The sequence below is a fragment of the Shuttleworthella sp. MSX8B genome (genome assembly GCF_000524295.1).
Lineage (GTDB): Bacteria > Bacillota > Clostridia > Lachnospirales > Lachnospiraceae > Shuttleworthia > Shuttleworthia satelles.
In genome coordinates this window covers 1-57,671 of sequence record NZ_JAQT01000033.1, presented here as the reverse complement: position 1 = coordinate 57,671, position 57,671 = coordinate 1, and the positions used below count along the sequence as shown (strand labels likewise).

The 57,671-nt window shown below is 52.1% G+C and carries 47 protein-coding genes, 2 tRNA genes and 1 pseudogene (1 of these 50 running past the window's edge); 41 read left to right on the top strand and 9 right to left on the bottom strand.

What is annotated here, in order from left to right; all coding sequences use genetic code 11:
* The 8 genes from HMPREF1508_RS08010 to HMPREF1508_RS07975 form a co-directional block, all read left to right on the top strand.
* Window positions 1-1,653: the 3' portion of an OPT family oligopeptide transporter gene (locus HMPREF1508_RS08010; RefSeq protein WP_044961055.1), read on the top strand. Its footprint begins 240 nt before the window's first position; only the last 1,653 of its 1,893 coding nucleotides appear in the window; the start codon falls outside the window, past its left edge; its stop codon occupies window positions 1,651-1,653.
* A gap of 193 nt (window positions 1,654-1,846) precedes the next feature.
* Window positions 1,847-2,203 carry a PqqD family protein gene (locus HMPREF1508_RS08005; protein ID WP_044961053.1) on the top strand — a complete coding sequence of 119 codons (357 nt, stop codon included), beginning with the start codon at window positions 1,847-1,849 and terminating at the stop codon, window positions 2,201-2,203.
* A 4-nt stretch (window positions 2,204-2,207) separates the two neighbouring features.
* Complete coding sequence (locus HMPREF1508_RS08000; RefSeq protein ID WP_044961051.1) at window positions 2,208-3,656, top strand: aminoacyl-histidine dipeptidase; 1,449 nt, start codon at window positions 2,208-2,210, stop codon at window positions 3,654-3,656.
* 413 nt (window positions 3,657-4,069) lie between these two features.
* Entirely contained in the window at window positions 4,070-4,630 is a 561-nt protein-coding gene (locus HMPREF1508_RS07995) for a CarD family transcriptional regulator (protein ID WP_044961049.1), read from the top strand.
* A gap of 1 nt (window position 4,631) precedes the next feature.
* Window positions 4,632-6,875: a Cna B-type domain-containing protein gene (locus HMPREF1508_RS07990; protein ID WP_049906945.1), complete on the top strand. Its 2,244-nt coding sequence runs from the start codon at window positions 4,632-4,634 to the stop codon at window positions 6,873-6,875.
* Between the two features lie 93 nt (window positions 6,876-6,968).
* Window positions 6,969-7,307 (top strand): DUF3837 family protein, encoded by a 339-nt coding sequence (locus HMPREF1508_RS07985; protein ID WP_044961047.1) that lies wholly within the window; start codon window positions 6,969-6,971, stop codon window positions 7,305-7,307.
* A 170-nt stretch (window positions 7,308-7,477) separates the two neighbouring features.
* On the top strand, window positions 7,478-8,176 hold the full coding sequence (locus HMPREF1508_RS07980) for a peptidoglycan recognition protein family protein (RefSeq protein WP_044961045.1): 699 nt from the start codon (window positions 7,478-7,480) through the stop codon (window positions 8,174-8,176).
* The gene (locus HMPREF1508_RS07975; protein ID WP_044961043.1) at window positions 8,169-8,681 is read left to right on the top strand and encodes a phosphatase PAP2 family protein; all 513 of its coding nucleotides are present in this window, start codon (window positions 8,169-8,171) and stop codon (window positions 8,679-8,681) included. Before HMPREF1508_RS07980 ends, HMPREF1508_RS07975 begins: the two co-directional genes overlap by 8 nt.
* Before the next feature lie 270 nt (window positions 8,682-8,951).
* On the opposite strand, the gene guaB is transcribed toward HMPREF1508_RS07975, so the two are convergent.
* Window positions 8,952-10,424 carry an IMP dehydrogenase gene (gene guaB / locus HMPREF1508_RS07970; protein ID WP_006905501.1) on the bottom strand — a complete coding sequence of 491 codons (1,473 nt, stop codon included), beginning with the start codon at window positions 10,422-10,424 and terminating at the stop codon, window positions 8,952-8,954.
* 233 nt (window positions 10,425-10,657) lie between these two features.
* On the opposite strand from guaB, the gene hisA reads away from it, so the two are divergent.
* The 7 genes from hisA (at window position 10,658) to udp (ending at window position 19,644) form a co-directional block, all read left to right on the top strand.
* Window positions 10,658-11,467: a phosphoribosylformimino-5-aminoimidazole carboxamide ribotide isomerase gene (hisA, locus tag HMPREF1508_RS07965; protein WP_044961041.1), complete on the top strand. Its 810-nt coding sequence runs from the start codon at window positions 10,658-10,660 to the stop codon at window positions 11,465-11,467.
* 62 nt (window positions 11,468-11,529) lie between these two features.
* Window positions 11,530-12,747, top strand: a complete 1,218-nt coding sequence (locus HMPREF1508_RS07960) for an LL-diaminopimelate aminotransferase (RefSeq protein ID WP_044961040.1) — start codon at window positions 11,530-11,532, stop codon at window positions 12,745-12,747.
* On the top strand, window positions 12,744-13,676 hold the full coding sequence (locus tag HMPREF1508_RS09730; RefSeq protein WP_049906944.1) for a GNAT family N-acetyltransferase: 933 nt from the start codon (window positions 12,744-12,746) through the stop codon (window positions 13,674-13,676). Before HMPREF1508_RS07960 ends, HMPREF1508_RS09730 begins: the two co-directional genes overlap by 4 nt.
* Window positions 13,677-13,756: 80 nt before the next feature.
* The gene (locus HMPREF1508_RS07950; protein WP_044961038.1) at window positions 13,757-16,129 is read left to right on the top strand and encodes a RelA/SpoT family protein; all 2,373 of its coding nucleotides are present in this window, start codon (window positions 13,757-13,759) and stop codon (window positions 16,127-16,129) included.
* 10 nt (window positions 16,130-16,139) lie between these two features.
* Entirely contained in the window at window positions 16,140-16,772 is a 633-nt protein-coding gene (locus HMPREF1508_RS07945; protein WP_006905496.1) for an MBL fold metallo-hydrolase, read from the top strand.
* 176 nt (window positions 16,773-16,948) lie between these two features.
* A complete protein-coding gene (gene hemZ, locus HMPREF1508_RS07940) occupies window positions 16,949-18,850 on the top strand; it encodes a coproporphyrinogen dehydrogenase HemZ (RefSeq protein WP_049906943.1) in 1,902 nt (633 codons plus the stop codon).
* 14 nt (window positions 18,851-18,864) lie between these two features.
* On the top strand, window positions 18,865-19,644 hold the full coding sequence (udp, locus tag HMPREF1508_RS07935) for a uridine phosphorylase (protein WP_044961207.1): 780 nt from the start codon (window positions 18,865-18,867) through the stop codon (window positions 19,642-19,644).
* Window positions 19,645-19,688: 44 nt separating this feature from the next.
* Here udp and HMPREF1508_RS07930 read toward each other — a convergent pair whose 3' ends face one another.
* A complete protein-coding gene (locus tag HMPREF1508_RS07930) occupies window positions 19,689-20,600 on the bottom strand; it encodes a DMT family transporter (protein ID WP_044961036.1) in 912 nt (303 codons plus the stop codon).
* Between the two features lie 259 nt (window positions 20,601-20,859).
* On the opposite strand from HMPREF1508_RS07930, the gene HMPREF1508_RS07925 reads away from it, so the two are divergent.
* The 7 genes from HMPREF1508_RS07925 (at window position 20,860) to HMPREF1508_RS07895 (ending at window position 31,135) form a co-directional block, all read left to right on the top strand.
* The gene (locus HMPREF1508_RS07925; protein WP_044961034.1) at window positions 20,860-22,998 is read left to right on the top strand and encodes a YhgE/Pip domain-containing protein; all 2,139 of its coding nucleotides are present in this window, start codon (window positions 20,860-20,862) and stop codon (window positions 22,996-22,998) included.
* Between the two features lie 56 nt (window positions 22,999-23,054).
* Entirely contained in the window at window positions 23,055-23,669 is a 615-nt protein-coding gene (locus tag HMPREF1508_RS09725; protein ID WP_049906942.1) for a hypothetical protein, read from the top strand.
* A complete protein-coding gene (locus tag HMPREF1508_RS07915; protein WP_044961032.1) occupies window positions 23,662-25,797 on the top strand; it encodes a YhgE/Pip domain-containing protein in 2,136 nt (711 codons plus the stop codon). The genes HMPREF1508_RS09725 and HMPREF1508_RS07915 overlap by 8 nt, the downstream gene beginning before the upstream one ends.
* Window positions 25,798-26,047: 250 nt before the next feature.
* Window positions 26,048-26,557, top strand: a complete 510-nt coding sequence (locus HMPREF1508_RS07910; protein WP_044961031.1) for a nitroreductase family protein — start codon at window positions 26,048-26,050, stop codon at window positions 26,555-26,557.
* Window positions 26,558-26,708: 151 nt separating this feature from the next.
* Entirely contained in the window at window positions 26,709-27,395 is a 687-nt protein-coding gene (locus HMPREF1508_RS07905; RefSeq protein ID WP_084640308.1) for a precorrin-2 C(20)-methyltransferase, read from the top strand.
* A gap of 291 nt (window positions 27,396-27,686) precedes the next feature.
* Window positions 27,687-29,417, top strand: coding sequence for an ABC transporter ATP-binding protein (locus HMPREF1508_RS07900; protein WP_044961030.1), 1,731 nt, complete (start codon window positions 27,687-27,689; stop codon window positions 29,415-29,417).
* Complete coding sequence (locus HMPREF1508_RS07895; protein ID WP_044961029.1) at window positions 29,414-31,135, top strand: ABC transporter ATP-binding protein; 1,722 nt, start codon at window positions 29,414-29,416, stop codon at window positions 31,133-31,135. Before HMPREF1508_RS07900 ends, HMPREF1508_RS07895 begins: the two co-directional genes overlap by 4 nt.
* Window positions 31,136-31,284: 149 nt before the next feature.
* Here the strand turns inward: HMPREF1508_RS07895 and HMPREF1508_RS07890 are convergent, their stop codons facing one another.
* Together HMPREF1508_RS07890 and HMPREF1508_RS07885 are read right to left on the bottom strand one after the other, a co-directional pair.
* A complete protein-coding gene (locus HMPREF1508_RS07890) occupies window positions 31,285-32,289 on the bottom strand; it encodes an aldo/keto reductase (RefSeq protein ID WP_006905485.1) in 1,005 nt (334 codons plus the stop codon).
* 115 nt (window positions 32,290-32,404) lie between these two features.
* The gene (locus tag HMPREF1508_RS07885) at window positions 32,405-33,781 is read right to left on the bottom strand and encodes an MATE family efflux transporter (RefSeq protein ID WP_044961028.1); all 1,377 of its coding nucleotides are present in this window, start codon (window positions 33,779-33,781) and stop codon (window positions 32,405-32,407) included.
* 357 nt (window positions 33,782-34,138) lie between these two features.
* On the opposite strand from HMPREF1508_RS07885, the gene rd reads away from it, so the two are divergent.
* From rd to HMPREF1508_RS07835, 11 genes are all read left to right on the top strand, one after another.
* Window positions 34,139-34,300, top strand: a complete 162-nt coding sequence (gene rd / locus HMPREF1508_RS07880) for a rubredoxin (RefSeq protein ID WP_006905483.1) — start codon at window positions 34,139-34,141, stop codon at window positions 34,298-34,300.
* A 75-nt stretch (window positions 34,301-34,375) separates the two neighbouring features.
* Window positions 34,376-34,591: a hypothetical protein gene (locus tag HMPREF1508_RS10250; protein WP_156923209.1), complete on the top strand. Its 216-nt coding sequence runs from the start codon at window positions 34,376-34,378 to the stop codon at window positions 34,589-34,591.
* 77 nt (window positions 34,592-34,668) lie between these two features.
* On the top strand, window positions 34,669-37,206 hold the full coding sequence (locus HMPREF1508_RS07875) for a thioester domain-containing protein (protein ID WP_156923208.1): 2,538 nt from the start codon (window positions 34,669-34,671) through the stop codon (window positions 37,204-37,206).
* 293 nt (window positions 37,207-37,499) lie between these two features.
* Complete coding sequence (hisS, locus tag HMPREF1508_RS07870) at window positions 37,500-38,780, top strand: histidine--tRNA ligase (protein WP_044961025.1); 1,281 nt, start codon at window positions 37,500-37,502, stop codon at window positions 38,778-38,780.
* A gap of 101 nt (window positions 38,781-38,881) precedes the next feature.
* On the top strand, window positions 38,882-40,690 hold the full coding sequence (aspS, locus tag HMPREF1508_RS07865; RefSeq protein WP_044961023.1) for an aspartate--tRNA ligase: 1,809 nt from the start codon (window positions 38,882-38,884) through the stop codon (window positions 40,688-40,690).
* A gap of 497 nt (window positions 40,691-41,187) precedes the next feature.
* Window positions 41,188-42,360, top strand: coding sequence for an endonuclease/exonuclease/phosphatase family protein (locus HMPREF1508_RS07860; RefSeq protein ID WP_044961022.1), 1,173 nt, complete (start codon window positions 41,188-41,190; stop codon window positions 42,358-42,360).
* A gap of 121 nt (window positions 42,361-42,481) precedes the next feature.
* Complete coding sequence (locus HMPREF1508_RS07855; RefSeq protein WP_044961020.1) at window positions 42,482-43,519, top strand: branched-chain amino acid aminotransferase; 1,038 nt, start codon at window positions 42,482-42,484, stop codon at window positions 43,517-43,519.
* 287 nt (window positions 43,520-43,806) lie between these two features.
* Window positions 43,807-44,181, top strand: coding sequence for a GntR family transcriptional regulator (locus HMPREF1508_RS07850; protein ID WP_044961018.1), 375 nt, complete (start codon window positions 43,807-43,809; stop codon window positions 44,179-44,181).
* A gap of 71 nt (window positions 44,182-44,252) precedes the next feature.
* Window positions 44,253-45,566, top strand: coding sequence for a DUF5808 domain-containing protein (locus HMPREF1508_RS07845; protein ID WP_198015619.1), 1,314 nt, complete (start codon window positions 44,253-44,255; stop codon window positions 45,564-45,566).
* Between the two features lie 40 nt (window positions 45,567-45,606).
* On the top strand, window positions 45,607-46,392 hold the full coding sequence (locus HMPREF1508_RS07840; protein ID WP_198015618.1) for a YhfC family intramembrane metalloprotease: 786 nt from the start codon (window positions 45,607-45,609) through the stop codon (window positions 46,390-46,392).
* A 440-nt stretch (window positions 46,393-46,832) separates the two neighbouring features.
* Entirely contained in the window at window positions 46,833-48,491 is a 1,659-nt protein-coding gene (locus tag HMPREF1508_RS07835) for a methyltransferase (protein ID WP_044961011.1), read from the top strand.
* Window positions 48,492-48,794: 303 nt separating this feature from the next.
* On the opposite strand, the gene HMPREF1508_RS07830 is transcribed toward HMPREF1508_RS07835, so the two are convergent.
* The 4 genes from HMPREF1508_RS07830 to HMPREF1508_RS07815 all read right to left on the bottom strand — a co-directional run bounded on the left by HMPREF1508_RS07830 (window position 48,795) and on the right by HMPREF1508_RS07815 (window position 50,680).
* Complete coding sequence (locus HMPREF1508_RS07830; protein WP_006905472.1) at window positions 48,795-49,664, bottom strand: nitroreductase family protein; 870 nt, start codon at window positions 49,662-49,664, stop codon at window positions 48,795-48,797.
* Between the two features lie 235 nt (window positions 49,665-49,899).
* Window positions 49,900-49,983 (bottom strand) — tRNA-Leu (locus HMPREF1508_RS07825).
* A gap of 27 nt (window positions 49,984-50,010) precedes the next feature.
* Window positions 50,011-50,094: transfer RNA gene (locus HMPREF1508_RS07820), tRNA-Leu, on the bottom strand.
* Between the two features lie 88 nt (window positions 50,095-50,182).
* Window positions 50,183-50,680 carry a CYTH domain-containing protein gene (locus HMPREF1508_RS07815; protein WP_044961010.1) on the bottom strand — a complete coding sequence of 166 codons (498 nt, stop codon included), beginning with the start codon at window positions 50,678-50,680 and terminating at the stop codon, window positions 50,183-50,185.
* Window positions 50,681-50,950: 270 nt separating this feature from the next.
* Here HMPREF1508_RS07815 and thrH point away from each other — a divergent pair, with 270 nt between their 5' ends.
* Complete coding sequence (gene thrH / locus HMPREF1508_RS07810; RefSeq protein ID WP_044961008.1) at window positions 50,951-51,550, top strand: bifunctional phosphoserine phosphatase/homoserine phosphotransferase ThrH; 600 nt, start codon at window positions 50,951-50,953, stop codon at window positions 51,548-51,550.
* 41 nt (window positions 51,551-51,591) lie between these two features.
* Here the strand turns inward: thrH and HMPREF1508_RS07805 are convergent, their stop codons facing one another.
* Entirely contained in the window at window positions 51,592-52,470 is an 879-nt protein-coding gene (locus HMPREF1508_RS07805; RefSeq protein WP_044961200.1) for a shikimate dehydrogenase family protein, read from the bottom strand.
* A gap of 306 nt (window positions 52,471-52,776) precedes the next feature.
* Here HMPREF1508_RS07805 and aroD point away from each other — a divergent pair, with 306 nt between their 5' ends.
* From aroD to HMPREF1508_RS07770, 7 genes and pseudogenes are all read left to right on the top strand, one after another.
* Window positions 52,777-53,559 (top strand): type I 3-dehydroquinate dehydratase, encoded by a 783-nt coding sequence (aroD, locus tag HMPREF1508_RS07795; RefSeq protein WP_044961006.1) that lies wholly within the window; start codon window positions 52,777-52,779, stop codon window positions 53,557-53,559.
* Window positions 53,552-54,319, top strand: coding sequence for a shikimate kinase (locus HMPREF1508_RS07790; RefSeq protein ID WP_084640305.1), 768 nt, complete (start codon window positions 53,552-53,554; stop codon window positions 54,317-54,319). The genes aroD and HMPREF1508_RS07790 overlap by 8 nt, the downstream gene beginning before the upstream one ends.
* A pseudogene (locus HMPREF1508_RS07785) lies at window positions 54,306-54,488 on the top strand (TfoX/Sxy family protein); the annotation flags it as partial. The gene HMPREF1508_RS07790 and the pseudogene HMPREF1508_RS07785, both read left to right, overlap by 14 nt.
* A gap of 2 nt (window positions 54,489-54,490) precedes the next feature.
* Window positions 54,491-54,772, top strand: coding sequence for a hypothetical protein (locus HMPREF1508_RS07780; protein WP_242834537.1), 282 nt, complete (start codon window positions 54,491-54,493; stop codon window positions 54,770-54,772).
* Window positions 54,769-55,293: an AAA family ATPase gene (locus HMPREF1508_RS07775; protein WP_044961003.1), complete on the top strand. Its 525-nt coding sequence runs from the start codon at window positions 54,769-54,771 to the stop codon at window positions 55,291-55,293. Before HMPREF1508_RS07780 ends, HMPREF1508_RS07775 begins: the two co-directional genes overlap by 4 nt.
* A 645-nt stretch (window positions 55,294-55,938) precedes the next feature.
* Window positions 55,939-56,097, top strand: coding sequence for a hypothetical protein (locus tag HMPREF1508_RS10425; protein WP_198015616.1), 159 nt, complete (start codon window positions 55,939-55,941; stop codon window positions 56,095-56,097).
* A 127-nt stretch (window positions 56,098-56,224) separates the two neighbouring features.
* Window positions 56,225-57,532: an IS30 family transposase gene (locus HMPREF1508_RS07770; RefSeq protein WP_044961002.1), complete on the top strand. Its 1,308-nt coding sequence runs from the start codon at window positions 56,225-56,227 to the stop codon at window positions 57,530-57,532.
* Window positions 57,533-57,671: the final 139 nt, after the last annotated feature.

Sequence of the window (57,671 nt, the reverse complement as noted above, 5' to 3'; positions counted from 1 at the left end):
CAGACTATCGGCTCTGCCGGTGAGTCTGTAGCGGCAGGAGCGATCTTTACCCTGCCTGCCATCTTCCTCTGGGCCAAGGAAGGAGTAACAACAGCACCCTCTCTTCTGACCATTGCAGTGATCGCCGCGATCGGCGGATCCCTGGGAGTCTTCTTTATGATCCCGCTCCGCGAAGCCTTGATTGTCAAGGAGCACGGTACACTTCCTTATCCTGAAGGCTCTGCCTGTGCAGATGTCCTGGAAGCGGGAGAGACGGGAGGCGCCAAGGCCGTAACGGTTTTCTCCGGTCTCGGAATTGCTGCCATCTACAAGCTCATTGCCGACGGCTTTGTGCTCTTCCCCAGTGAAGTGTCCTGGGAGATCAAAGGCTATAAGGGAGCTGGTTTCGGCGCAGATGTTCTTCCGGCTCTTTTGGGTGTCGGCTATATCTGCGGACCCAAGGTCTCCTCTTATATCACAGCTGGCGGTATGCTGGCCTGGTTCGTGATTATGCCTCTGATCGCTCTCTTTGGAGCCAGTGTTGCCAGTCCGATTTTCCCTGCAACCAAGATAGTGTCAGAGATGGGGCCGGACGCCATCTGGTCCAACTATGTTAAGTATATCGGCGCAGGTGCTGTTGCCGCCGGCGGTATTATGAGCCTGATCAAGTCCCTGCCCCTGATTGTCAAAACCTTCCGCGATGCGGTCAAGGGAATCGGAGTCAAGGCAGGTGAGATCAACCGTCAGAACAAGGACATCAGTATGAAGGTTGTCATCGGCTCTATTGTGGTTCTTGCCATCCTCATGGTGGTGATTCCAGCCATTCCCCTGAATCCGATCGGGGCGATTATCGTCATCATATTCGGTTTCTTCTTCGCTACGGTCTCTTCCCGTATGGTTGGTCTGATCGGATCTTCCAACAATCCGGTATCCGGTATGACCATCGCGACCCTGCTTCTGGCGACTTCTGTCCTGAAGGCAACAGGCAATATCGGTACACAGGGTATGATTGCGGCGATTGCGATTGGTTCCATCATCTGTATTTCAACAGCCATCGCAGGCGATACCTCACAGGATCTGAAGACCGGTTATATTGTCGGAGCAACTCCCTACCGCCAGCAGATTGGTGAGCTGATTGGTGTGTTTGCGTCAGCAGTGGCTGTCGGCGGCGTCCTCTACCTGCTCAACAGCGCGTGGGGTTACGGCGGAAAGGAACTTCCCGCTCCCCAGGCAACTCTGATGAAGCTGGTTGTCGAGGGCGTTATGAACGGCAATCTGCCCTGGGCTCTGGTATTCACCGGCGTCTTCATTGCTATTATTGTTGAGATTTTGGGGATCCCCGTTCTGGCCTTTGCTGTAGGTCTCTATCTGCCGATCTACCTGTCAATTCCCATGATGGTCGGCGGACTGGTGCGTCTTTACTTTGACAAGAAGAAGATGGACGAGGCAGAGCGCAAGGACAAGGTGGAGAATGGCCTGCTCTACTCCTCTGGTCTGATCGCTGGTGAGGGAATCATTGGAATTCTCCTGGCGTTTCTTGCGGTGTTCAATGTCAAGCTTGATATTTCAAAGACCTTCTCTCTGGGGAGAATCGGCGGTGTTGTGTTCTTTGCGCTGTTAACGGTAACTCTGGTGCTCTTCGTCAACCGTAAGCCGAAGAGTGCGATCAAGTAAGAATATGTCCAAGTAAATGGAACTTTTCGTCTATGGCATCCGGTGTTACACATGGCCGGGTGCCATAATTCATTCACGACGGTCGGCCATTCAGGAAGCCTGTATCACGCTTCCTGTGTCAATCGGGCATAGCAAATCCCTTTATGGGATGCGGGTATTCACAGGGCGTATATTTGATTGTCAAGGAGGTCAGATGGCAAAGCAGAAAGAGAATTTCCTGGATTATTATCCCCGGCGCAACGCCAATGTGGACTGGCGCCAAAAGGGAAATGCGGTCGAGGTCGATATGGTGCATAAGGGAATCAGCCACTGGATCGCCCAGAGGTTTTTTCGAAGACCCCGTGTCAGTCATATCAGATTGGACGATTTCGGATCATTTATCTGGCTGCAGATGGATGGATCCAGGAGTGTACAGGAGATTGGGCAGGCGGTGAAGGAGAGGTTTGGACAGAAGGCAGAGCCTCTCTACGAACGCCTGTGTCAATATATCAAGACCCTGCACAGAGAGGGCTTTATTGTCTACGAGAATAAGATTAAGAAGAGAGGATAAGATCATGGCAAGAGTATTGCGCGGCTTAGCTGAAAATAAGGTGTTTGACTATTTTGAGGATCTGACGCAAATTCCCCGTCCCTCCTATCAGGAGAAAGCGGTCAGTGACTACCTGGTTGCCTTTGCCAAAGAGCATGGTTTTGAGTATTACCAGGACCAGTATTACAATGTCATTATAATCAAGGAGGCATCTGAGGGTTACGAGGATGTCAGCCCTATCATCCTGCAGGGGCATATGGATATGGTCTGCGAGAAGACGCATGACTGCCCTAAGGACATGGAAAAGGAGGGCCTGGATCTTTATCTTGACGACGATTTCATTCGGGCCAAGGGAACGACTCTGGGAGGCGATGACGGAATTGCCGTGGCATATGCTCTGGCAATTCTGGATGACGACAGCTTAAAACACCCCCGTCTGGAATTCGTCTGCACAACGGCAGAGGAGACCGGTATGGATGGTGCCTTTGGGATTGACGTCTCTATGCTGAAGGGGCATAAACTCCTGAATATCGACTCTGAGGAAGAAGGTGTGATCTTAGCTTCCTGCGCCGGCGGATGCAAGGCGGAGATTCACATGGATACGGAGCGTGCGCAGGCTGCGGGCGAGTGCCTTGCCCTGAAGCTGACCGGTCTGACCGGCGGTCATTCCGGTGTGGAGATTCATAAGGGGAGAGCCAACGGTATCCACCTGCTGGCACGCGTTCTGCTGGCAGCTTCCAAGAAGATGGAGCTGCGCCTGATCACGATGAGCGGCGGTTCCAAGAACAATGCGATCCCCAACCGGGCTGCGGCTCAGGTTCTGATTCCTGCAGGCCAGCAGGCTGCTTTTGCCGCCCTCGTCGAAGAGCAAATCAAGGGTGCACAGAGTGAGTATATAGTCACGGATCCCGATCTTACGGCAAATGTCTGTGAAAGCGATTCCTCTCTTGCCCCATTGACTCTTGCCGCCAGTAAAAGGGTTCTGGCTCTGATCCTGGCAGAACCCAACGGCGTACAGCGCATGTCTACAGATATTGAGGGATTGACAGAGACTTCTTTGAATCTTGGAATTTGCGATCTGGATGAGAAGGGGCTCTATATGAATTATGCGGTGCGTACCAGTGTGGCGTCTGCCTTGGAGCCCCTGACAGACAAGATGGTTTTGATCGCTCAGTCGCTGGGAGCCAGGGCGGACATCAGCGGCAGGTATCCCGCCTGGGAATATGTCAGGGAGTCTGCTCTGCGTCAGGATATGGCATCCATCTACAGGGAGATGTTCGGCGAAGAGCTGAAGATAGAGGCGATTCACGCCGGCGTGGAGTGCGGTATTCTGGCCGGTAAGATCGACCATCTGGACGCCATCTCCATGGGACCCAATATCTATGATATCCATACGCCTCAGGAACACTTGTCCATTTCTTCATCGAAGCGCATGTATGACTTCATTGTCCGTGTGATTGCCTGCAGAGATTGAGTCATAAAATCGCATTTAGCACTGGGCCGAAGAAAAAATTTATTTTTCGGCTCAGTTTTTTTGCGCTCTCGGCATTTCTGGCAAAGAGAGGGGAAAATCAGAAGGCAATCAGAAGAATTTATCAGGAATGACACAAAAGCCGATTCAGATGTTATAATGCAATCAGGTTTATTTTTTAAGTATCAAATGGCTGGTTGCAGATGCGCCAAAGAGGGGAGCGGTCTGTGACTTTGCATTTGACAGCCCCAGACAGCAGGATGTCCCTTGTGGACATCTCATTGTTGTGAATCAAAAGATTCATGACAGTGGAATACTCGCAAAGCCTGTATTCCATTGTTTGGTTGGGGTTATCTGTTCACATTGTAAGGTGTTTTCTTGGCGCGGTGACTGCGCCCGCGAGAAAGCCGGTAAAAATGAAACGATACTGTGTCGATGATTTTCTGGTTCATGAGGCGAGCGGGGTATGCCAGGTCAAGGCCATCATTCGGCAGGATCTGATGGGTACGGGGACAGAACGGGAGTATTATGACCTGAATCCTGTTTTTGAAAATCGAAGTCACGTTATTACCCCGGTAGAGAGTAACAGACAGAGGGTTCGGTCGGTATCCAGTCAGCGGACCATGAAGGAGATTTTTTCCAGGCTGGCGGATCTGGAATTGATCGAAATTAAAGGAGATCGGCAGAGGGCGGAGTATTACAGGCAGATTCTTCTGAACCAGGATCCGATGGAGATGGCACGGCTGATCAAGACGATTTACTATCGCAATCACATGCGGATTGCGCAGGGAAAGAAGACCATGTCCCAGGATGAGCGAACGATGTCCGCAGCAAAGAAGAAACTTTTTGATGAGATGGCTTTCATATTGAAGGATAGCCAGGAGGCACTGGAGATAAAATTTTGTGAGATACTGGATCGGGATGATCCTTCCAGAGAGCTGATGGATAAGCGCAAGACGCGCAAGAGGAGGATATAAGATGAATCTTACGCGAAGAGGGGATGCGGCGGAGAAAAAAAGAGGATTGCCCGGAAGAATGTTTTTCTTTCTTCTGCTTTTCGGGCTGACCATCGGGGTCATGTCGACGAGAGCCATGGCGGACGGAGGGGCGACCGGGGAGATCTATCTCAACGGGCAGAGCGGAAATGACGCAAAAGACGGAAAGACGAAGGCCAATGCTGTCAAGACATTCGCGAGGGCAAAAGAGCTTGCGGCTGCCGATCAGACCATCAAGATAATTTGGGTGTCCGGGACGACAGGCGTTTCGGGAGAAGTCAGTCTCAGCGGTACCAAGGCCGTGCTGAAGAGAGAGCAGGACTTCAAGGGAAACCTCCTCTCGGTGGACAACAAGGCGAGCTTCAAAGATATTACCATAGACGGGAATCGGGAGAATGCCAATGCGACAGAGGCTCTTGTCAGGGTATCCGGACAACTGGATATCAAGGAGGGAACCCTGATCCAGAATAACAAGCTGACGCAGCTGGGATATTTTCAGGCTATGGGCGGAGGTATCGATGTAGAGAGTGGAACCGTCAACATGACTGGAGGCACCATTCGGAATAATTCAGCTAATTTTGGAGGCGGCGTTTTCGTCAATTACGGAAGCTTTCATTTTTCGGGAGGAACGATTGAGGAGAATCATGCCGTGAGCGGAACGGAGCCCGGAGAGGGCGGTTTCGCGTCTGGCGGCGGGATCTGTGTCTTTGACGGGGCCAGCCTGGAACTGACGGACAAGGCTGTTATTCGAAACAATGTCTCTGATGAGCTCGGAGGAGGAATTTCAGTCGGCACCGGTGTCGCCAGCAACGGAAGCGATAAGTTAAATATGACGGGAGGCAGTGTCATCGGCAATTCCGCGGGCTCTGCAGGCGGCGGAATTTATGTGCAGGCCGGACCGATCGGAAAGCAGGGGGTTGCGACCATCTCCGCCGGAGAAATCAAAGACAATAAGATGACAGCCAGCGGAAGAGGCAACAACTCATTTGGAGGAGCCGGGATCTATGTCAATGGCTATCCGAGCATATACACAGGCTTCCAAAACGGGGAGCTTCATCTGACTGACGCCCTGGTGACGGAAAACACAGCCAAGCTCGAAGGCGGCGGTTACGCGGGCTGCCCCAGCTCTGAGACGCACATTTATGTGAATGATGGAGCCGCATTCTACGCCAACAGCGCCAAAGGCGGAAGGGAAATTTATATCCTGGCCAGCAATGATTATGGGGTACATAGCGGAAATCCCCGCTATACGATAGCGAATACCATGCTGGGCGCAGTTCCCTACCGCTGGCAGTATGACGATGGCAAAGAAGTCCCTCTGTCTAGGCTGGATGGACAGCTGGACGCGGCAAAGGGAGAAAGCCTCTCCTTAAATACAAAGGAGCGCGGTAATGCGGATACGATGGCCCGTGCCAGGGTTCGGATTACAGGGAACAGCTCAATGACAAGAGGGGGCGGAATCGGCAGCAACGGTACAGTATTCATCGGGACAGAGGAAAAGACCAGCGTCTCCGCAGAGAAGAAGTGGAATGATCATAACAGCGCGAGCCGGCCGCATCAGGTTCAGCTGGAGCTCTACCGTCTTGATTCCGACGGGAAAGAAACCTATATTGGCTACCAGCTGATTCAGGCGGACGCAAGCGGTCAATGGAAGACAACATTTAACAATCTCCTGAAGTTGGATCCGCAGGGCAAGCCCTATCGGTACTCCGTCAAGGAGAGGAATGTTGAGGGATATGTATCTCAGCTGAGCGGAACGCAGGAGAGCGGATATATCATTACCAATTCCAGCACAAGAACGGTCCTGGTCAAAAAGACCTGGGTTGGTCCGGAGGGAAGCTCTGTGAGAGTTCGTCTCTATGCCAACGGGGTGGAACAGGACTCAGTCCTTTTAAATGCCGCAAACAACTGGCGGCATGAGTTTACGAATCTTCCCTGCTACAAGAGTGATAATGGGTCGGAAATTCTCTATACGATTTCTGAAGACAAGGTCGAGGGATATCAAACGGCGATCAGCGGTGATGCCGAGAAGGGATTTGAGATCACAAATACCAAGGATACACCCAATACTCCGAATGAACCCAAGACACCGCCCGAGCAACCGAAGAAACCGATCCCGTCAGTCAAGACAGGGGATCAGGCAGATTTTCTCCTGTTCGGAGCTATGATCCTTATTGCCGCGGCGGGAATGGCCGGGCTGACCTACGGGAAAAAGCGGAACAGATGAGTACTTGACGCCTTATTTCGTCTGTCTTGCCTCAGAAACAGTGGAAGCTGTTTCTGAGGCTTTTTATAGGCGTCCAAAGAAGGGAGGAGACGGATGGTGCCACTGTTGACAAAACAGGCAGTTGATCTGAAGGTAAGGCGGCAGTTCTCTGTCATCGTGGGAAACTACGAGTTCTATTATGCCCTGGGTCTGTATTCCGTCGGTCACCCGGAAGTGGATCTGAAGGGAAATATGAGTCCCAGAGAACTGAAGGATGCCCTGATGAAGGAACTGGATCCGCAGGAATTTCTTCCGGCGAATGATCCGGACAAGTACCTCTGTTTTTTGCTTCATCGCTATCGGGTAGAGGATGACGCGCATGATCAGGTCATGGAGGGACTTTTTGAGTGGGCAAAAAGCGGAGTCAACCCCTTTCCGCCGGACGCAAAGTAAGCCGTACAGGCAGATGCAAAATAATCCGCGCGCTGTGCATACAGGTGCAAAATAATCCGTGCGCTGTGCATACAGGTGCAAAATAAACTGTGCCTACAGGGCATATGTTCTGCGATGACCTTTCGGGCAAAATTAAGAATGCCGGGGTTTGAAATCGATATAATAGAGCTATGAATCAGACGACGTCACAGAAAAGATATCAAAGGGGAAATCAGGCGAAAAGAAGGCAGAGCAGAAGAAAGCGGGTCTTTCTTCTGGCGGCGGTCCTTGTCGCTCTGCTTTTGCTTTGGCTGGATCCTCTTAGCCTGCGTTCTCATAAGATCAGGCCTCAGCTTCCTGACTCCGCCCGGCCAGAGATGGCTGTGGAATTGCTTACAGTGAATCCGAACAGCAGACCGGGGAAGAAGTTGGGTAAGGTAAAAGGCATTGTTGTACATTATACGGCGAATCCGGGGTCTTCGGCTATGGACAACCGGAACTATTTTGAGGGGCTTAAGGATTCTCATGTCACCCAGGCCAGCGCTCATTTTATTGTCGGGCTGAAAGGGGAGATCGTCCAGTGTATTCCGACCTCAGAAATTGCCTATGCCTCGAATCAGAGAAATGGGGATACCATTGCAATTGAAGTATGCCATCCGGACGCGTCCGGGAAGTTCAACCGCAAGACCTATGATTCCCTTGTGCGGCTGACGGCCTATCTGATGGCGCGCTTTGATCTGGACACGGATCAGGTCATCCGCCACTATGATGTGACAGGGAAACTCTGTCCCAAGTATTTTGTCGAACATCCGGATGCCTGGAAGCAGTTCAAGACAGACTTAAACACCTATATCAAAGAGAATGCGATCAAGGAGAAGAGCGATGACTGAAGAAATCTACAGGGATATTCTGAATAAAATTCGCTCATACGCCGAGGGCCCTCAAATCGTGGATTATGCCATGCGCACCATAACCCATGCCGCAATTGTGGGCTATGTGGCTATGCTTGGGGTCTTCCTCTTAAACAAGCAATATCATGCTCTCTATGAGAATATTCTGGTGACAGGGGTCGCCTTTGCGGTTGTCAGCCTCTTGAGAAAGAAAATCGGAGCCAAAAGGCCCTATGAGACCATGAAGTTTGAGCCGATTGCAGACAGAAAGGGAGGAGGAGACTCCTTTCCGAGCAGACATGTCTTCTCGATTTTTATCATCGCTGTGGCCATGCTGAAGCAGAATATCTGGCTGGGTCTTCTCTTCCTGATCATGGGTCTGTTCCTTGCGGTTCTCAGGGTAATAGCAGGTCTTCACTATCCCAGGGATGTGATTGCCGGAGCCCTGATCGGGATCATTTCAGGCGGCCTGGGGTTTTTCCTGATCTTCCCCGGCCGGATATAATCGAAGGCCGTCCTATATATGACGAATCAATATTCGAGTTATAAGACAAAACGCCCCGACAGCCAGTCCGATGGATTATAAAATCGATTTCTTCTGTGGAATGTTTTTTCACGGATTTAACAGAAAAAGGAGCGAGGCAGCTGCGGCTGTCTCGCTCCTAAAGAGTCAATATAAATCTGATTTTCACGGTTTATCCTCCTCAAGCCCTTGACTGACAGGAGCTTGAGGGGGATTTATCGACACATTTTGTCCGACAGATAACGCAGGAAATTAAAGGTTATCGTCTATGGTGTAGTTGGGAGCCTCCTTGGTGATGTGGATATCGTGAGGGTGAGATTCCTTGAGGGAGGCAGAGGAGATCTTGACGAACTTGCCCCGCTCCTGGAGCTCCGGGATCGTGGGAGTACCGCAGTAGCCCATACCGGAGCGGATGCCGCCGATCATCTGGAAGATTGTATCCTCGACGGAACCCTTGTAGGCGACTCGGCCCTCGACGCCCTCAGGAACCAGCTTCTTGGCGCCCTCCTGAAAATAGCGATCCTTAGAACCGTTCTCCATTGCTGCAATAGATCCCATACCGCGGTAGACCTTGAACTTGCGCCCCTGATAGAGTTCATACTCGCCCGGAGCCTCGTCGCAGCCGGCGAAGAGGGAACCCATCATGCAGACATTACCGCCGGCGGCAAGGGCCTTGACCATATCGCCGGAGAACTTGATGCCGCCGTCAGCAATGACCGGGACGCCGTAGTCCTTGGCGACAGCGTAACAGTCCATGATTGCTGACACCTGGGGAACGCCGATACCGGCGACAACGCGGGTGGTACAGATCGATCCGGGTCCGATGCCGCACTTTACGGCGTCCGCGCCCGCTTCGATCAAGGCTCTGGCGGCGTCGCCGGTTGCGATGTTGCCGGCGATGACCTGGAGGTCAGGATGGGCGGCTTTGATCTTCTTAACCGCCTCAATGATATTCTTGGAGTGGCCGTGGGCGGAGTCAACGACGATGCAGTCGACATGGGCGGCGATCAGAGCTTCGACTCGTTCCATCATGTTGCCCGTAATGCCGACTCCGGCGCCGCAGAGAAGACGCCCCTGCTCGTCCTTGGCTGCGTTGGGGTACTTGATCTGTTTCTCAATGTCCTTGATGGTAATCAGTCCGCGGAGGTTGAAGTGATCATCGACAATGGGCAGCTTCTCCTTGCGGGCCTTGCCTAAGATTTCCTTGGCTTCTGCCAGGGTGACGCCGACTTTGGCGGTAATCAGCTGGTCGCCGGTGGTCATGACCTCGGAGATTTTCTTGGTGAAGTCCTCTTCAAACTTGAGATCACGGTTGGTGATGATTCCAATCAGCTTGCCGGTCTTGCCGTCCTCGGTGATTGGGACGCCGGAAATGCGATATTTTCCCATCAGGGCATCAGCATCAGCCAGGGTGTGATCCGGGGTCAGGGCGAAGGGCTCGGTGATGACGCCGTTCTCTGACCTCTTCACCTTGTCTACCTCTTCGGCCTGTTGGGCGATGGACATGTTTTTGTGGATAATACCGATTCCGCCTTGACGGGCCATGGCAATCGCCATGCGGTGTTCGGTCACCGTATCCATGGCCGCGCTCATCATGGGGATATTAAGACTGATCTTTTTGGTGAGCCTGGTCTGAAGATTAATCAGGTTTGGTGTTACTTCTGAGTATTGAGGCACCAGTAAGACATCATCAAATGTAATGCTTTCACCAATAATTGTACCCATGTACTGTCCTCTCTTTCTGCTGACCTCTGCCTGTGTTTTTAGTCAATTATACTATCAAAATCGCGGGGGTGGGTCAATGAATCACATTCGGGTGTGAAGGTGTTGAATCACATGGGTCAGATTTGTGTGTGAATTGCATTTGGTAAAGTCAGGCGGGAGAGCTTTGAATTTACTTGTCCCCTTAAATTTGCTAATCTAAGACCCGAGAGTTTTGTCGGCAAAGAGGAGGAGAGATGCGGTTTCGCCCCTGTATTGATATTCATAACGGAAAGGTCAAGCAGATTGTCGGATCCTCCCTGCAGGATCAAGGGGACAGGGCCTGTGAGAACTATGTCTCTGACAGGTCGGCGGCGGATTACGCCCGGCTCTATCAGAGGGATCATTTGACGGGCGGACATATCATCCTGTTAAATGCCCGTGACTCCGATTATTTTGAGCAGACGAGGCAGGAGGCGCTGGCCGCTCTGGCAGCCTATCCCGGCGGGCTGCAGATCGGCGGCGGCATCACCGCGGATAATGCCGGGGTCTATCTGGATGCCGGAGCTTCCCACGTGATTGTGACCTCTTATGTCTTTGAGAGGGGACAGGTCAATTATGACCGGCTCAGGGACCTTGTGGAGACAGTCGGCAGGGAACACCTGGTCTTAGATCTGTCCTGTCGCAAGAGAAAAGGCCGCTATTATGTGACCACTGATCGCTGGCAGACTCTGACGGAGGAGCCGGTGGAAGAGAAACTCTTGAATCATTTGGCAGATTACTGTGACGAATTTCTAATTCACGCCGCGGATGTGGAGGGCATGCAGACCGGACCCGCAGAGGATTTGCTAAAGCTTCTGGCGGGCTGGAAAGGGATCCCCGTCACCTACGCCGGTGGGATTCACAGCTATGGGGATATCGAGAACATAGGAAGAATCGGACAGGGAAGGGTTGATTTTACAGTGGGATCCGCACTGGACCTCTTTGGAGGAAAGCTGTCATACGAGAGGGTTAGAGAATATCGCATGCCATCCCCTGATATACCCGGTCGGGTACCAAGAGGATAGGGCAAGGGCAGATGATCTGATGAAAACCCATTGATACCGTAAAGATGAATATGAGGTGAAATATGTACAAGATTAACAGCAATTTTCAGAAGCTGCCCGGAAGCTATCTCTTTTCGGACATTGCCCGGAAGGTGGCGGCCTTCGCAGAGGCCAATCCCCAGGCGGATATCATTCGCCTGGGAATCGGGGATGTGACCCGCCCTCTGACTCCGACAATCATTAAGGCCATGCACGATGCCGTCGATGAGATGGGAACGGAAGAGGGATTCCACGGTTACGCGCCGGATCTGGGCTATGACTTCCTGCGCGATGCCATTGCCGGAGAATACAAGGACAGAGGCGTCGACGTCTCTGCCGATGAAATCTTCGTGTCGGACGGGGCCAAGTCGGACTCCGCAGCCATTCAGGAGCTCTTTTCCCAGGACACCCGCATCGCCGTCACGGATCCTGTCTATCCGGTCTACGTGGATTCCAATGTCATGGCTGGCCGCTGCGGGAACTGGGATGCGAAGAAAGAGCAGTGGAGCGATATTATTTATCTGCCCGTGACGGCGGAAAATGATTTTGTCCCGGAATTCCCAAGTCAGATTCCCGATGTGGTCTATCTCTGTCTGCCCAATAATCCGACCGGGACCACACTGACAAAGGATCAACTGCAGGACTGGGTAGACTGGGCCAACAGAAATGGAGTTCTCATCATTTTTGACGCCGCCTACGAGGCTTATATTGCCCAGCCGGATGTTCCGCATTCGATCTATGAGTGCCGGGGGGCAAGAGCCTGTGCCATTGAGCTGCGCTCTTTCTCGAAAAACGCGGGATTTACCGGAGTGCGTCTGGGATTCACAGTTCTTCCCAGGGATATTGTACAGGGGGGAATCAGTCTTCACGACATGTGGGCCCGCCGCCATGGAACCAAATTCAATGGCGCTCCCTATATCACCCAGCGGGCCGGCCAGGCGGTCTATTCCGATCAGGGGCAGAGGGAGATTCGCGAGCTGGTCGCCTACTATATGAAGAATGCGAAGATCATCCACGATGGTCTGGCAGAGGCGGGCTTTGAGGTATACGGGGGGATCAATGCCCCCTACATCTGGCTCAAGGCGCCCGGCAATATGACCTCCTGGGATTTCTTTGACTACCTTCTGAGGGAGGTGAACATCGTCGGCACACCGGGATCCGGTTTCGGCCCCTCCGGGGAGCACTACTTCCGCCTGACCGCTTTCGGCAGCTATGAGAATACCCTTCGCGCGGTAGAGCGCATCGGGAAGATGAAGGTATGAAGAGAGAACAATTGATCATCGCAATGGACTTTGACCGAAACGAGGATCCGACCATGGACGATTTTCTGATTCGGTGCGGTCACCTGCCCTTGCATCCTGAGGAGGCCTTCTTTGAGGTCTCCTCTTGCATATCAAAGGGGGGAGTTGATCTTGCGATCTGCAGACAAGAGGCCAGTATCCTGGCGATGCGGGAGGTGAAAATTCCGGTCATCGGCGTCGCGTCGGAGGGAGAAGACCTGTCCGCGGACCTGGTCCTATGTAGTTTTGAGGCCCTGGAGGAAGAGGATATTCTCAGAAGCTATCGCAGGGGGATGGGAATTCCGGATGAGATCATAAGAACCAGGCGATTGATCATTCGGGAGATGGTTCCCTCCGATTACCCGGCCCTGCTTCGCCTGTACCGAAGCCTTGAAGCAAAAGAGCATATGGAAGCGCAAAAGACCGGCGGAGGGATGGAAGACTTCATAGAGCCTCTGGGCGGCCGCAGGGCAACGGAAAAGCTGATTCAAACCTATTGGGATTATCTCTATCCCCTCTGTGGGATGGGAGGATTTCTGCTGATTGACAGAGAAGTTAAGAAGAGGGATGGCGGCAGGAGGGATGCGGACAAACAGGAAAGAGCTGAGCAGGAGGGGGAGAGAGTTGTCGGAAGAATTGACCTCAAGCCAACCGATCGTTGCGGGGAGGGCCAGGCAGAGGTCGGTTATCTGATTGACGCGTCCTGCCGTCGCAGAGGATATGCTAAAGAAGCTCTGGAGGGTATTTGTCAATACGCGCGGGAGAAATTGCGGCTGAGGGAACTTGTCGCGCATGTCCACCCGGATAATTTGCCCTCACAGCGCCTGCTTGAGAAACTTAACTTTGTCAGGGAGGAGAGGGGGCCCTTCGGAGGGGAGAATGAGGGAGATCATTGGCATTTGTCCCTTTGATCTTCTATAATAATGGACATCTATAGGGATCTGCGTCGGAGGAGTCCGGCGCGGTTTACTCTTGTGAGAGGAGTCGGTCTATGGCGGACATGACGCATTTGGAATCCAGAGAGCAGCTGGAACAAATCGAGAAGAAGATCCTGCGTACGCAGGCGGCCCGCGTCATCGCCACGGATGACTTCGTGGATCCGGAGGTGATCTACAGAGAGCTTGTGGCCCGGATTAACCGATATCATCCCAATACAGATATCTCCATGATTGAGAAGGCCTATGGGATTGCCCGTCAGGCCCACAAGGATCAGAAGCGCAAGTCCGGTGAACCCTATATTATTCATCCTTTGTCTGTAGCACTGATCTTAGCGGATCTGGAGCTGGACAAGGAGACCATCGTCGGAGGTCTTCTACACGATGTCGTAGAAGATACGGTCATGAGTCTGGATGACGTCCGCAGGGAGTTCAGCGATGAGATCGCCCTTTTGGTGGATGGGGTCACCAAGCTGGGACAGCTGTCCTATGATGCCGATAAGGTGGAGATTCAGGCGGAGAATCTGCGGAAGATGTTCCTGGCCATGTCCAAGGATATCCGTGTCCTTCTGATTAAGCTGGCGGATCGCCTGCACAATATGCGCACTCTAAAGTTCATGACGCCCGCCAAGCAAAAGGAGAAGGCCCGCGAGACCATGGAGATATACGCTCCTCTGGCGCAGCGGCTGGGTATCAGCAAGGTGAAGGTCGAGCTGGACGACCTGGCGCTCAAGTTCCTGGAACCGGATGCCTACTATGATCTTCTGGAGCAGCTGAACCAGCGTGAGAGCGAGAGAAGCGAGTACATTCAGTCCCTGGCGGACCTGGTGACAAGGCAGATTGACGCGGCGGGGATTAAGGCCAAGATCTACGGGAGAGCCAAGCATTTATTCTCCATCTACAAGAAGATGGTCAATCAGCATAAGACGCTGGATCAGATCTATGATCTTTTCGCGGTCCGCATTATTGTCGATGACTTAAAGGACTGCTATGCCTCTTTGGGGATTATTCACGAGCACTACACACCAATCCCCGGCCGCTTTAAGGACTATATTGCCATGCCCAAGCCCAATATGTACCAGTCCCTGCATACGACGGTCATCGGGCCCAAGGGGCAGCCTTTTGAGATTCAGATCCGCACCTGGGAGATGCACAGGATCTCTGAGTACGGTATTGCCGCTCACTGGAAATACAAGGAGTCCGGAGAGGGGGCCACGACCAATCAGGAGGAACAGAAGCTGTCCTGGCTCAGGCAGATCCTGGAGTGGCAGCAGGATATGACGGACAATAAGGAATTTGTCTCTCTGATCAAGAGCGACTTAAACCTCTTCTCCGACACGGTCTACTGCTTCACGCCGACCGGTGATGTCAAGAACCTGCCTGCGGGATCGACCCCGGTCGACTTCGCCTACTCAATTCACTCGGCTGTCGGGAATCGGATGGTGGGAGCCAAGGTCAACGGTAAGCTGGTGCCGATCGATTACGGCATCCAAAACGGCGACCGAATTGAGATCATCACCTCTCAGAATTCCAGGGGGCCCAGCCGCGACTGGGTCAAGCTGGTCAAATCCTCCCAGGCCAGGAATAAAATCAATCAGTGGTTTCGAGCCCAGTCCAAGGATGAGGATATCCAGCGGGGCAAGGAGCTTCTCATGGCTTACGCGAAGAGCCATGACATTGATTTCAATGCCATTAACCGGCCGGAATACCAGCAGAAAGTACTTCGCCGCTTCGGCTTCCACGATTGGAACAATGCTCTGGCCACGGTGGGACACGGAGGGCTCAAGGAGGGACAGGTGATCAACCGTCTTCTTGAGAACTACCGCAAGGATCATCCCAGAATTCTGACCGATGAGGATATCTTAGCCTCGGTCAAGCCGCAGACCCCTGCGGATGGAGACCTGCCGGAGGGGGCTTCCGGCTCGGTTCACGAGCACCCGGAGAATACGCAGACCAGGCATCATAAGAGCGGGATCGTGGTCAAGGGACTGCATGATGTTTCCGTCCGCTTCTCCAAGTGCTGCAGTCCGGTGCCGGGCGATGAGATCGTCGGCTATATTACCCGGGGAAGAGGCATTTCCATCCACCGGACCGACTGCGTCAATATGATCAACCTGCCGGACATGGAGAAAAACCGCCTGATTGAAGCGGAATGGGAGGACGGCTGGTCTAATCCCAGCGGCAAGCTCTATGACACGGTCATTAAGATCTACGCCAACAACCGGGTGGGAATTCTGGTGGATCTGTCCAGGGTCTTTTCCGGGGCGGATATTGATATCGAGCAGCTGCACTCCAATACCTCCAGGCAGGGGGTGGCGACCATCACAATCCAGTTCAAGGTTCACGGCAAGGAGGAGCTTCGCAATCTGACGGAGAAGCTGCGGCAGATTGAGTCTGTTGTGGACATCGAGCGGACGACGGGAGGCTGAGGGAAGAGATATGCTGATTCAACAATTTGTCGTCGGCCCTGTAGAGACCAATTGTTATATCATTCATAAAGAAGGAGAAAAAGAGGCCCTGATTATCGATCCCGGTGCGGCCGGAAGGCAGCTTGCGGAGCATCTGAGAAAGGAAGGACTGCGGCTTGCTGCGGTTCTTTTAACCCACGGGCACGCCGATCATGCCGGGGGAATCGAGGATCTGCTGAGGGAGCTTAAGGACCGGGTGCCGGTGATCGCCTATGAGGGAGAGAAGAGGACTCTGGCCGATCCCAATTACAATCTTTCTTCCTGGATCCTGTCTCATAGTCAGGTCTTTCACGCCGACCTCTTTATGAGAGACGGGGAGGAGAAAGACCTGGCCGGTCTGCATTTTCGTCTCCTGGCTACGCCCGGGCACACAGAGGGCGGCTGCTGTTTCTATTTTCCCTATGAAAATGTTCTCTTTTCCGGGGACAGTCTCTTTGCGGGTTCTCTGGGGAGAACAGATTTTCCGGGAGGGTCTGTGGCTCTTTTGGTCAGGAGCGTAAAAGAAAAGCTGATGACCCTGCCTGAGGGCACTCGCGTTTTGCCCGGACACGAGGGAGAGACGACGATCGGGGAGGAGAGAGTGAATAATCCATATCTGCTGTAAAAATATAAGACAGTACAGAATTGTTTGGAGATCTTTGCGTGTATGGAATCAGAGTGACTGTAAATCGACAGCTGCCAAAGATTGTATAAGGGTCTCAGCCCTATGCGGTTGGACATGTGTATGGAAGGGACGCAGAGACAGAAGAGGGAAAGCATGATAGAGGATAGGCTTATCTTATGATCTATGTCCGGTTGAATACCAGCGGTTTTGAATACGATATTTATAACCTGGTTCGGTCCTTTCTCCCGGGGGCCAAGCTGGGTTTTCTCTATCCGAGAGATCTGGCGCACAGCTTAGAGGGAGGAAAGACAGCGGCGGAGGCCCTGAAAGGCTATCGTCTGCAGAGGGCGGATGCCGAGGAGAAGCTGGCTTATTGGGAGGAAAAAGTCGCAGAGAGACAGGGCTCTCAGCAGAAGAGAACAGCCGCCGATCCTGTCTCAAGAGGAGCAAGGGGAGCATGGACAGAGGAGAAGGGGCATGCCAATCATCATGAGAGAAGCCCTGAGGCCCTGCAGGAGAAGCTGTCAAGGGCTCAAGAGAAGCTGCAGAAGACTCTGGAGAGACAGCCTGCCTCTGTGCTTTTCGTCGATATCCGCGAGGACAGGATCCGCATTCGCTGGGAAGCTGACGGCAAAGAGGCGGAGAAAATGATGAGGGAATTGGCCCTGGCCGATGAAAGGGGACTTCCCGCGGACCCTGCCCTGTCCGTTCTTTGGTCAGCGAATTCCGGCCAGGTCTGTGAGGAGACGCTGTCTTCTGTTGTAAAGGAAAGACCAGAGGCTATGCCCTGTGCCGGGGAGAGAGACATTCTCCTTCGCCGCGAGCAGAAAAACGTCCTGAAGCGATTGATCTATCTGGCCCTGTCTGAGGATCTGGGGAAAAATCTGCCCTGGGGAACGCTCTCGGGGATTCGGCCGACCAAGATTCTCCTGGGCAAACTGGCCTCCGGCGCCTCAGAGGAAGAGGCGGCTCTCTGGATGAAGGAGACCTACATGGTCTCTGACGCGAAGCTTGCGACCTGTATGGAGATCGTCCGCAGGGAGCGCAAGGTTTTAAGAAGGATCCACACAGGAGGGATGGGAGGAGCAGAAGACGGGAGGAAGGGCTACAGTCTCTATCTGAATATTCCCTTTTGTCCCTCTACCTGTCTCTACTGCTCCTTTACCTCTTATCCGGAGGGAAAATATGCCGCTCTGATGCCGGACTATGTGTCGGCTCTTGAGAGGGAGATCGACTATGTGCGAGAAGACTTTCAGGAGGAAAAGAAGAGAGTACTTGACAGTATTTACATCGGGGGAGGAACGCCAACCTCTCTTCCGGCAGAGCTTTTGGATCGCCTGCTGACCTGTATTGAGTCGAGGCTGGATACCAGTCAGCTCAAGGAGTGGACCATTGAGGCCGGACGGCCGGACTCCATCACGGAGGCCAGGCTGGACGCGATAAGAGGGCATGGGGTGACCCGGATTAGCATTAACCCCCAGACCATGAAGGATGGGACATTAAGGCTGATCGGCCGCCATCACACATCGGAGCAGATTCGAATGGCCTACAGCCTGGCCCGGTCTAAGGGCTTTGATGATATTAATATGGACCTCATCATTGGTTTGCCGGGGGAGAGCAGGGCAGACGTCGAGCGGACCTTACAGGAGATTGCGGCCATGGGGCCTGAGAATCTGACGATCCACTCCCTCGCCCTAAAGAGGACGGCCCGTCTGAACCTGCGCTGGGAGGAGTACGCAAAGTATGTTATGGAATCCTCCGATGAACTGATGGCATTGGCAGCCTCCTATGCAAAAAAAATGGGATTATCTCCCTACTATCTCTACCGACAGAAGAACATCGCCGGCAATCAGGAGAATGTGGGTTATGCCAAAGAGGGTTATGAGGGCATTTATAATATCGCTATTATGGAGGAACAGCAGGATATCGTGGCCCTGGGCTGCGCGGCTGATTCCAAGAAAATCCTGGCAAATGGGAAAACCGACCGCTGTGAGAATGTCAAGAATGTGGAGGAGTACATCGCCCGGGTAGATCAGATGATCGAGCGGAAGAGAAGACTTTTCTTTGAGGAGGATTGAGAGAGGAGCAGGATATGCGCTACGCGAAGGATCCAAACAAGCAGTATCACATAGGGGTTGGAGCAGAGGAGATCGGACCCTATGTTATTCTGCCGGGAGATCCCGGTCGATGTGAACAGATTGCGGGCTATCTGGAGGATGGCGTCAGGGTCGGACAGAACCGGGAATTTACCACATATACGGGTAAGCTCAAGGGAGTTAAGGTCTCCGTGACGTCCACAGGAATCGGCGGCCCGTCTGCCGCGATTGCCATGGAGGAGCTGGTCATGGCGGGAGCCCATACCTTCATCCGGGTCGGAACCTGCGGCGGAATGCAGGAGGAGATCCTGGGGGGAGATTTGATTGTGGCGACAGGAGCTGTCCGAATGGAAGGATGCAGCAGAGAATACGCCCCTATCGAGTATCCGGCGGTGGCCGACTTCACCCTGCTCTGCGCGCTGCGGTCCGCCGCTGAGAAAATGGGAGTCAGATACCACACGGGCGTGGTCGAGTGCAAGGATTCCTTCTATGGACAGCACTCCCCCCAGAAGAGCCCGGTCTCCTATGAGCTGCTGGATAAATGGGAGGCCTGGAAGCGGCTTGGATGTCTGGCAAGCGAGATGGAATCGGCCGCTCTCTACACAGTAGCCCAGGCCCTTGGGGTCCGGGTGGCCTCGGTTCTTCTTGTTATGGCCAACCAGGAGCGGGAGAAGGCAGGGCTTTCCAATCCCGTCGTTTATGACACCGACCTGGCTGCGCGCTGTGCCACAGAGGCACTGCAAACGGTAATTGCAGAGGACAGGAAGCGTCTGTAAAGGAAGTCCGGCAAGCACTGCTGCTTGCCGGACTTCCTTCTCACTTATGCCTGTTTGGGACGATAAGAGATGCAGATCATCATAATCAGGATGAGTAAGAAGCCAAGGCCATCCCAGAGGCTGAAGGGCGTTTGAAAGAAAATCCCTGTGACGACAGCCGCCGTGACGGGTTCTGAGAAGGCATAGAGAGCGGCGGGTACGGGGCCGATCCGGTTCAGGCCGGTCATGTAGAGGGAAAAGGCGGCGACATTGCCGACCAAAACGACGAAGGCAATCCCCAAATATCCAATCGGATTTGGCCGGTAAGGGGTATGCCAGGGCTGAAAGATCAGGGCCATGACAATACCGCCCCAGAAGAAGGCCCAGGCCTGCATGATGGCGACCGGGTACTTCTTGAGGATGGATTTTCCGACCAGGTTGTAAACGGCGATTCCGATGGCAGAGCCGATACCGGCGGCAAGAGCAAGGGGAGAGACTCTGAGTTCTCCGGGTCTTCCGTGACTGACAATGGAGAGAACGCCCAGGAAGGCAAAACAGATCGCGATCAGCTCTAAGCGATGAGGTCTGCGCCGGGACAAAAGGCAGACCAGAAGCAGGGTCAGGCCGGGGGAGAGATCCTGCAGGATCGTTCCCATGCTGGCAGATGAGAGCTGAATGCAGAGGAAGTAGAGGAACTGGCAGAGGGCAACGCCCGGGATCCCGTAGACCAGGGTTAAAAGGGCGTCCCTGCGGTTGGTAAAGGGCTGCCAGCTTTTCCTTGGCCCGTACTTGACCAGGCAGTAGGTCAGCATGATCAGTCCCGCCAGAAAGAGGCGGATGGGGACCAGCCAGGGAGTCTGCATTTTCTGATACGTGAAGAGATACTGCCCCATAGAACCGGAGAGACCCCAGCAGATACCGGAGGCGACGGCAGAAAAAGCGCCGAGGAGTTTTTGGTTGATCTTTGGATTTGTCATGTATTTCATTATATCGTAGGAAAAGCTATAAAACAGCAGAGCTCGACTCATAAATCTGCCTCACATGTAATTGCCGCCCTGCCCTATGCGCAATTGCTGTCCTTCCCCGGGTTCAGTCGCTGCCTTATCTCGTATACAATCCCTGTCCCCTGTATGATATGAGCCCAGATTCGGCAGATTTTTACCGCCTGAAGGTTCCAGGGTGTTAAAATGAAAAAATCAGTATTTTAATATGATTTCAAACATCGCAGGATGAGCTATGATTTTTAAAATATTCCGACATGACCTGAGGGAACTGAGAAGAAGCGTATTCACTCTTATCATCGCTCTTGGGGTTTGCGTCCTCGGCGGTCTCTATGCCTGGGCCAACATTTACTCCAACTGGGATCCCTATGGCAATACCAGAGGCATTAAGATTGCAGTGGTCTCATTGGACCGGGGGGATCAAGACAGCGCGGGACAAGAGCAGAATATGGGCGCGGAGATTGTCGACAAGCTCCGCCATAACGACAAGATCGACTGGGTTTTTCTGGGCTCGGAGAAAGAAGCCAGGGCAGGCGTGGAGTCAGGCGACTACTACGGGGCTCTGATTGTGGGGGAGGACTTCAGCGAGAAGATGACCCATATTTTCACGGAGGGGGTGGACAAGCCACAGCTGGTCTTCTATCAGAATCAGAAGAAAAATGCTGTGGCCAATAAGATCACGGATACGGTAGTGACAAGTATCCAGTCCCAGGTCAACGAGAAGTTTGTTGAGATGATGGTCCAGAAGGTCTTTACAGACACCAATCACTTCACGGAGGATCTTGAGAAGCAGGGAGGAATCGATGGACTGATTTCCCGCTTTGAGCAGATTCGGAGCAATATCGCCAGCTATCAGACCCAGCTGGATATGGCGATCGCCGGAAATGAGGCCGCCAACAGAGCCCTTGAGCAGGCGGAAAAGGCATCAGAGAACGTCAACGGGGCAGTGGGCCAGGCGCAGTCAGGCCTGGGTCAGGCCCAGGAGGCGGCGGGGCAGGCTCAGCTGACTCTGGAGGAATACAGCAGGCGCATGCGCGACCTGCAGGCAATGGCAGTGTCCAATGCAAGTGATTTGCAGAAGGGGCTTGAGGACTTAAGCGGCGGCAGTGATATGGACAGTATCCAGAAGGCCCTTCAGACTTACAGGGACAAATTAGATAAGCTGGATGGGCAGCTTCACGCCCTGTCGGCTGCCTTTCCGGCGGACCTGACTCCGAAGCTGCACCGATTCGTCGACCGGCTGGATAAAATCAAGGCGAATCTGCAGGAATTGGAGTCCAAGAATCAGGCCTCATGGGTCGGAAAGACAGATGCCCAGTTAAGCCAAAAGGAGAGGGAGGATAAGGCGGAGTTTTATCGGCAGCTGGACCAGTTCAGGCAGGAGAGTAAAAATCTGTCAGAAGAGCTGACAGGAAGTCTGCCGGCTGAGATCGAGTCTGCCCTTGATAAGACGGCCAGGACGATAGGGGATGCCAGGGTCAGCATGAATCAGATGTCCAGTCTCCTGGGAGGAATGGGAGACGTCTTCGGGGCTCTCTCGGGCACCGTCAACGCTGGAAATGTCAGCTTGATTCAGACTAGGCAGGCTCTAACCCTTCTGGACAATCGAATCTCCGCTGTCCTGGACGCCGTCAAGGGAGCGGGAGAGAATGACGCGGTAAAGGCGCTGATCAATACCCTTTCCGGCGATCCGCAGGCCTATGGACGCTTCTTCGCGGACCCGGTCGAGATCAAATCGACGGCGATCTATCCGGTAGAGAATTACGGATCGGCCGTGGCCCCCTTCTATTCTGTCCTGGCGATCTGGGTTATGGGTCTTTTGCTCGCGGCGGTCATGAAGACGCATCCGAATCCTCTGTACTATCCGGATGCCAGGGCGCATCAGCTCTATCTGGGCCGCTATTTGATCTTCGGGCTCCTGGAGCAGTTCTTTGTTGTTCTGCTGGTCCTGGGAGATCTCTTTGTGCTCAAAATACAGTGTCTTCACCCCTTCCTTTTCTGGGCGGTCTGTGCCGTCACCGGATTGACCTTCTCCCTGCTCATCTACTCCCTGGTGTATGCCTTCGGAGATGTGGGCAAGGCGGCGGCAGTGGTTATCGTCGTCCTTCAGATTGCCGGTTCCTCCGGGACCTATCCCATCGAGCTTCTGCCGACCTTCTTTCAGAATGCCTATATTTTCTTTCCCTTCCCCTACGCGATCGACGCCCTGCGGGAGTGTGTGGCCGGGCTCTACAGGGCGGACCTTCTTATCTATTTAGGAAAACTCTCTGTCTTTATTCTGGTGGCTCTGGCCATTGGAATCTGGATGCATAAGCCCACCGCCAGGCTCCTTCACTTTATGGAGGCGCGGATGGACGATACGGAGTTGATGTAAGGGACATATGATTTGAAGTGGTGCAGGGACATATCGTTTGAAGCGGAGAATGGATCATGAAGGACTACGAGAAATTCTATTATGAATATATCAGCGAGCTCAGGGACAAGCACGAGGCGAATGTCAGCAGGATCCGACTGGGCATCCGGATCAATCTGATCCTGCCGCTGGCCTTTTTGATCCTGAGCTTTACGATTGGAGGTTCCCGATTTATCTTTTTGATGCTCTGGATTGTCAGCCTTTTCGGGATCGCCGCCTATCTGATTTTCGTGGAATACACGGATTTTGAGCTCCAGCAGAAGCTGATTGATCTGGAGGACAGAGAGGACGGGGAGCCTGAGTCCCTGATCGAGGGGAAATACCTGGAGCCCCATTTGGAGTCTCTGCAGGAGAAGGTTGGATATATTGCGGAGGCCAAAAACAGAAAGATGGAGCAGCTCGTTGAAGTTAAAAATAAAGCGATCGGGCGAAAGGGGAAAAAGACCGCCGAGAGGGAGCAGGAGAAAGAGGTTTTGGTTACGGTGGATGAAGTGATCTCTTCCAGGGAAGATCAGAAGAATTCCTTGCGGGAAAAATCCGGAGCGGCGGAAGAAAAAGACGGCGGGGCGAAGGGACAGAAGAACGGGCAGACGAAAGAGAAGGCTCCGACAAAGGAGGAATCCCATGCGTAATGTGTTTAAGGTTTTTCGCAGGGACGCAAAGCGGATCTGGACCAACGTGGTTGCCCTGGTGGTAATCATGGGCCTGGCTGTGATTCCCTCCCTCTATGCCTGGTTTAATATCCTGTCAAACTGGGATCCTTACGGGTCTGCCTCGACCAGAAACTTAAAGGTTGCCGTGGCGACGGAGGATCAGGGGGCAGATCTGGACGGGGCAAGGCTCAACATTGGCGATATTGTGATCGACAAGCTAAAGAGCAACCAGTCCATCGGCTGGGTCTTTGTAGACAAGGCCGAGACGGCCAGGGAGGGAGTGACCAGCGGTCAGTACTACGCGGCTTTAGTCATTGACAGGGACTTCTCGACGAATATGCTCTCTTTCATCGGGGGTCAGCTCAATCACCCTCAGATATACTACTACGAGAATGAGAAGAAAAATGCCATCGCCCCTAAAATTACCGGAAAGGTCAAGACGACGGTGCAGGAGGAGGTCAACAAGGCTTTTGTCAGCTCTCTGGCTCAGGGTCTGCTCTCCGCCGGAAAGTATATCTCCAATACGGACGGGAAGACTCCTCTGACGGATGCGGCATTAGAACATCTCAAGCAGATGGATTCGGATATGACGACAAGTATCGGCGTCATCAACGCGTATATTTCTCTGGCGGATTCAGCAGATCAGGTAAAGAGGGCAAGTGAGGCGCTCTCTAAAGAGCTGCAGCGGATCAGCGGGGACTCTAGGAGCAAATTGAGCGTGGCAAAGGAGCGGGCTGAGAGTCAGCAATCTCAGCCGCCCGGCAGTTCTCAGGCAGGACAAAAGACGGCTGACTATATCGAGTCGCAGCTTGCCGGAGTCTCTGATTACCTTGGGATCCTGCAGAATCAACTCGCGGACGGCCAGGAGCTGGCGGAGCCCAAAATCAATCAGCTGGAGACGCTTTTAGACGGCCTGCACAGCCAGATCAACGGGGCTCTCTCAGCGGTTCATCTGCCTGCCCGACTTCAGGCCAGACTGGACACCTTCAACCAGCGATATCAGACCCTGAGGGATCGGCTGGAGGGCATGAAGGCGGCGGCAAGAAACGGCCAGTCCACCCTGACTTTGTCTAAACAGGCGGCGGATGACTGCGGGCAGCTGCTTTCATCCAGTCGGGAGATCCTTGAGGATTACCAGAGTCAGGTCAAGCCAAAGATCTCAGCCTCCATGGATTCGATCAGAAATTCCATGGCGGAGGCGGGCAGACTCTTAAGCGATGCCGGCGCGAATATTGACGCTGTGAATAAGATCCTCGCGTCTTATTCGGATTTATCCGGGGCGGCCAAAGGAGATCTGATTACAGCGAGAGATCATCTGTCCCAGATGCAGGGAAAGCTTCGCGACCTGATTAACCAGGTCTCTGAGCTGCGTTCTTCTGATCAGTACAGCATGCTGATCAAGCTGATTGAGTCTGATCCGGATCTGGTTGCGGATTTCATTTCTTCCCCGGTGGGACTGAAAAGTGAATCCGCCTATCCCATTGCAAATAATGGTTCGGCTATGGCGGCCTTCTATGTCATTCTGGCCATATGGGTCGGGGCCCTGATTCAGGTGGCGATTCTTCGCCCCCGCCAGAAGCATCCGGGGGAGATCCCAGGTGTTAAGCCAAGGCATGAGTTCTGGGGTCGCTATCTGATTTTCTTTCTCCTGGGGCAGGTACAGACCCTGATCATTGTCCTTGGAACCCTCTTTTACGTGAGGATTCAGGTTCAGTCCCGCCTTCTCTTCTGGCTGGCGGCGGCAGTAGCCAGTCTGGTATTTACCCTTCTTCTCTATGCTCTGACTTATGCTTTCGGGGCAGTCGGAGAGGCCGTCGGCGTTGTGATCATGGTCGTCCAGGTGGCAGGGAGCGGAGGAACCTTTCCCATTGAGGTTCTGCCGCGGATCTATAAGATTCTCTACCCCTTCATGCCCTTCCGCTATGGAATCAATGCCCTGCGGGAGTGCGTCGGAGGCTTCTATTCCAATGCCTATGTCATCGACCTGCTGCACCTGCTTGGTTTTGTGCCTCCGGCTCTTGTAATAGGTCTTGGGATCAGCAGGATCATTGGAGGTCTGACCCATAAGATCGAGGCGTCCAAGGCGGGATCCGACCTGTGGGCATAGGGGTAAAAAGTCAAAAGAGCGAGCTTGCCAGAGGCGGATTGCGGGGGCAAATCGCAGGAAGTGTCGGGCAGCAGGATTTGAGAACTGCCGGAAAGTTGGGCTTGTAAATTGTTAGAAATCGGATTTAAATGACTTTGCGGCAAGGAAAACGTAAGATAGACACAGGAGGTTCGCCTTTTGTACGCTCTGACAGGAGAGGACCTGTGAATGAAACCGCGTGAGTGTTTTTACAAATGATCAGGAGGATACTATGAATTTCTTAGAACTGGCAGAGAAGCGTTATTCCTGTAAGCAATATAGCGACAGGCCCGTCGAGGCGGATAAGCTGCAGGCTGTTCTTGAGGCCGGGCGGCTTGCGCCGACGGCCAAGAATCTGCAGGAGCAGCATGTATATGTGCTCCAGTCTGACGAGGCTCTGGAAAAATTTGATCAGCTGACACCCTGCCGTTATGGGGCGAAAACAGCCCTGATGGTCACCTACGATAAGAAAAATGTCTTCACCTATCCGGGAGAGAAGCGCGATTCGGGGGTCGAGGATGCCAGCATTATCGCGACGCATATGATCCTGGAGGCGACAGAGCAGGGACTGGACTCCTGCTGGATTAACTTCTTTGATCCCGATCGGGCAAAAGAGCTCTATGATCTTCCGGAGGAGGAGGTCCTGATGCTGATGGATCTGGGCTATGCCGCGGACGGGGCGGGGCCCCTGCCTAACCATAGCAGCCGCAAGGACTTAAGCGAGACCGTATCCTATCTGTAAAGCGAGCCGTATCTTGTCTGCGACCTGATCTTTTAGCGAAGGGATCCGAGCTCAGTGCAGGGATCCGAGCCTTGCACAGGGATCAGAACTCTATGCGGGGATCAGAGAGAGCAGAGAATGTGTTTCATTTTTTGAGCATTAAAGGAAGAACATGACTGATATAAGAGGAAAGCTGATCGGGGTGGGCGTGGGTCCCGGCGATCCGGAACTGATGACCCTAAAGGCAGTCCGCATGATTCAGGAGGCGGATCGCGTTATTCTCCCCCAGAGGGAGGCTAAGGAGGCGCGGGCCTACAAGATCGCACTGGGAGCGGTACCTGCCCTGGCCGACAAATGCCTGCTGGGCCTTGACTTTCCCATGACCCGGGATAAGGATCTGCGGGATCGGCAGATTCAGGCCAACTATGAGTCCCTGCGCTCCTATCTGAAAGCGGGAGAGAAGCTGGTTTTTTTGACCATTGGAGACCCCTGTATCTATTCCACCTTCTGTTACCTCAAGATTTATGCCGAGGAGGAGGGGTATCAAACGAGTCTGGTCAATGGGATTCCCTCTTTTGTGGCGGCTGCGGCCCGCTTAAATATTCCCCTCTGCCTGGATGATGAGGAGGTCCATCTGCTCAATGGAAAGAGTCATCTTGCAGAGGGACTGGCTCTGCCCGGCAGCAAGATTGTGATGAAGGCCGGGCCCTGTTCGGAGAAGCTGGCTGAGGCTGTCGACAAGCTGCCCGGCGCCAGGGTCTACGCGGTAAAAGACTGCGGACTTTCCGGCGAGGAGGTCTTCGAAGATATTCACGAGCTGCCCGGGGACTACATGCTGACGGTGATTGTCAAGGAATAAAGATAATCGCCATTCTCCAGTATTTTTTCATATTATTTTCCATATAAATCACATGTGATTCCCATATGAATCTCTTTTTTGAGCCAATACGCCGAACAGACGTATGATTACGGCAATCAGTCGTTTATTCGCATCGAACACTTGCGCAAACTTTGTTTTGCAAGTAAAATATAGATCAAAGTTAGTCAATACTAACATTTTGGTGGTATCGATAAAGACTGAGCTGATTTCCAGTTGATCAGAGGGGAGGATTGTGTCTGCCTTCGGTCTGCCGGAGAGAAAGGGATTCGTATGATTTACAAAAAACTAAAGACGTATGCGCCGGAGAGGATGGGCTTTGTCTATGTCGGCATACTGATGGCACTGCTTGCCGCGGGACTCTCTGTTGCCAGCTATTATTATCTCTATCGCTTTCTGCGAAAAGTAATTGTTGATGTCGATATGACCGGAGCGGTTCCCCTGGCCATGGATGTCGTGATTTTTTTAATTGCGAATGCCCTGGTCTATTTTCTGGCCCTTTGGTCTACGCATATACTGGCCTTTCGACTGGAGACAAATCTGAAGAAGCAGGGACTTCGGCATCTGATGAACGCTTCCTTCAGCTTTTATGACAAGAATGAATCCGGGCGTGTCCGCAAGATTATGGATGACAACACGGCGCTGACACACTCCAGTGTGGCGCATCTGATCCCGGATTTGACCACCGCTGTGTTCGCTCCCCTGCTCGGAATTGCCCTGGCCTTTTATGTGGACTGGCGGATGGGATTGCTATTTACCGCCAGCTTTCTGTCGGGGATACTCTTCATCCGTAAGATGATGGGAGACCAGAACTTCATGAATCAGTATATGGCGGCGTCCGATAAGATGAATTCCGGCGCTGTGGAGTATGTGCGGGGGATTCATGTACTGAAGATCTTTAAGACCAGTCTGCAGTCGCTGAAGGAATTCTATCGATCTGTGACAGAGTACGCGGACCTGGCTCTGAAGTACAGTATGAGCTGCCGGAGCTGGTATGTCTTCTTTCAGGTCTTCTATAACGCGGTCTTTCTTGTCGCGCTGTTCTTTGGCTATGGGAGCGGGGATGATCCGAGGGTCCAGCTCTGCAAGTTTTTATTTTATGCCTTGTTCAATGGCATCCTCTATATGGCCCTGAATAAGGTGATGTATGTGGGCATGTATACCTATCAGGCCAGTGCCTGTATTGAAAAAATTGAAAAGCTTTTTTCCGAGATGGATGAGAAAAAGCTTTCGACCGGTCAGCGCGAGACGATGGAGGGAAGCTCGATAGAGTTTCAGAATGTGACCTTTGGCTATGAGGATCAGAAGGTGATAAAGCATTTTTCCCTCAAGCTGGAGGAGGGCAAGACTTATGCGCTGGTAGGCGCTTCAGGCTCCGGGAAATCAACGCTGGTAAAGCTCATTTCTGGTTTCTATCAGCTGGATGACGGCCATATCTTAATCGACGGGCATGATCTCAGCGAATACACGGAGGGCGCCCTAGCGCAAAACATCGCAAACGTCTTTCAGGACGTGAAGCTGTTCAAGAAGAGCATTTATGAAAATGTGCGGATGGGGCGGCCTGACAGCAGCCGACAGGAGGTGATGGAGGCCCTCCACCTGGCCCAGTGCGATGAGATCTTAAACAAGCTGGAAAAGGGTGAGGATACCCTGATCGGCGCAAAGGGGGTCCATCTGTCCGGCGGAGAGGTGCAGCGCATTGCCATCGCCCGGGCGATTTTAAAGGATGCAAAGATCATCATTCTGGATGAAGCCTCCGCCGCGGCGGATCCGGAAAATGAGTATGAGCTGCAGCTGGCCTTTGCAAATCTCATGAAGAAAAAGACGGTTATCATGATCGCGCACAGACTCAGCTCTATCACAGGTGTGGACGAGATCCTTGTCATTGACGATGGGAAGCTGGTGGAGAGAGGAAGCCATAGTGAGTTGATGGCACATAACTCCGTCTATCAAAAGCTGCAGGAAGACTTTATGCAGGCGAATGAATGGAGGGTGCGCGAATGAAGACGATATTGAAACGAAATTTTGGCTTGACAGACAGTGGTATCCGCATGGTGCGCCGCGCTGCCCTGGCTTCCTTCTTTGTAAACGTGGGCTATATGGCGCTGATGCTGATCGCCATGTACTATGGGGACAATGTGCTCAAGGGCGTTATCAGGCCTGCCTGGTACTATCTGGCTATCATCGCGGTCACGCTGGCAGTGCTGTACATCCTCATTGACCGCGAATATGTGCTGACCTTTAACGGAACCTATCAGGAGGCCACCAACCTGCGGTTAGAGATTGCGGATCAGATCAAAAAGCTGCCTCTGTCCTATTTCTCAAGGCATGATCTGAGCGATCTGGCTCAGACGATCATGCAGGATGTGACGGATCTGGAACACGCTATGAGTCACTCCATTCCGCGCTGCATCGCCTATGTTTTTTTCCTGACCGTAATGGCAGTGCTCCTTTTGGTATCCAATCCGCTCCTGGGCCTGGCCGCTTTGATTCCGCTTGTAGTGGGACTCGTGCTCATGCTCTTGTCACAAAGGGCACAGAAGCGATGGACAGAGAAATACTTCTGGAAAATGCGCGAGACAACAGAGGCATTCCAGGAGGCGATCGAGCTGCAGCGGGAAATCAAGAGCTGTCGCTATGAGGACAAAAATTACCAGGAGGTATCAGCTTCTTTAGACGCCGCCGAGCGGCTGCGGGTGCGGACAGAGCTTATGCAGTCCATGCCCATCCTCCTGTCCACAGCTGTCATGAAGCTGAGCATCGGATTTGTCGCGGCAGTCTCCGCGGCGCTCCTGCGGATCAACGCTGTCCAGATGATTTATGTGATCGGCTTTTTACTGGTTTCCATGCGTCTGACGGACGCGGTAGGAGTCATGGAGGACTTTTTCGCCGAGTTCTTTTATCTGGACGCCAGAATCAAGCGGATAGGAGAACTCAGAAACACGCCGACGCAGCAGGGGAAAAACCTGGAGCTGGAGCATTTTGACATTGAACTAAAAGACGTGCGCTTTGCCTATAACGATGAAACAAAGGTGATCAATGGCGTGAGCTTTGTGGCAAAGCAGGATCAGGTTACGGCGATTGTGGGGCCGTCCGGATGCGGCAAGTCAACGATTTTGCGCTTGATCTCACGGCTCTACGATTATGACGGCGGAAGTATCAGGATCGACGGCCATGACATTCAGGAGATATCCACAGACGCGCTCTTTGATAAGGTCTCCTTCGTCTTTCAGGATGTGATCCTCTTCAACAGCTCTGTACTGGACAATATCCGTATGGGCCGTTTGGACGCGACGGATGAGGAGGTGCGGCAGGCGGCCAGGCTCGCGAACTGCGAGGACTTTATCCTCAGGCTGCCCGAAGGATATGACACCCTCATCGGGGAAAACGGCAGTAAGCTCTCAGGCGGAGAGCGACAGAGGATCTCGATTGCCCGCGCGCTCTTGAAAAACGCGCCGATACTGCTGCTGGATGAGATCAGCGCAAGTCTGGATGTGGAAAACGAGCGGAAGATCCAGGAGGCTTTAAACCGGCTGATTACCGATAAGACCGTCATCATCGTGTCTCATCGGCTCAAATCCATCGAAAAGGCGGATCAGATCGTGGTGATGGACGCCGGAAGGGTGGAGGCGGCGGGTACGCACGACGAGCTTATGAAGAAGTCGCCGCTCTACCAGAGGCTGATTGAAAAATCCAGTCTGACAGAGAAATTTACATACTGAACAGAGAAATTTACATACGAAGGAGAATGCGGAGAAGGGGATCTTTGCGGGCAGCCTGGCAGCGCGCGCAAAGATCCCCAAAAGGTTTTTCGGATGTGGATAAAAAAGGACGAAGAGGCCTGTCAGATTCCTGTGGGTTTATAACATCTCTAGATTCCTGCGGCAATTTCGTCGATTTCGGTCAGCTCCGCGGGGGAGAAGTCCAGGCGCGCGAGAGCATCTACATTCTCTTTGATCTGCGCGGGACTGGAGGCTCCGATGATGACAGAGGAGACCTGGGGAAGACGCAGGTCCCAGGCAAGAGCCATCTGAGCCAGAGACTGCCCGCGGTCCCTGGCGATCTCCTGCAGGCGACGGGCAGCAGACAGCTTATTCTCAGTCAGATCCTCTCTCTTGAGATAGCGGCCATCGTGGGCGATCCGGCTGTCGGAAGGGATGCCGTCTAAATAGCGGTCGGACAGCAGGCCCTGGGCCAGAGGAGAGAAGGCGATGATGCCAATGCCGTCCTCGTCGGCCTGTCCGGGCAAATCCATGCGCTCAATCTTGCGGTCGAAGATGGAGTAGCGGGACTGGTTGACAATCAGGGGCAGATGGATCTTCCTGGCGTATCTGACAGCTGCTCTTGTCTGCTCCGCATTGTAGTTGGAAATACCGGCGTAAATTGCCTTGCCCGCGTCCACAATTGACTTGAGGGCGTCCAGGGTCTCCGCCAGGGGGGTGTTGGGATCGGGACGATGGTGATAGAAAATGTCCACATAATCGAGCCCCAGACGGTTCAGGGACTGGTCGGCACTGGCGATCAGATACTTGCGGCTGCCCCAGTTGCCGTAAGGGCCGGGCCACATATCATATCCGGCCTTGGAGCTGATGACGAGCTCATCCCGATAGGGCTTGAAATCCTCTGCCAGGAACTTGCCGGCATTTTTCTCGGCGCGTCCGTATTGGGGGCCATAGTTGTTGGCCAGATCAAATTGGCTGATTCCTAGATCAAAGGCAGTTCGCATCATGGCCCGCATGTTATCGGGGTTGTCGTTCTCCCCGAAGTTATGCCAGAAGCCAAGGGAGATGGCGGGAAAGAGAAGACCGCTTGCGCCGACCCTGCGGTATAGCATCTTTTCATAGCGGTTATCCGCTGCCTGATAGGTGTGTGACATATGTTTCCTCCTGTCTTTTTCTGCTTTGACCCTTCTATTATAGAGCAGATGAAGGACTCTGGTATGCGGCCGGGTCTTCTGATTTTATTTCGATCTAGCCCATGACTTCTGTCTGTCATTTGGATCTGCCCTCCAGCCGATGCAGAATCCCGGGCTGCTGCAGCAGATAGTAGATGGTTATAGAGGCGGAGATAATGGCCCAGGAGATGGGCATACAGGAAAAGAGCTGTCTGACGCTGCCTCCGGGGACGATGACAAGGAGCCAGATCGCGCGAAAGCCGCAGATACCGAGCAGATTGATCAGGGTGGTGATCAGCACCTTATTTTCCGCCCGCAGAATGGATCCGAGGACTTCAGAGAAGGCATAGATGGCATAGAAGGGGGCGATGCAGCGGCAAATGTCCTCCGCCAGGTGAATCACCTCTGCGTCTCTGGTAAAGAGGAGCATGAGAGAGGGAGTAAAGATCAATAGAAGACCGGTGAGAACCAGGGCAAAGGCCAGTTCGATGAGGAGAACATTTCTGCTCGCCTTTTTGATTCGATCCGGCTTTGCCGCTCCGAAATTCTGTCCGATAAAAGTAGTGATGGAGGCAGAAAAGGACGCGTCGATCATCCACCAGATGGCATCCAGACGGGCATAAGCTGTCCAGGCCGCCATGGCATTTACTCCCTTCTGGTTGAGAGAGGCCTGCAGAATCATGTTGGAAATGGTGAACATGCTGCCGGCAATGGCCGTGGGAAGACCGATGCGGAGGATTCTGGCCAGAGTTTGCGGATTCAGATGAAGTCGCCTGAGAGAAAGCCTGAGTCCTGGTGTTTTTCGGATCAGAAGCCAGCTGACCAGAAGGGCGGAAATGCCCTGTGAGATATCAGTCGCGATGCCGACGCCCAAAACGCCCATGTGCAGGAAGGCGACAAAGAAGAGGTCAAGGATAATATTGATGGCAGTGGCGGCGATCAGAATATAGAGGGGGCGGCGGGAGTCGCCGATGGCCCGCAGGATTCCGGCGCCCATATTGTAGGTCAGGGTAAAGATCAGTCCGACCATGAGGGTTCGGACATAGAGAGAAGAGGCCTCCATCAGATTCTCCGGCGTCTGTAAAAGACGCAGGAAGGGATCGGTTAAAAAGAGCATAATGATACCCAGAAAAAGACCCGCTAATATGGAAAAAGCATAGGCGGTGTGCAGGGCATCGTCTACTTTATCTGTCTCTGCGGCTCCAAAATGCTGGGAGATGACAACAGTAGCTCCGGTTGCCAGATTTATGAAGAAGGTGAACAGAAAGAGGGTGATCATGCCGGAGGAACCGCCGACAGCGGCCAGAGCCTCTGTCCCGGCGAATTGTCCGACCACGGACGCGTCGACGGTGTTATAGAGCTGCTGAAAGAAAGCACCGATGACAAGGGGGAGAAAGAAGGTCAGAATCTGGCGGTTGATGGGACCCTGGGTCAGGTTTTTCTGGATAGATTTTGTTGGCTTTTGATGGGTCATAGTCTTCACTTTATTTCTTCTGTCAAATCTTCTGCGGCTATAGAGAACCAGGCCCCGCACTGAGGTCTTGCGGTGGAGAGTAATCTTAATTGTAATTGGGACAGGGGGATTTCTCAAGCGAACCGGCAGCTGAATGATGGGAAGTGCGGGACTGCTGCATGTCAGCAGCTGAATTATGGGGGGTGAGACTGCAGCTTGTCAGTAAGTGTCTGTTAGCTGCCTCTCAGCAGGGAAGAGAGCAATAAAAATTGCTTGCAATTAAAAAGGAGATCAAATATAATGCTTTCCAGTAACAATTCCTAGTTACAGTAGATTTATGGGAAGTTCACCTTGCGTGTGGACAGAAAGGAATGCGATATGGATAAGTATTTATGTGAGCCCTGTGGTTATATCTATGATCCCGAGGTCGGTGATCCCGATGGCGGCATTGCTCCGGGAACCGCCTTTGAAGATATCCCCGATGACTGGGTTTGCCCTGTTTGCGGCGCGTCAAAGGATGCTTTTGTTGTAGCTGATTAATCGGACATTTGATGGATGCGGATGAAGTGGGATAGAAATCCCATCGAATCTGAAGGTCTCAGGGGCTGTGAAGAAATGAGAGAGTCATTTCTTCACGGCCCTTTATCTGTGGTTTTAAAGATTTGCGGAAGTGGATTCCATTTTTTATTGTACCTTTGCACCTGGACGGAAGCTGGAAGAGTTGATCGTTTTGAGAGCAGAAAACAGCGTTTGCAGGGAATCCTGCAAAATATCAAAAAGAGAGAAAAAGAGCTCTTTTCTTTGTTGAGCCTGTCTCTTGTACAGGGATGATACAAGGGCTATTCTTGCCTTACCTCTCGTGACAGATTGTGATTGATCGGATCTGCCGATCCACAATGGGAGGAAGTATGAAGAATAGCATTTGTAGAAGGAGACGGACGAGAGTGGTCTGTCTGGTTTTGTTGCTGGCGGTATTGGGGACGATTCTGCCTCTTCCGCTGCGAGGAGCGGGAAGGCGGTTTGGGCGGGTATTTGCCGCGGAAGATCTGGCGGTGCTCAAGTCCTATGCCAAAGAGGTCAGCTATGAGCAGGCCGGCCTGGGGAAAGGCAACTGGACGAATGACTTTGTCCTGCAAAGAGGGGGGAGCGATTATCACGGATTTTGTGTCAATCCGAATAAGTCCACGCCGGGAATCGGCACAAGCTTTCGGGTCAGTGAGCAAAGAGATGAGCAGGTGAGGAAAGTACTCTATTACGGTTATGGCAGTCGGACCAATGCCATGGGAGAGCTGGGTCTGTCCTCTGAGGAACAGCTGGTCATCTCCCATGTGACTTTGGCCAGGGCTATGGGCGATCCCCACTGGTCAGTCGACCTCAATGCCAGGGGGAAGGAACAGGCAGAACGTTACTGGAAGCTGGTAAAATCCAGGCCGGCGCCAAAAGAGAATCTGCTGAGGGCCTTTCTTTGCCACAATAAAGAGGCAGAGGGACAGGATCTGCTCTATTTCTGGCAGGCGCCGAAAGAGGAGGAAGTGCCCAGGACCTCTTTTGTCATTCGAAAAAGGTCAGCGGCGGATCCGCTGACAGAGAAGAACCGCTGCTATTCTCTGGCAGGGGTCTGCTACGGGCTCTATGATGATGCTGCCTGCAGGAAGCAATTGCAGGAGATTTGTCTGACAAGGGAGGGGGAATCCCAGCGATATGAGGGGACCTTTCAGAATCTGACGCCCGGAAAGCAGTATTTTGTTCGCGAGAGCAGAGGGCCTGCCAATGGATCTTATCGCACAGATGAGAGGGTATACTCCTTTACGGCCAAGGCCGGAGGGAATGTCCATGAAATCGGCTCTATGGAATTGAAGGACGAGCCTGTCTATGATGTGCCGGATATCCTCTGGCACAAGAAGGACGCTCAACTCAGCGAAAAGGGACAGGGGGACGGCAGTCTTTTCGGAGCAGAGTATTCGATTCGCTTTTACCCGGAGGATCTGCCATCGGCAGAGGCGGCTAAGGATAAGAAGGCCACTTACCTCTGGCTGATGAGAACAGATGAAAAGGGAGAGATTCACTTTCAGGATCCCCGCTGCTATGTGTCCGGCGATCCCCTGCTGGAATACCAGGGGAAGAAGGTCCTGCCTTTAGGCTCCTATCTGATTCAGGAGAAGAAAGCTCCGCGTGATGCCAAAGGAAGAGCGATCTATGCCCTTGATCCCAAGCTATATTTACTCAAGACGGTCTGTGGGAGCGACCATCAGGTGAAAACGGTTCATCCGCTGATCGACGGCCAGCGGGAGCAGATTCTGCGCGGCGGAATTCTTCTGGAGAAGAGGGAGACCTCTTATCCGGACGGAAGAGACTATACGGCGGCGATGAGCCTGGAGGGGATTCGTTTCTCCATCTATAATCGCTCAGCGAAAACGGTAGCGGTGGATCTCAACCGAGATGGAATTTACAGTGAGGATGAGCGTTTTGCTCCGGGGGCAAAGATCCGGGAAATGATCTGCAAAAAATACAGCCAGGAGGAGGCAATGCGCCTCTACGGTCTTAAGAGCGAGGCGAAGGAAGTCTATCTGGCTACAACAGATGATGATGGCGACGGATATGACAGGAGCCTGCCCTATGGCAAATATGGGATTGTCGAGGAGACAATGGAGACAGGCGGCGAGTTCAGACTGGTTAATCAGGACTACTGTCTTGGTGAGAGACAGGAGAAGACAGTTGAAATCAGCAGGGATCTGCAGGGGGGAAAACTCTGCCAGACCGATATTGACGGGAAAAAGCTGACCTTTGCCGAGAATAATCGACCCATTCGCTCCGATCTCCTTCTTCGTAAGATCAAGGAAGACAGTAAGGAGAAAATCCAGGTTCCCTTCCTTTTGATCCGGGAGGAGACGGGAGAGAAACATATTGTTATGACAGGGGCAGACGGAAGCTTTGACAGCAGGGCCGGCCATATCGCGCACAGCCACAAGACCAATGCCAACGATCGCTTCCTTGATCGGATTCAGCTGGACCAGGGATCAAAAGAGACAAAGAGCGGAGAATGGCAGATCAAGCAGGACAAGCCGCTGACTGTTTCTGAGATGACAGAGGATGCCGGAACCTGGTTTGGCCTGGGAAGATATGGCAATATGGCCCGGATTGACGATCAGCTGGGAGCCCTTCCAAAGGGACATTATCGTCTGATGGAATTATCCTGCGACAAGAACCGGGGATATGAGCTGGTGAACCTGCGCTTTGCGATCGGGCAGGATCCAAACAGGCCGGGAGAAATCGCGGATTTAGGAACGGTGTCTGATTGTCCGATCAAGCCTGAGATCCCGTGGACGGAGGGGAGGGTTTACGCGCCCAGACTGGGAGACCTGGGGCAGCTATGGATTTTCCTTATCTGCGGAACATTTGCTCTGGGAAGCATGGCAGTCCTTCTGGCAATTCGCGGCAGGAAATAAATTCTATCGAAATTCCATCGACGTGAAAGGGGCCAGGTAATTTTTCACACAGGCTCCTGATCTGTGTTAGAATAGTTGAGATTTCCAGATCTGATGACATAGAAAGAAGGCGGCCCATGGGAAAGTTCGGCAGAAAAAACGGTGACAGCAAGAAGGCTGCGGAGAAGAAGATGGCGCAGCAGCTTGCGGCCTTAAAGCGCAAGCAGGCCAAGAAAAAGTGATGGCGCTGCCCTTAAACAGACTGGAGCGCAGCAAGAAGGCTGCCTGAGACGCAGAAGAACTGGAGGAAGAACATGGCTCTGAGCAAGAAGCCGGTCAACGGAATGAAAGATATCCTGCCCCGCGAAGAGGAGATTCGCGATTATGTGACAGGGATCATCAAGGAGACCTATCGCAGTTTCGGTTTTACACCCATCGAGACTCCCTGTATGGAGAACATTGCCAATCTGAGCAACAAGCAGGGCGGTGAGAATGAGAAGTTGATTTTTAAAGTTCTCAAGAGAGGGGAGAAGCTGCATCTGGATACTGCTCAGACCGAGGAGGACATCGTGGATTACGGGATGCGCTATGATCTGACGGTGCCCCTGTCCCGCTTTTATGCCAACCATGCCAACGACCTGCCCAAGCCGTTTAAGGCTCTGCAGATTGGCAATGTCTGGCGGGCGGAGCACACACAGAGGGGGCGCTTCCGCCAGTTCACCCAGTGCGACATCGATATTTTAGGGGAGCCGTCGAACCTGGCTGAAATCGAGCTGATCTTAGCCACGACGACCTGCATTGGAAGAATCGGATTCAAGAATTTTGAAATCCGGATCAATGAGCGCCGCATTTTAAAGGCTATGGCCTCCTATGCCGGTTTCCCCGAGTCCGACTATGACGAGATCTTCATCACCCTGGATAAGATGGATAAGATTGGTCTGGACGGTGTGGCGGAGAAACTGAAAGAGGACTATGATGACGCGGTTGTAGACAAGTATCTGGAACTCTTTGAGAGTCTGTCGGACAAAAAAGACCTGGTCGACGGGGTCGACTATCTGCTGGCTGCTCTGGGAAGCTTCCTGGACGAGGAGGTTGCCCGTTCTCTAAAGGAGATAGCGACTGCTGTAAATGAAGCGAAGGAGGCGGATTTCACTCTGGTCTTCGATCCTACCCTTGTGCGGGGGATGAGCTACTATACCGGGACTATTTTTGAGATCGCGATTCCGGAGTTTGGGGGCTCCTGCGGCGGCGGCGGCCGATATGATAAGATGGTCGGCGGCTTCACCGGCCAGGACACGCCGGCCTGCGGTTTTTCGATCGGCTTTGAGCGCATTATCATGCTTCTGTTAGAGTCTGATTTTCAAGTCCCGGGAGGCGGCAGGAAGGTTGCTTACCTGGTGGAGAAGAAGTACCCGGTTCAGAAACTGGTCTCTGTTATCAAGCAGGCCAGAGAGGCCAGAGAGGCAGGAGACCAGGTGCTCCTTGTTCGCATGAACAAGAACAAGAGGTTCCAGAAGGAGCAGCTGGCCGCCGAAGGATATGAGGAATTTGTTGAGTTTTATAACCGCGATGAATCGGATTCCTCTGCGTTTTGATTCATGACGACAGGAATGTTTGCTGAGCCTGCATTCCACAGTTCATGACAAGGGAATACTTGCGGTCAGATTGTCCGCATGACACAGAAAGAAGGATATCAATGGCAGAATCAATGCAGGGTTTGCACCGCAGCTGTCGCTGCGCGGAGCTCTCAGAGGCCAATATCGGACAGACGGTTACCCTGATGGGCTGGGTACAGAAGCGGCGCAATCTGGGCAGTCTGATCTTTGTGGACCTGCGCGACCGGTCCGGGCTGATGCAGATTCTCTTTGATGAGAAGATTGTGGGAAGCGAGGGCTTTGCAAGGGCCGGCGGAGTCAGAAGTGAGTATGTGCTTGCTGTCACCGGAAGGGTACAGAAGAGGGAAGCGGCGATCAATGAGAATTTAAAGACCGGATCCATTGAGCTGGCCGCCGAGTCAATTCGCGTGTTGAGTGAGTCTGAGGTTCCTCCCTTTCCCATTGAGGATGGGATCAAGACCAAGGATGAGCTGCGTCTCAAGTACCGCTATCTGGATCTGCGCCGTCCCGAGATGCAGAAGAATCTGATTCTGCGGTCTCAGGTGACAAATCTGATCCGAAAATACATGGCGGAGGACGGTTTTCTGGAGATTGAGACGCCCATGCTTCAGAAGTCCACGCCGGAGGGGGCAAGAGACTATCTGGTTCCCTCCCGCGTTCATCCCGGCTCTTTCTACGCGTTGCCCCAGAGCCCACAGCTCTTTAAGCAGCTCCTGATGGTATCCGGTTTCGACCGCTATTTCCAGATTGCCCGCTGTTTTCGGGATGAGGATCTGCGCGCCGACCGTCAGCCCGAATTCACCCAGGTGGATCTGGAGATGTCTTTTGTCGATATGGAGGATGTGCTTGAGACAACCTCCAGGCTCCTTAGGAATGTTTTCCGTGACGCGATCGGCATTGAGATCCCCGATCCCATTCCACGTATGACCTGGCAGGAGGCTATGGAGCGCTTTGGCTCCGATAAGCCGGATACCCGCTTTGGCATGGAGCTGACAGATGTATCCGATGCGGTTGCAGACTGCGGCTTCAGCGTCTTTACGTCTGCGCTTGCGTCCAAAGGAACCGTCCGCGGCATCAATGTCAGAGGACAGGGGGACATGGGACGCAAGAAGATCGATAAGCTGGTCGATTTGGCAAAAGCCTGCGGAGCCAAGGGCTTAGCTTATATTCAGTGCAGGTCTGACGGGACGGTCAAGTCCTCCTTCTCCAAGTTCATGAGCGAAGAGAAGATGAGCGAACTGATAAAGGCTATGGACGCGCAGGCAGGTGATCTGCTACTCTTTACAGCGGACCGCTTCAAGACCGCGGTAGAGGTATTGGGACAGATTCGTCTGACCCTGGCAAGAGAATTGGATCTGATTCCCGAGGACCAGTTCAACTTCCTCTGGGTTGTCGATTTTCCTGCTTTCGAGTGGTCTGATGAGCAGAATCGTTTCCTGGCCATGCACCATCCCTTCACCATGCCCTACGAGGAGGATTTGGACAAGCTGGAGACCGGCGATTTGAGCTCGATTCGATCCAAGGCCTATGATATTGTCTTAAATGGCGTCGAGCTGGGAGGCGGATCCATTCGAATTCACCAGGACGATATCCAGGAGCGTATGTTCAAGGCGCTGGGCTTTTCTCTGGAAGAGGCCCGTGACCGCTTCGGTTTCCTCTTGACCGCCTTCGAGTATGGGGTTCCCCCACACGCCGGCCTGGCCTTCGGCCTGGATCGGATGATTATGCTTATGACCAATGCGGATTCGATCCGCGATGTGATTGCCTTCCCCAAGGTCAAGGACGCCTCTGACCTGATGACCCAGGCGCCTGGCCCGGTCGATGATAAGCAGCTGGAGGAGTTGTATCTGAAGACGCTTCCCGATGGCCAGGAAAAGATCAAGGAATGAGAGTAAGACCGATTTACGGAAGGATCTGTTCGCCCCTTATCGTTCGTTGAACAGACAAAGGATGGTCAAACAGACGAGGGATAGTCAAATAGATGAAGAATGGCTAAACAGACGAGGGATAGGTAAACAGGCGAAAAATACAAGATAAAATGTGTTGATAAAAGTCGGCTCAAGCCCCTGCGGATGGGAATTGAGCCGCTTTCATTTTTCTTGCGCTTCCCTTTTGTTCAGGAAAACGCAAAATAAGTGAGGCAGTGCAAGGCGAAAGCTTACTGCACTTAGAATTAGAAATGGCAGAATTTGCTTTTCTAATCAAACAGGGTGGTGAAAATAATATTCACACGACAGAGAAGGCCTATGCTATAGTAGAAAGAGACAAGTTATCGGCGCGTAGAAAGAGATAGCTTGCCAGCACGTGGAAAGAGACAAGTTATCGATGCGTCAGAAAAGAGCTTCTTTTAAGTGATTAGGGACATGAGGGGATCTGAGGAGAAAATATGAGGGGAAGAATTTGCAGGGGAGAAAGAGACCGGGAATCCAGGCAGGGTCACAGGATCATCCGAAGGGTGATTGGGATTTTAGTCGGGATTCCTCTGACATTGCTGATCGCCTTTTGCCTGCTTGTAGCCTATCTGACGGTGACAGAATATAAGCCGGATGCCAGAGAGACCATTGCTGTTAACGGGACCGAGAATCAGGCGGCCGAGAAGACAGACAAAAGCGCGGAGAATCAGAAGGGGACGAAAGAGGAGCTCAAGGCCGGGGACTTGCTGTCGGTGCTCAGCTGGAATGTGGGGTACGGAGCTCTGGGGGATAACGCGGACTTCTTCATGGACGGGGGCAAGGGAGTCAAGACTGCCAGCCAGGACCGGGTGAAGGAGAATCTCAATGAAATTGTCACTGAGGTAAAGAAGATAAATCCTGATTTTGCCCTGTTTCAGGAGGTCGATGTCAATTCGCACCGGTCCTATGGAATAGATGAAAGTCAGATCCTGGGTCAGGCCATGCCCCGGGGACAGATGACATTCGCATATAATTTCAAAGTGGCATTCATCCCCTATCCCCTGCCCCCGATCGGGAAGGTGAATTCAGGGCTTGTGACGCTGAGCAGATATCAGATCCGGGATGCCAGCCGGACCTCTCTGCCAAATCCCTTTTCCTGGCCCAATCGCCTGGGAAACTTAAAGCGCTGTCTGGCGGTTCACCGCATTCCGGTATCCAATGGCAAAGAACTGGTTCTGGTCAACCTGCATCTGGAGGCTTACGATGACGGGGAGGGGAAGCTGGCCCAGACAAAGGTGCTCAGAGAGCTGCTGGAAAAGGAGACCGAAGCCGGGAATTATGTGATTGCAGGAGGAGATTTCAATCAGATTTTCTCAAATGTGGATTCCTCCGCTTTCCCGCTCCATGAGGGAAGATGGGAGCCGGGAGTCATTAATTCCGCAGATTTCGGGGAAGGAATGCAGCTTTTAATGGATTCCGGGACGGCATCCTGTCGCAGTCTGGATCAGCCACTGGCCGGGGCGGATCAAAAGGACTTTCAGTTTTACATTATTGACGGCTTTATCTGTTCTGAGAATGTGACAGTAGAGAGTACGCAGACCCAGGATCTGAATTTTCATGCCTCAGACCACAATCCGGTTGTCCTTAAGGCCCGGTTGAGAGAATAAAAGGAATGGGAGCGAAGCATAAAAGGAATGGGAGCGAAGCATTTTCGCCCCCATTTTTGTGCGCGTTTGATCTATAATAAAAGGCACGTTACAGGAGATCTGTCTGAGAAATGAGGAAGATATGGCAAAGCAGAATCTGGATTGGAGTAATCTCGGTTTCACATATATGAAGACCGATAAGAGATATGTCGCTAATTACACTAGGGAGACCGGTCAGTGGGACGAGGGCGCTCTTGTGGACGATGCCAATATCGTCATGAGTGAGGACGCGGGCGTTCTGCAGTACGCGCAGACAGTCTTTGAAGGACTCAAGGCTTATGAGACCAAAGACGGCCGCGTCGTCTGCTTCCGCCCGAACTTAAATGCCAGACGCCTGCACGATTCCGCGGTTCGCCTGGAAATGCCCCCTCTCTCAGAAGACCAGTTCTTAGATTCCATCCGCCAGGTTGTCGCGGCCAATGAGTCCTGGGTTCCCCCCTACGGATCAGGGGCAACGCTCTATGTCCGCCCCTATATGTTCGGTATCAGTCCGGTCATTGGTGTCAAGCCCGCAGATGACTATCAGTATCGTGTCTTTACGACTCCGGTCGGCCCCTATTTCAAGGGCGGCGCCAAACCGATCTATGTCAGGATCACCGACTATGATCGCGCGGCTCCCCATGGGACCGGGAATATCAAGGCAGGTCTCAACTACGCGATGTCGCTCAAGGCAATTATGGAAGCACACAGGGAGGGATTCGCGGAGAATATCTACCTGGATCCCGCGACGCGCACATACCTGGAGGAGACAGGCGGCGCCAATATCCTTCTGATCGATCAGGACGATCATCTGATCGTTCCAAAGTCAGATTCTATTCTCCCCTCCGTCACCAGAAGAAGCCTGGTGTATGTTGCCGAGCACTATCTCGGGATGAAGGTCGATGAGAGACCGGTGACGATTCAGGAAGTGAGAGAGGGCTCGTTCAAGGAGTGCGGACTTTGCGGAACGGCAGCCGTCATCAGCCCCATCGGCAAGATTCATGACCACGGCAAGGATATCTGCTTTGCCTCTGGCATGGAGGAGATGGGCCCCTGGATGACCAAACTGCGCCAGACCTTGCTCGGAATCCAGGAGGGAATCATTGAGGCGCCGGAGGGCTGGATTTTTGAAGTCTGCTGACAGCAGCATTTGCGGATTCCCTCTCTGGCACCCTGATGCGGGCCGGATTTATCTGAGCGCGTAAGAACAAGAAAATAAAAAGCTTTTCAAAGAGGCCGTGATGAAATGAGAATTCATTTCATCACGGTCTCTTTATTCATGAAACAGCTTGTCGTTTGGAGTCTGTGGATTGTAGATGGTCTAGTCAGTGGCATGTGGATAATTTAGTCAGTGGCGGGTCTTGACAAATAAACTATTTGTATTATCATATATGATACAAATAGAAATTAGAGAAAGGAGGGATAGCAATGATTCTTCGCATTGAAGAGGGGATTGACATTCCCATCTATCAGCAGATCAGAAATCAGATTGTCTATGGGATTTCCAGCGGAGCGCTGGCGGCTGGAGAACAGCTGCCCACGGTGCGGGCTCTGGCGGCGGAGATCGGCGTCAATGTCATGACGGTCAGTAAGGCCTATCAGACCCTAAAGGCGGAGGGCTATATTGTGACCGAACGAAAGAGAGGGGCCCGGGTCCGAGAGAAGATGACTGAGAGTAAAAGGCTGTCCCTGGTCAACCGGAGGGAATTGGAACGGATCATTTCAGAGGCCAGGCTGTCTGGTATGAAGAGGGCGGATTTTATTCAGGTTGTCGATCAGATTTATGCGGAGGTGGAATCATGAAGCTGTTATGTCTCTGGAATTTAATCTTCCTGTTGCCTTTTATTTCGGTATCTCTGTTGACAAGATGGTTCATGATTTGGGCTGAAGCCGGCAGAGGGAACATGATTTTCGGCGCGAGCATCCCTGTGGAACTGCGCTGGCCAAACCAGGAGTTTCACAGGCAAGTTGAACCGATCATTCGGCGGATACGCAGGAGATGCTGGCAGACCCTGGCGGCGGAGGCAGTCCTGGCTCTTTTGATCTGCCTGCTGCCAAGAATGTTTTTGGCAGAGATCTTTTGGATGCTGCTGATTTTTCTGGATATGTTTTTAAGCTTTTTCCTCTATGGATGCGGGAATCGAACGATTCGAAGAATTAAGGCCCTCTATAAGAAGGAGGAGAATAGGCCTCAGATTGTCTACGCGGATCTGACCAACAGCGGCAGGGTTCACGGCCTTCATCCCCTGCCATTTGCAGGAGTGCTTCTGGTTAACCTGGTCCTGACGGTCTGCCTGGGGAAAAGCCAGCCGGATTTAAAGCCTGCTTTTTGGGCCCTTATGGGATGTCAGTGCCTGATTGCCCTTCTTTCCTTTTTCATGGACCGCCTGCGCAATCGGGTGATCTCAGCTGACAGCGCAGTGAATGCCAATTATAACCGGGCCAGAAAAAAAGTCATGGCAAAGGCCATGCTTGAACTGATGATTCTTTCGACTTGTCTGCCCCTGGCGATTGGCGCGGCTTATACTGTGAATCAGGGAAATTTGCGCCTGGGTGAATTTGCCAGCATTGCGGGGTTCATAGCCTATTTCCTCTTGGTCATTCTGGTCATTGCCCTGCTGGCATATCGGATGTATCAGATTGACAGGAAATATCAGGGGCAGATGTTCCTTGGCGATGATGACGACGCGCATTGGATCTGGGGCATGTTCTACTATAATCCGAAGGACTCCCGCAACATGGTAGAGAAGCGAGTCGGAATCGGCTCGACCATGAATCTGGCCAGGCCTGCGGGGAAGTGGGCCATGGCTTTTTTAGGACTTGTCATTGCCGCTGTGTTTGTATTTCTGGGATTCTTTGCGGTGGAGGAGACCCTGCCCATGAGGGCGCAGGTCCAGGAAGATGAGGTCATTTGCCGGCAATTGATTGTCAATGAGAGGATCAGGAAAACGGATGTGAGAGATACGGAGCTCTTAGAGCAGATGCCGGAGCCCATTGTAAGGACGAACGGATCAGCGACAGTTGAATACCTCAAGGGAACCTTTCGCGTGGGTCAGGAGAAGGGCTGTCAACTCTTTGTGCGAAGGGATGCCAGGGTCATCCTGCGGATCCGCACGGATCAGAAGACCTACTACATTACAGGAGAGAATGACCGATTGACAGAGGAGCTGTACGGACAGCTGCAATGATGATTATAAGAGGAAAGAACATATGCATGCGCAAGTTTCAATGTTATCGATGATTTTTATGGCTGTCTCCGGGACAATCGCTCTTATGCTTCCCCTGGCTTTGATTATTTTCTTCAGGCGCAGAAAAGGGGCGGATTTAATATCTGCCGGAATCGGAGCCGCTGTTATGATTCTCTTCGCCTTTGTGTTGGAGAGTGGCGTTCACAAGCTGGTAGCTCAATCGCCACTGCATGAGCCAATTGGAGAGAATTTCATTGCCTATGGGATATATGGAGGAGTGATGGCAGCCCTCTTTGAGGAGGTCGGCCGCTACCTGGCTATGCGTTTCCTCATGAAGAAACAGTGGAACAATCCGTCAAATGCCCTCATGTATGGGGCTGGGCATGGAGGGATTGAGGCGATCGTATTGCTGACCATCACCACGATCAATAATCTGGCCTACTCTTTCATGATTAACCGGGGGATGATGGAGGGTCTGATCCAGAAACTGCCCCAGACCGCTCAGGTTCGGATGCAGGAGGCAGTGCAAAAATTGATTATGTCGCCGGCGCCGGTTTTTCTGCTGGGAGCTGTGGAGAGGATCAGCGCCATCTCTCTGCAGATCTGCCTGTCCGTCTTCGTCTGGCTGGCTGTGACCAGGAGAGAAAAGAAATATTTTATATTGGCCTTTGGCCTGCATTTTCTCTTTGATACCCTGGCCGTACTTGTCAATCATTGGATGGGGACAGTTGTAACAGAAATCATCCTTCTGCTGGCGGTGATAACAGTGGTTCTTCTGACGGTCAGACTTTGGAAGAGAGTCAAGAGGAGGATGTCTGTTTTGTAGTTGGTACGCACAGACAGGGCATGCAGGTTTTGGCCGACATCTCTTGTCCTGTAACACCATCATTAGGGTTATAGGGTAAAAGAGGGCAAAAAGATAAGGTAGCTGAGGGGGATCAGCTACCTTAAAAAGGGGGGTATAATAATATAAAAGGGGAAGTGACTTAAGAAATACGATTAGGGGGTGTATTTCTTAGGTCACGTATAATATAGCAGGGCTAAGAAAATGCAACAAGGGAGAATATAGACAAAAATATCGGGGGAGAAACGTTATGTCCTTGTCGGTATTGCTGTCAAAAAAAGCTCTCTTGGGCAAACTCACAAGAAACAGATATATTGTATGCAATCTATAGGTTAATTATCACATAGCCACTGGGCAATTAGCACATAGACGCATTTATCGTCTATACTGGATAAAAGAGGATGGCTGACAGGGGAGACGCAATGAGCGGGCAGAATATCAATGAGATCTTAAGTGATATCCGAGAGGAGAGAAAGATTCGGCAAAATCTGTCTCTGCTTCGGGAGATCCTGCGGGAGAAGTCCAAGTCAGGAACAAAGGAGAAAGGCGCAGGGTCACAGGCATATAAGAATCAGATTCGCGAGGAATGGAAGGAGAGGGACTGGCTCTCCTTTTTCGAAAACGAGGATGCCAAGGTCCGCAAGAATGCGGCGAATCTGGCGGGAGATCTTCTCCTACCGGAAGCTGATGAGGACTGGTCCGGCCGGATTGGCGGGATCCTGTGGAGGGCATATCTGAAGGAGAAAACCCTCTTTGTCCGCAGCATTTATCTCAAGGCGCTTGCCCTGACGGATTGTTCCCCCTATATGGGTGAGATGGAAAAGCGTCTGGATCAGCTGCGGGAGAAACAGTGGTCCCCGGAGGAACTGGCTCATATCCGGGCGGAGCGGCAGGCACTGGAGGCGATCTTGCACAGGAAGGATATTAGAGAATCCTCTCTTCATTGGAGGGGGATTGCAAGTGAGAGGGAGATCCTTCTGGAATGCCAGCCCTATATTTCTGATCTCCTGAAAAAGAGAGTGGATGGAATTCTGAAGGATCCGAGGGCTTCAAGGATTGTTCCGAGAGGGCTGCGGGTCAGGGTGGCAGAGAACAACTATGAGCAGGTGCTGGCCTGTCGGACATATCGGGATTTTCTCTTCTATCTCCCTCTGCGAAAGGGGGCTGTTATCGACAGAAAAGGGGCTGCGGAGGCTATCTGCAGGTCTAAGCTTCTGCCGATTCTGGATGAGATCTATGCCCGGAATGAGAGGGATAAGAGACAGGAGAAGGTGGGGACAGGAAAAGCTTCTTATCGCTTTCGCGTTTCATGGATGAAGCCGGTGAGAAAGGAAAAGAAAAGAGCTGAGGAGGAGCAGGAGGGGTCTGACGCAAGCTGGATCCGCCTTCTGGCAGCGCAGATTGAGGAGAAGTCAAATCATCGTCTGATCAATGTCCCGGGAAACTATCAGCTGGAGATTCTTCTGGCGGCAAAGCGAGACGGAACATATCGGGTCTATCTGAAGCCCTCCCTCTACCAGGATCAGCGCTTTGCCTATCGGCTGCATGCAGAGCCAACATCCATGGCCCCTTATAAGGCGGCCCAGATGACAGAACTGCTTGCGCCTTATTTGCGCAAAGACCGCCAGGTCATTGATCCTCTGGCAGGGGTGGGAAGCCTCTTGATCGAGCGGGCCTATACGCTTGGGATTTTGCCTTTGGGGAGACAGGAGGCGGATTTTTATGCTCTGGACACCTATGGGAAGGCAGTTGCGGAGGGCAGAGAAAACGCGGCCGCGGCCGGTCTGCGCGTTCAGTATATCAACCGCAGCTTTTTTGATTTCAGACACGATTATTCATTTGATGAGATTCTGACAGAAGCGCCGCAGATGGAGGCTGGACAAAGGAAAGAGCGGGAGCGTTTCTATCGGGCCTTTTTTGATCAGGCTGTTGGGATTTTGGCCGGGGATGGACGGATCATGCTGCTGACCGATCAGGGAGATCTGGTGAGAAAGCAGATTCGTCTGCATGACCGGCTTCGCCTGGAACGGGAGATCGACATGGGAGAGAGACGGAGGATCTATGTGATTTTAAGGCGCTGAAAAGCGGCCGTCTCTTTTTGGATCTATTTGCAGGTCAAGCCCGGTATGGTTATGGGCTATGTCATACTTAATATTTATCTGTTGATCCCCATTACGACATTTGTCGTTTCTATTAAGAAAAAGATGATTGCCTTGACCTGGTTCAGGACATAGGATTGCGGATCACGGAAAGATTTTCCGGCACAGGTATGAGAGGGGCAGTGAAGAAATGAAAACGCATTTCTTCACTGCCCCTCAAATTGTGCGCCTTAAATTTCTCGCTTCAAATTTCGCGGGAAAGAGCATCCGTCTGTGAATCAGAGATCAGAAGAGAGTATAGGTCGCTACCGTCTCATACTCCTCGGGCGCGCCCAATTCCGCCGCCGTCTTATCCGCCCCAAAGGACCAGTTTTTGGAGAGGGCATTGTACTGCTTGTAGACGATGCGGAAGTTGAGCATGGCGGCGCCCAGATCCAGTCTCTGGTCTTCATCAGACTGGATATCATCGGATTTGGCGATCAGATAGAGATATTTGCCGGTGTCGATGAAGCGATAGGCCTGACGGTTGAGAAGAGATGGAGCAAGGCTTGCCGCGTAGAGTCCCTTGCCCAGGTCCGGATCAACCTCGTCAGAAGTCCAGTCTTTTACCATCTGACCCCATTTGTCCTTGTAGGCGATCTCCTGCAGAGAGATCTTGGGTGCGATATGCCCCTTGCGGGAGGATACTTTGACATCAGACATGGTCTTGATATCCAGGCGGGGACCTTCCTCCTCCTTGAATCCGTAGCCGCAGGCGATAATGGCGGCGGGAATGAGATCAGAGGTCCAGCGGAGGGCGGCCCTGGCAGCCTTGACATCTTCGATGGTCAGCCAGCAGGAGGAGAGACCAAGGTCAGTCATCTTGAGAATCAGATTCTCTCCCAGGAAGCCGGCGTTCATGTACATGTGCTCGTGTTCAGCGGATGCAATGACAAAATAGAGGGGTGCGTGAAAGGCATTGCCCTGGTAGCCGACAACTCCCTCCAGCCGATCCGCCATGCCCTTGCAGGCCGTGAGGCTGACTTCAAGCTCGGGGATCAGCTTTTCACTGTCAGTAAAATAGGCAGTGATTTCGTCGATCAGAGCGTCCGAAACAGCCTTATCGTGGTATTTGCGGATGGATTCGCGCCTTTCAATGAGCTCTTCGTAATTCATAGGTAACCTCCCATCAATCGAAACGTATTCCTGAAAATATTATACACAATGAAAGATGGATCCGCACTTTTCGCTTGAAAAAACGCGCTTTCCGGAAGGGAAAGGAAGGAAAAAGCCAGTACCCCTGTAAAAAAGTTCCTATGTCATACAAAGAAAAAACCATACGCAACGCAATAAGAAAACTTACTTCGACAAAGAAAAAAGCCCCAGGCTCAAACCTGGGACTCTGATGAAATGCGGAAGATGGGACTTGAACCCACACGACATTGCTGCCACAAGATCCTTAGTCTTGCTCGTCTGCCAGTTCCGACACTTCCGCATATCATCTGACAAGCAGATGACGAAGTGCAGGAGATGGGACTTGAACCCACACGACATTGCTGCCACAGGCACCTGAAGCCTGCGCGTCTGCCAATTCCGCCACTCCTGCGCAACATAGATGATACTACAGGATATCCGAAGCCTTGTCAACAGAAAAAATATTTTGCGGGCAAAGGGAAGGACTCGGGACGGGGGACTCAGCCTGTCGAAGGCCTTGCCCTTGTCTGAAGCCAGTAAGCGCCCATGGATTGACCGGGCTCTTCTGATACGTCCCTGCCCAGGTAAGAGGCCAGAAGAGGCGAGGGATGCCAGCTCCTGGCGGCCTCTTCCGTCGGGTATTCGATTTCCGCATACCAGAATTCCGTGTCCGATCCGCAGTCGACATGGTTGACCTCCAGTTTCAGACCGTCAGACAGGGCATATGTGCGCCGGGTTTTAGGGATGAGGGGGAGGGCGATCATTTCTTCCAGTTCCTGAAATTGATCCGGACTGATTTCAATCTCTATTTCCCGTCGCACGATTCCCGATCCGCTCTTGAAGCAGAGAATATCGTGCGTCTCTCCATCGGACATCTTTTCCTCGCGAATGCGGACGGTGGGGCGGACGGACAGATATCCCTGGCGCATGGTCTGCTCATAGAGGAGAGAAAGTCCCCGGGGCCAGTCGGTCACGATCCATTTGCGCTCAATTTCCATTTTGTTTCCTCGTATGTAATCACCTTAAGATTTCTGATTGTTAGGGTCAGGAATCGTTTCTCGCTGTGAGATGGCATGTTTATAGGCGTGTTATTTTCTTCTTGGCTGTTTGCGCTTTTCTCAGTTGACGCAAGAATTTTATCACAAATCATACTGTGACAAAGGGCTCCTTATGATAAAATTGTGCTCAATATGCAGAGGATGCATGGTCTGATGCAGGCTTGCCTTTGACGAGCCTCTTGTTGACATTTGTGGAAAGACGGTTAAGAGATGAAGATTGTATGCCTGGATTTGGAGGGAGTTTTAGTCCCGGAGATTTGGATTGAGTTTGCGGAGCAGACCGGAATCAAGGAGCTTGCGCGGACGACCCGCGATGAGCCGGATTATGACAAGCTGATGAAGTTTCGCATCCGAATTCTGCGAGAATATGGCCTTGGGCTGAAAGAGATTCAGGAGACCATCGCCAGGATCGAGCCTCTGCCGGGAGCCAGAGAATTTTTGGATCGACTGAGGGCAGAGACGCAGCTTGTGATTGTGAGCGACACCTTCGAGCAGTTCGCCATGCCCCTGATGAAGAAGCTTGCCTATCCCAGTATTTTCTGCAATCGCCTGACTGTAGATGAGAAAGGACAGATCAGAGGCTATGAGATGCGCTGCAAGCCCTCCAAGCTGATTACCGTCCGCAAATTGCAGGAGATGGGCTTTGATACCATCGCGGCCGGCGACAGTTTCAATGATCTGGATATGATTGAGGCCTCTTTCCTGGGAATTCTCTTTCGAACGACCGACCAGATAAAAAGGGACTATCCCCAGTATCCGGCAATTGAGACCTATGAGGAATTCTATCAGATCATTCACGCGGCCCTGTAGGAGAAAGAGCTCCCGATCTCCGCAGTCATCGTCGACAGAACTCAGGTCGCCTCCGTAAAAAGGGATCGGATCTGTTCGACGGGCATGTCCCTGCCGGTCCAGAGCTTGAAGGAGGCCGCGCCCTGAAAGAGAAGCATGTAGAGTCCGTTGGCATGTGCCAGACCTCTCCCCCTGGCCCGGGCCAGGAGGGGGGTGGTCAGGGGATGGTAAATGATATCGGAGACGAAGAGTCCCGGGTGCATGAGGTCCGCGTCGACCAGGCTGCGCGGATCCTCCGCCATGCCAACGCTGGTCGCATTGGTCAGAAGCTGGCTGTCGGCAATGGATCGGGCCAGAGCATTTGAATCGGCTATATCCAGAAGCCGAATGGGAGTCCCCGTCTCTCTCTCGACTTGCGTCAGGAAGCTGCGGCTTGTCTCAAAGGTCTGGTTACGGCGCTTAAAGACCCGAATCTCTTGGATGCCGTCTAAGGCTGCCTGGACCAGAATCGAGCGGGCGGCTCCGCCGGCCCCGAGGAGTGTCATGGTCTTGCCGGTGATGTCAAAGCCGACATCGCGCAGGGAGTCAAGGTATCCGATCCCGTCTGTGCTGTGACCGATGAGCCGTCCCCCGTCATTGACAATGGTATTGACGGAATGACAGAGGCGGGAGGCCAAAGAGAGTTCATCCAGACAGGGAATGACCGCTGTCTTTAAAGGCATGGTCAGGTTGGCACCCAGGAAATTCATCTCTTTTAAGGCATCGAGGAGGAGGGGAAGATGATCGGCGTCTGTGTCGAAAGCCAGATAGGCCAGGTCTTCATGGCAGATTTGGGCGGCGAGATTGTGCATGGCCGGACTCATGGAGTGAGCTACCGGGTGGCCCAGGAGGCAGGCCAGACGGGTCCGGCCGGAGATCGACGGAACAATATTTTTATGCATGTGAAAATTTGTATTCATGATAGGCATTTTACAACGCCTTGTATGGATTGAGCAATTCGTATCTGATCCGGATGAAGCAATTCAATTCGCACGCGATTTCGATCGAATCATGCATATGGGTGATTTATATGAATTTGCAGGGGCGATTCATATAAAGATGTATGGGAATTGCAGAGAGAAGAAGCTTGTTTTATGATGGATCTAACCGCAAAGCGTCTGTTTGAGAAGGTGTCTTCAACGGATGATGAGGGCGCGACGGGGGAAAATCTGGAAGAGCTGACAGGTTAGAGTAGGGGGGAGAAGAATATGAGTAGAGAGCTTGTGATCAAAGATATCGCCTTGGGAAAAGGAGTTCCGGTGATCTGTGTTTCCGTGACAGAGTCTGCCCCGGAGGCGATTCTTGCAGAAGCGAGGCGTCTGGTTTCGGCGGGCGTTCAGATGATCGAGTGGCGTCTGGACTACCTTGAGGATCCGGCCAATACCAATGTGATCCGCCAGCTGCTTATGGATTTAAAACCTATTTGTGAGAATTGCATTCTCCTTGCAACCCTGCGCACCAGCAGCCAGGGGGGGAGAGCCAGACTGGACGAGAAGGCATTTGCCAAGAGTCTGATGGCGATCGCGACCTCCCATGTGGCAGACCTGATCGATGTGGAGTACTTCTTTAAGAAAGAGGGAGAAAAGGACCTGATCTCCTCGCTGCAGAGGGAAGGCGCCAGAGTGATTGCAAGTCAGCATGATTTTCACAAAACTCCCTCCGCCATGGATCTGATTTCAACATTGCTGACCATGGAGGAGAGCGGGGCAGACCTGGTCAAGATCGCTGTCATGCCTCACAGCAGCGGGGATGTCCTCCATCTTCTGGACGCTTCGTCTACCTTCTCTGAAAATACGCAGACGCCTTTGATTTCCATGGCCATGGGACGGCTGGGGGCGATTTCACGCGTCGGAGGCGAACTCTTTGGCTCTTGCGTCACCTTCGCCTCGATGGGCGCCTCATCGGCGCCGGGGCAGTTTCCGATTGAGGATGTGAGGACGGTCATGGAGATTTTGCACCGCTATTCCGCGCCGGAGGACCAGAATGATTAAGAATCTCTATCTGGTCGGTTTCATGGGAGTTGGGAAATCGACGATTGCACGCGCCCTGCGCAGGCGGATCGGCTGGGAGCTTGTGGATATAGATTCTATGATTGTGCGAGAGCAGGGAATGCCCGTCGCGCAGATTTTTGCCGAGAGGGGCGAGGAGGAATTTCGACGGATTGAGTCCGAGACCCTGGCGAGAATATCAGAGGGCAAACATCAGATTATCTCCTGCGGTGGAGGTGTTCCCATGCGTCAGGAGAATATCCGCATTATGAAGGAGAACGGAATCTGCATCCTCCTGACCGCCTCGCCCTATGTCATCTTAAGGAGGGTGGAGAAGGATACCTCCCGACCGCTCCTGCAGGGGAAGAAGACGATCAAGGGCATTTCCGGACTGATGAGAGAGCGAATGCCCTATTATGAGAAGGCCTGTGACGAGAGGGTTTCCGTCAATCGGCGGACCGTTCGCATGGTGGTGGATGAAATTGTCCGCCGTATGACAAAGCGGGGCTATGTCCAAGAGCAAAATCGTGAACAAAGCAGAGAAAAAAATGAGATCAGGGAGCCCGGGGGAGGAAGGCGAAAAGACAGGATCCGAGGAGCCGGAGCGCAAGATCTAAAACAGGGCCAGGGATGGGGATCCGGTGAAAGCAGAGCAACCGGGGATAGAACACAAAAGCGACCCAAGACCGACCAAAGACTCAGAGCGGAGCGCAAAAGTAAGAACGGAGAGCGCAAGGGGGATAGAAAAAATGGCTTCAAGTAAAGAATATTTAGATTTTATTTTAGAACAACTATCCGATTTGGAAGAAATAACATATAGATCAATGATGGGCGAATATATTATTTATTATCGCGGAAAAATTGTTGGTGAAATTTATGATGATAGGCTTTTAGTGAAGCCTGTTAAACCTGCAATAGCATATATGCCAACGATGTGTGGATTGGGCAGAATGCAGTGATTCTTCCCGGAGTAAACATCGAGGACGGTGCAATCATTGGAGCTAACAGTGTTGTGGGCACCAAAGTTGCTCCCTATACTATAGTGGCGGGAAATCCAGCAAAGGTCATAAGAAAACAATTTGATGAAGAATTGATCGATCTGATGCTCCGCTTCAAATGGTGGGATAAGAGTATCGGAGAAATCAATAGCCTTATTCCAATCTTAACGTGCAGTGATTTGGAAAAGGTTAGAGAAGAATTGAAGGCAAAACTATGATCATACTGATAACAGGTGCATCACACACCGGAAAAACGCTTCTGGCACAGAAGATGCTCGAAAAATACCATTATCCGTATCTGTCAATTGATCATCTAAAAATGGGACTGATCCGCAGCGGGAATACCAATCTCACGCCGGAGGACGATGATGATCTTACAACTTATCTTTGGCCGATTGTCCGGGAAATGATAAAGACCGCAATCGAGAATAAACAAAACCTGATTGTGGAGGGCTGCTATATTCCATTTGATTGGAGAAAGGATTTTGATGAGACATATTTGCCCTCTATTAAGTTCATCTGCCTTGCGATGACGGACGCATATATTGATGCCCATTTCCACGAGATAAAGAAATATGGGTCTGCAATAGAATCGAGGTTGGATGATACTTACTGTAAAATTGACAGTTTAAAAAAAGATAATCGTATTTACATTGAGGGATATGAACGAAGCGGTGAGCAAGTCACACTCATTAATTCGGATTACGACTCGACAATTCAGACTTTATTTCAAGGTTAAATCCAGTTTCATGAGGAGAGCGCAATGTACGCACAGGCAGCGATAAAACAGAATACCTTACTCCGTAACGGTGCATACGGCATCGTTATGAGGGGTGTGCAAAAAAGCACCTGTGCGGGTGCATCGTTAAGGGGGTAGAAATTTCGCTCCGTTATGTTGTATCAAATTAGACACGGCAACAGATTCGGCTTGCGGGACTTCCGGATTCCTTGTTACCAGCGGGGATTATTTAAGAGAAAAATACAAGAAGGATGTCCTTCTTGATAAGCAGAACAGAAACCATTTCATGAATGACATGTTCCATCGATATGGCATGGACAGACAAACTTATTGCCTCCTTTCGGCGATTAGAGTTGTGGTGACTTAATCATACCGATGGCAAGAAGCTATGTCTATTTAATTGAATTTGTGAAACTTTTTGCGTTATCTCCATAAGGTGGACAGATTCTATGATCAATGTGATTAGCCATCAACACGTTTTGTTCTATAACCCTATTTATACAGCATCATTACTTGTTCAACTTGATTTTACAATCGGCGAAAAATAAAAGCTTTATAGGATGGTCACTTGAAAAAGTGATTAGGTGACGATGAATATATTGATATAATGGAACCAGATAAATTTGAATTTCTAAGGGGGTTACCATGGAAAACTTTTGGGAAACGAGCAAATATTATACCGAAAACTATGTGGAAGAATCACTTACGGATGAAATGATTACATTCAGTGAAAAGGAGCTGGGATATAAGCTTCCCCTCAATTGTAAACTGAGATTCCATACCCAGGATCTCAGGCAGAGTTAATCATCAATAGTTACATATCAGGGAAGAAGGGTATGGATTCTTCCTTACAAAGATGAGATGGGCTGGAAAGCCTGTCTCATTTTTTGCTATCTTTAAGACCTCTGGCGGTCGTTAGAAAGGAACCGCTATGTCTAAATTTTTAACCTATGAGGACCGTCTGGAGATTGCCAGCGGTCTCAAAGAGCATCAGTCGTTCGGTGCAATCGGCAGAAATCTCGGGAAAGACCGGACAACGATTGCCAAGGAAGTAAAACGATACTCCTTTGATAAAAAGAGTGGGCGCCCAGGCTATCCCTTTAACCCATGCAAGCTTAGGAAAGGCTGTAAACGTAAGTGCATCTGCGAAAACAGATGCACTCATACCTCGCTTTATAAGTGCAGCCTGTGCGCAGAATGCTACCGACACTGTAAGGACTTTGCTGAGGATGTCTGTACCGTCAAGAATAAACCTCCTTACGTCTGTAACGGATGTGGAGAGATGAGCAACTGCACCCTCCTGAAAAAGCTCTATGATCCCGCAGATGCCCATATCCGGGCGGAGAAGTCCATCTCAGAAGCCCGTACTGGAATCCTGACGGATGAAGCCACGATTGCAAGGATCAATGCCATCATCACCCCTCTGGTAAAGAATGGTCAGTCTCTCCATCAGATCTATCTTGATCATGTAGATGAGCTCATGTGCAGCGAGAAGACCCTTTACAACTATGTAGACGCCCAGCTCTTTGACGTCAGGAACATCGACCTTCCAAGGAAGGTGAAATATCGTCCGCGGTATAAGAAGCCGGAGTTCAAAGTAGACAGAGGCTGCCGCATAGGGCGGAGCTATCAGGATTTTCTGAAGTTCATGGAGACAGAACCTGAGACCCATATCGTCCAGATGGACAGCGTTATCGGCAAAGTCGGAGGCAAATGCCTTCTTACAATCCACTTCGTGGATACCAGTCTGATGTTGGCTTTCCTTCGCGATGCGAATACCTCGCGATCAGTTATCGATATATTCAACCGTCTGGATTACGCCCTGGGCACCGTTCTCTTTGAAAAGCTCTTTCCTGTGATTCTTACCGACAATGGCAGCGAGTTTTCAAATCCCAAAGAGATAGAGTACCGGGAGAACTTTGGTGAATCCCATTCCCTCATGAGGACCAGGGTCTATTACTGCGATCCAAGCAGTCCGTATCAGAAGGGCTCCTGCGAGGTCAATCATGAGCTGATCCGGAGGATACTGCCCAAGGGTTCCAGCTTTGATGACCTGACTCAGGAAGATGTGACCCGGATGATGGACCACATCAACTCGTACAAAAGAAAGAAGCTGAATGACCGCACACCATACGACTCATTCAGCTTCCTGTATGGAGAAGAAGTGCTTAAAAAACTGGGATGTTCAAAGGTTGCCGCCGAGAACATCATCCTGAAGCCAAAACTTCTCAAGAAGTAACCATTATTCAGACACGGCCGCCAGAGAAAAACACAACTGAGCACCTGAAGTAAGGGATGGAATCTCCGTATACAAAAAGTTTCGAGCGTGATTCGATCTCTGTTTGCTATGCAGAAATTTGGTCTGGAGTCATTATAGC

Bases quoted from the DNA above. Each gene is read 5' to 3' on its own strand.
- HMPREF1508_RS08005 (WP_044961053.1), top strand. From the start codon at position 1,847: ATGGCAAAGCAGAAAGAGAATTTCCTGGATTATTATCCCCGGCGCAAC.
- HMPREF1508_RS08000 (WP_044961051.1), top strand. From the start codon at position 2,208: ATGGCAAGAGTATTGCGCGGCTTAGCTGAAAATAAGGTGTTTGACTAT.
- HMPREF1508_RS07995 (WP_044961049.1), top strand. From the start codon at position 4,070: ATGAAACGATACTGTGTCGATGATTTTCTGGTTCATGAGGCGAGCGGG.
- HMPREF1508_RS07990 (WP_049906945.1), top strand. From the start codon at position 4,632: ATGAATCTTACGCGAAGAGGGGATGCGGCGGAGAAAAAAAGAGGATTG.
- HMPREF1508_RS07985 (WP_044961047.1), top strand. From the start codon at position 6,969: ATGGTGCCACTGTTGACAAAACAGGCAGTTGATCTGAAGGTAAGGCGG.
- HMPREF1508_RS07980 (WP_044961045.1), top strand. From the start codon at position 7,478: ATGAATCAGACGACGTCACAGAAAAGATATCAAAGGGGAAATCAGGCG.
- HMPREF1508_RS07975 (WP_044961043.1), top strand. From the start codon at position 8,169: ATGACTGAAGAAATCTACAGGGATATTCTGAATAAAATTCGCTCATAC.
- guaB (WP_006905501.1), bottom strand. From the start codon at position 10,424: ATGGGTACAATTATTGGTGAAAGCATTACATTTGATGATGTCTTACTG.
- hisA (WP_044961041.1), top strand. From the start codon at position 10,658: ATGCGGTTTCGCCCCTGTATTGATATTCATAACGGAAAGGTCAAGCAG.
- HMPREF1508_RS07960 (WP_044961040.1), top strand. From the start codon at position 11,530: ATGTACAAGATTAACAGCAATTTTCAGAAGCTGCCCGGAAGCTATCTC.
- HMPREF1508_RS09730 (WP_049906944.1), top strand. From the start codon at position 12,744: ATGAAGAGAGAACAATTGATCATCGCAATGGACTTTGACCGAAACGAG.
- HMPREF1508_RS07950 (WP_044961038.1), top strand. From the start codon at position 13,757: ATGGCGGACATGACGCATTTGGAATCCAGAGAGCAGCTGGAACAAATC.
- HMPREF1508_RS07945 (WP_006905496.1), top strand. From the start codon at position 16,140: ATGCTGATTCAACAATTTGTCGTCGGCCCTGTAGAGACCAATTGTTAT.
- hemZ (WP_049906943.1), top strand. From the start codon at position 16,949: ATGATCTATGTCCGGTTGAATACCAGCGGTTTTGAATACGATATTTAT.
- udp (WP_044961207.1), top strand. From the start codon at position 18,865: ATGCGCTACGCGAAGGATCCAAACAAGCAGTATCACATAGGGGTTGGA.
- HMPREF1508_RS07930 (WP_044961036.1), bottom strand. From the start codon at position 20,600: ATGACAAATCCAAAGATCAACCAAAAACTCCTCGGCGCTTTTTCTGCC.
- HMPREF1508_RS07925 (WP_044961034.1), top strand. From the start codon at position 20,860: ATGATTTTTAAAATATTCCGACATGACCTGAGGGAACTGAGAAGAAGC.
- HMPREF1508_RS09725 (WP_049906942.1), top strand. From the start codon at position 23,055: ATGAAGGACTACGAGAAATTCTATTATGAATATATCAGCGAGCTCAGG.
- HMPREF1508_RS07915 (WP_044961032.1), top strand. From the start codon at position 23,662: ATGCGTAATGTGTTTAAGGTTTTTCGCAGGGACGCAAAGCGGATCTGG.
- HMPREF1508_RS07910 (WP_044961031.1), top strand. From the start codon at position 26,048: ATGAATTTCTTAGAACTGGCAGAGAAGCGTTATTCCTGTAAGCAATAT.
- HMPREF1508_RS07905 (WP_084640308.1), top strand. From the start codon at position 26,709: ATGACTGATATAAGAGGAAAGCTGATCGGGGTGGGCGTGGGTCCCGGC.
- HMPREF1508_RS07900 (WP_044961030.1), top strand. From the start codon at position 27,687: ATGATTTACAAAAAACTAAAGACGTATGCGCCGGAGAGGATGGGCTTT.
- HMPREF1508_RS07895 (WP_044961029.1), top strand. From the start codon at position 29,414: ATGAAGACGATATTGAAACGAAATTTTGGCTTGACAGACAGTGGTATC.
- HMPREF1508_RS07890 (WP_006905485.1), bottom strand. From the start codon at position 32,289: ATGTCACACACCTATCAGGCAGCGGATAACCGCTATGAAAAGATGCTA.
- HMPREF1508_RS07885 (WP_044961028.1), bottom strand. From the start codon at position 33,781: ATGACCCATCAAAAGCCAACAAAATCTATCCAGAAAAACCTGACCCAG.
- rd (WP_006905483.1), top strand. From the start codon at position 34,139: ATGGATAAGTATTTATGTGAGCCCTGTGGTTATATCTATGATCCCGAG.
- HMPREF1508_RS10250 (WP_156923209.1), top strand. From the start codon at position 34,376: ATGAGAGAGTCATTTCTTCACGGCCCTTTATCTGTGGTTTTAAAGATT.
- HMPREF1508_RS07875 (WP_156923208.1), top strand. From the start codon at position 34,669: ATGAAGAATAGCATTTGTAGAAGGAGACGGACGAGAGTGGTCTGTCTG.
- hisS (WP_044961025.1), top strand. From the start codon at position 37,500: ATGGCTCTGAGCAAGAAGCCGGTCAACGGAATGAAAGATATCCTGCCC.
- aspS (WP_044961023.1), top strand. From the start codon at position 38,882: ATGGCAGAATCAATGCAGGGTTTGCACCGCAGCTGTCGCTGCGCGGAG.
- HMPREF1508_RS07860 (WP_044961022.1), top strand. From the start codon at position 41,188: ATGAGGGGAAGAATTTGCAGGGGAGAAAGAGACCGGGAATCCAGGCAG.
- HMPREF1508_RS07855 (WP_044961020.1), top strand. From the start codon at position 42,482: ATGGCAAAGCAGAATCTGGATTGGAGTAATCTCGGTTTCACATATATG.
- HMPREF1508_RS07850 (WP_044961018.1), top strand. From the start codon at position 43,807: ATGATTCTTCGCATTGAAGAGGGGATTGACATTCCCATCTATCAGCAG.
- HMPREF1508_RS07845 (WP_198015619.1), top strand. From the start codon at position 44,253: ATGATTTGGGCTGAAGCCGGCAGAGGGAACATGATTTTCGGCGCGAGC.
- HMPREF1508_RS07840 (WP_198015618.1), top strand. From the start codon at position 45,607: ATGTTATCGATGATTTTTATGGCTGTCTCCGGGACAATCGCTCTTATG.
- HMPREF1508_RS07835 (WP_044961011.1), top strand. From the start codon at position 46,833: ATGAGCGGGCAGAATATCAATGAGATCTTAAGTGATATCCGAGAGGAG.
- HMPREF1508_RS07830 (WP_006905472.1), bottom strand. From the start codon at position 49,664: ATGAATTACGAAGAGCTCATTGAAAGGCGCGAATCCATCCGCAAATAC.
- HMPREF1508_RS07815 (WP_044961010.1), bottom strand. From the start codon at position 50,680: ATGGAAATTGAGCGCAAATGGATCGTGACCGACTGGCCCCGGGGACTT.
- thrH (WP_044961008.1), top strand. From the start codon at position 50,951: ATGAAGATTGTATGCCTGGATTTGGAGGGAGTTTTAGTCCCGGAGATT.
- HMPREF1508_RS07805 (WP_044961200.1), bottom strand. From the start codon at position 52,470: ATGCATAAAAATATTGTTCCGTCGATCTCCGGCCGGACCCGTCTGGCC.
- aroD (WP_044961006.1), top strand. From the start codon at position 52,777: ATGAGTAGAGAGCTTGTGATCAAAGATATCGCCTTGGGAAAAGGAGTT.
- HMPREF1508_RS07790 (WP_084640305.1), top strand. From the start codon at position 53,552: ATGATTAAGAATCTCTATCTGGTCGGTTTCATGGGAGTTGGGAAATCG.
- HMPREF1508_RS07775 (WP_044961003.1), top strand. From the start codon at position 54,769: ATGATCATACTGATAACAGGTGCATCACACACCGGAAAAACGCTTCTG.
- HMPREF1508_RS10425 (WP_198015616.1), top strand. From the start codon at position 55,939: ATGGAAAACTTTTGGGAAACGAGCAAATATTATACCGAAAACTATGTG.
- HMPREF1508_RS07770 (WP_044961002.1), top strand. From the start codon at position 56,225: ATGTCTAAATTTTTAACCTATGAGGACCGTCTGGAGATTGCCAGCGGT.